Genomic DNA, 45,756 nt, shown 5'->3' with positions numbered 1-45,756 from the left:
GGGCTGGGCCTGGGCGCCTTGGCGGCCTTGCTGGGCGCTGCGGGCTTGCGCCGCCAGCGCAAACGCCAGCGTTGATGCTCGGCTTGGCCTCAGCGCCAACAGCGCTGGGGCATGCGATATAAAAAAAACAGCGCCTGCAGGCGCTGTTTTTTATTGCAAATCATCAGGAAAATTCAATCCCCTGATAAATTGCCATAGCGGGTTTATTTTTTATTCTATTGATCTGCAAAAATCGATGCAAACCCAATGCAGGCAGCGCGCTGCCTGCTTGAAATCCTGTTCACGTTCGCTGCATGGCGGGCAAGGCTGCGGCTTTGGTGGAGCCGGTGGCGCGCGGCTTCAAGGCCGCTCCAGCACCAGCAGTGGGTCCAGGCGCACATCAAACCAGTTCATGCCCCAATGCAAATGCGGGCCGGTAGCGCGGCCGGTGGCGCCGACGGCGGCGATGGTTTGGCCTTGCTCGACGCGCTGGCCGACTTGCACGTCGATGCGCGAGAGGTGCAAGAAGTTGGAGCTGATGCCAAAGCCGTGGTCGATCAGCAGCGTGCCGCCGGTGAGGAACAAGTCGCCCGCGAAGGTGACGATGCCGCCAGCGGGGGCTTTGACGGGGGTGCCTGTGGGGGCGGCGATGTCCATGCCCGAGTGGCCGCTGCCGCTGGGGATGCCGTTATAGACGCGGGCGTTGCCAAAGCGGCCGCTGATGCGGCCTTTGACGGGCCAGATGAATTTCTGGGCGAAGTCGGCGCGGTCGTCGTCGCGCTCTCGCGCGGCAGTGACTTGGGCTTGCTCGCGCTGAATGCGCTCGGCCAGCGCGCCTTTGGGGCTGGCGGTTTTGGGCGGCACGCCTTTGACGTATTCGGTGGGCCAGTCGCGTGGGGTGACGCGCACTTGGGCGGTGTGTTCGCGCCCATCGGGCGTGCGGATGTGGACGATGGCGGGGCCGGGTTCGTTGCGCCCGACGCCAAAGACGACGGTGCCGTAATCGGTGGTGCGCAGCACGCGCTCGCGGTAGCGCACGTGGCTGCCGGGGGGCACGCGGCCCAGCACCATGGAGCCTTGCTGCACGCTGGCGGGAAAGCGGATATGCGCCGCCGCGTTGGCCGAGCTGCCAGAGCTGGCAGGGCGGCTTTGAGGGGCCTGGCCTGCGGCCTGCACTGCGTGCATGGGCCAGCAGGCCAGCAGCCATCCGCCCAGGCCCAGTGCGAGGAGTTTGTTGGCGATGGCTCTCACGTTGCGGCGTGGCTCAGCGCCGGATAGGCGCCAAAGCCCGCGACTTTGGGACTGAGAGGGGCGGTGCGGGAGGGGCAAAACAGTGGTCATAACGTCCTGACGAGGAAAAAACAGATTTTCTATCAATCAATAAGCAAAAATATTACCTTGTTTAGGCGTGATAGGTAATGAGTGAATTATTCTTTGATTTGTAACGAAACAAGAATCAAGGAAACACGCACCACAGCCTTTCACCACACGCCCAGCGCACGCCATCGGTCAGCGCCCTTGCAGTGCCGCCCGCACGGCGGGGAGCATGCGGCGCGAGACGTGCAGGGTTTCCTGGGTGCCGTGCAGTTGCAGCCGCCAGTGCTCGCCTTCTTGCGGGTGATGGGCTTTGACCAGGCCGCGCAGGGCTTTGCGCGCGACCAGGGCGTTGCGGTGCACGCGCAGGAATTGGGCGGGAAAGCGCTTTTCCAGATCGTTGAGCGAGCCATCCCACAAAACGCTGCCTTGGGCTGTCACCAAGGTGATGTATTTCATCTCGGCGCGGCAAAAGAGGATGCGCTCCACCAGCACGCGCTCGGTGCGCTGGTGGCTGTGCACCACCAGAAAGGGCGCATCGGCCTCGGGCACCGCCACGTTGGCCAGCGCTGTGGCGGGGGGAGCAACAGGGGCCACAATGGGGGCTGCGCCATCGGTGCGCGCCAGCGCGGCCTGGCCGCCCAGCCACAGGCAGGCGCGTTTGAGCGCCTGGTGCAGGCGCTCGCTGCGCACGGGTTTGGTGAGGTAGTCGGCCGCCTCCAGCTCGAAGGCGCGCACGGCGTATTCGGCGTGGGCGGTGACGAAAACGATGGCGGGCGGGCGTGGCTGCGTGCGCAGGGTTTGGGCGAATTGCACGCCGTCCATGCCGGGCATTTGGATGTCCAGCAAGATAACGTCGATGGCGGCGTTGTCCTGCGTGCGCGCGAGGATTTCCTGCGCCTGGCTGACGGCGGCCGCCTCCATCACCCGACACGGGAAGTCCGGCAGCGCCTCCAGCAAGGTGCGCAGGCGTTTGCGGGCCAGGGCTTCATCGTCAACGATCAGGACATTCATGGGGCTGTGGAGCACAGAAGAGGGAGCGCTACGCCGCCAAAGCGGCATCGCGCCCGAGCAAGGGTTGGGCGGGCAGGCTGAAGGCCACTTCATAACGCCCGGCGCGCACGGCGGTGCGAAATTCCGCGTTGACGTCGTGCATCAGCCGCAGCCGCGCACGCACGTTGTTCAGCGCGATGCCGTTGCCCGCTTTGGCCGCTGCCTCGCCCAGCGCGCGTGACGAGGGCACGGTGTTGCTGATGCGCACCAGCACGCGCGCACCTTTGCGGCGCACCAGCACATGGATTTCGCCGCCTTCACTGCTGGGCTCGATGCCGTGCTTGATGGCGTTTTCCACCAGCGGTTGCAGCAGCAGCGGCGGCACGCTGGCTTGCAAGGCGTCCTCATCCACCGTCCACGTCACGCGCAAGCGCTCGTCAAAACGGATGCTTTCAATGCGCAGGTATTGGCGGGCGATTTCGATTTCTTTTGCCAGATTGGAGATGCTGGCCGCATCCTTGAGCGCGTGGCGAAACAAGTCGCTCAAGTCTTCCAGCATGCGCTCGGCCAGCGGCGGGTTGTCACGCACCAGGGCGATGGCGCTGTTGAGCGTGTTGAACAAAAAATGCGGGCGGATGCGCGATTGCAATTCCGCCAGGCGCGCCACGGTGGCTGCGGGCTGGCTGGCGCGCTGACGCAGCACAAACAGCGAGGTCAGCAGCAGCGCCAACCCAATGCCGCTCAAACTGCCAGCCAGCCATACGCTCGCGGGCAGAGACGGGCCTTCCACGCCCAACCAACCGTACAAAGCCAGCCCCAACAAGGCGCAGGCCCAGCCCCACAGCACGGCAAAGCCCCATTGCACGGTAGCGGTCTGGCGATCCAGCCAGTGCTTGAGTGCGCAGCTTGCCAGCAGCCACAGCAGCGTGGGCGGCATGGCCGCACTGGTGAGCACGGCAAAGCGGCCCAGCCCCTCCTCCAGCCCCGGGGCGCCAAACAGCACCGCCAGCGCCAGCGGCGCTTCCACCAACGCCAGCGCGCGCAGCACCACGCCCAAATGGCAGGCGTCGAACAGCAGCCGCGAGGGCGGATGCGGGGCAGATAAAATGCTTGGCTTTCTCCCGTTCATGCTCGTTATGGTTTTTGCAAGGCGCGCCTTGCGGTGATGCGCCCCGCCCTGCCCTTGGGGCGCGCCGAGCGTTTGCGCCAACCGCAGCGCCCAATTGGCCCAATTGGCCGCTCAATGCGTGCATGGCACCCCTAGCGCGCCAGATGCGCCAAGTGCACCGCTGCGCAAGGCGGCGCAAGAAAAGCCGCCATTATCCTGAGTTCCATGTCCCACACCCCGTCTTCCCAAGCCCCCCACCCCTCTGTCAATCAGCTCGCCACCAAAGACCAAGGCTGGTCGGCCCTGTTCACCGAGCCGATGAGCGAGCTGGTCAAGCGTTACACCGCCAGCGTTTTTTTTGACCAACGCCTGTGGAAGGCCGACATCGCCGGCAGCCGCGCCCACGCGCAAATGCTGCACGCCGTGGGCCTGCTCAGCGCCGAGGACGAAGCGGCCATCCAGCGCGGCATGGACCAAATCGCCCAGGAGATCGAATCCGGCCAGTTCCAGTGGCAGTTGGATCTGGAGGACGTGCACCTGAACATCGAAGCGCGCCTGACCGCCCTGGTAGGCGACGCAGGCAAGCGCCTGCACACCGGCCGCAGCCGCAACGACCAGGTCGCCACCGACGTGCGTCTGTGGCTGCGCGAGGAAATCGACGGCCTGCTGGCGCTGCTGGCCGACGTGCAGCGCGCCCTGGTGGCCGTGGCCGAGCGCCATGTGGACGTGATCCTGCCGGGCTTTACCCACCTGCAAGTGGCCCAGCCGGTGAGCTTTGCCCACCACCTGCTGGCCTATGTGGAAATGTTCCACCGCGATGCCCAGCGCCTGGGCGAAGTGCGCCGCCGCACCAACACCTTGCCGCTGGGCGCGGCCGCGCTGGCGGGCACCAGCTACCCGCTGGACCGCGCCATGGTGGCGCGCGCGCTGGGCATGGTCGATGAAGCGGGCAACCCGCAAATCTGCCAAAACAGCCTGGATGCCGTCAGCGACCGCGATTTCGCCATCGAATTCACCGCCGCCGCCGCGCTCATCATGGTGCACATCAGCCGCCTGTCGGAAGAACTCATCGTCTGGATGAGCCAGAACTTCGCCTTCATCCGCATTGCCGATCGCTTCACCACCGGCAGCTCCATCATGCCGCAGAAGAAAAACCCCGACGTGCCCGAACTGGCGCGCGGCAAGACCGGCCGCGTCGTCGGCCACCTGATGGGCCTGATCACGCTGATGAAAGGCCAGCCGCTGGCCTACAACAAGGACAACCAGGAGGACAAAGAGCCGCTGTTCGACACCGTGGACACGCTGCGCGACACGCTGCGCATCTTTGCCGAAATGATTGGCGGCCAAACCAACCCCGCCACCGGCGCCAAGGAAGGCGGCATCACTGTCAACGCCGCTGCCATGCGCGCCGCCGCCAGCAAAGGCTATGCCACCGCCACCGACCTGGCCGATTACCTCGTCAAGAAAGGGCTGCCCTTCCGCGACGCGCACGAGGCCGTCGCCCACGCCGTGCGCATCGCCAGCGAACGCGGTGTGGATTTGAGCGAGCTGCCCCTGGCCGAGCTGCAAGCCTTCAACCCCGCCATCGAGGCCGATGTGTTCGATGCCCTCAGCCTCGAAGGCGCACTGGCCGCGCGCCGCACGCTCGGCGGCACCGCACCGGCGCAAATCCGCCAGCAAATCGCCGCCCACCAGGCGCGCCTGGGCTGACTGACGCCCCCACGCCGACTGTGCCCCCTGCCCCATTCGTCATTGTCAAAAGGAGACTCCCATGAACCCCGCCCCTGTCGATATCCAGGCTCCCACCACCGTCAAACACGCCAAGCTGCTGGCCTGGGTGGCCGAAATGGCCGCGCTGTGCAAACCCGCGCGCATCCACTGGTGCGATGGCAGCGATGCCGAATACCAGCGCCTGTGCGATGAGCTGGTCGAAGCTGGCACCTTCATCCGCCTCAACCCCGCCAAGCGCGCCAACTCCTTCCTGGCGCGCACCGACCCTTCGGACGTGGCCCGCGTGGAAGACCGCACCTTCATCTGCTCCGAGCGCGAGGAGGACGCCGGCCCCACCAACAACTGGATGGCCCCGGCCGAGATGCGCGCCACGCTGGCGCCGCTATTTGACGGCTGCATGGCCGGACGCACCATGTACGTCGTGCCCTTCTCCATGGGGCCGCTGGGCAGCCCCATCGCCCACATCGGCGTGCAATTGACCGACAGTGCCTACGTGGCCGTGAACATGAAGCTGATGACCCGCATGGGCCAGGGCGCGCTGGACGTGCTGGGCGAGAGCGGTGAATTCGTGCCCTGCATGCACACCGTGGGCGCGCCGCTGGCCGCAGGCGAAAAAGATCAGACCGCCTGGCCCTGCAACCCCGATGTGAAATACATCGTCCACTACCCCGAGACGCGCGAGATCTGGAGCTACGGCTCGGGCTACGGCGGCAACGCCCTGCTGGGCAAGAAGTGCTTTGCGCTGCGCATCGCCTCCAAGATGGGCAAGGACCAGGGCTGGCTGGCCGAGCACATGCTCATCCTCGGCGTGCAAAACCCCGAGGGCAAGAAGTACCACGTGGCCGCCGCCTTCCCCAGTGCCTGCGGCAAAACCAACTTCTCCATGCTCGTGCCGCCCAAGGGCTTCGAGGGCTGGAAAGTCACCACCATCGGGGATGACATCGCCTGGATCAAGCCCCAGGCCGACGGCAGCCTGCGCGCCATCAACCCCGAGGCGGGCTACTTCGGCGTGGCGCCGGGCACCAACATGCTCACCAACCCCAACTGCATGAAAAGCCTGGACAAAAACGTCATCTTCACCAACGTGGCGCTGACCGACGATGGCGACGTGTGGTGGGAAGGCATGGAAAAAGACCAGGGCGGCCACATCCCCGCGCACCTGATCGACTGGCAAGGTAACGACTGGACGCCTGAGGACGGCAAGGCCGGGCGCAAAGCCGCCCACCCCAACGCGCGCTTCACCGTGGCCGCCACCAACAACCCCGCGCTGGACGAGGCCTGGGACGACCCCGCGGGCGTGAAGATCGACGCCTTCCTCTTTGGCGGGCGCCGCTCCACCACCGTGCCGCTGGTCACCCAGGCGCGCGACTGGGCCGAAGGCGTATACATGGCCGCCACCATGGGCAGCGAAACCACCGCCGCCGCCTTTGGCGCGCAAGGCGTGGTGCGCCGCGACCCCTTCGCCATGCTGCCGTTTTGCGGCTACAACATGAGCGGCTACTTCCAGCACTGGCTGGATACGGGCGCGGGCGTGCAGGCCAAGGGCTTTGCGCTGCCGCCCATCTTCTGCGTCAACTGGTTCCGCAAGAATGCCGATGGCCAATTCGTCTGGCCCGGCTATGGCGAGAACATGCGCGTGCTCAAGTGGATGATCGACCGCATCGAAGGCCAGGCCCAGGGCCAGGAAAACCACTTCGGCATCAGCCCGCAATACGGCGAAATCAACTGGACGGGGCTGGATTTTGACGCCGGGCAGTTCGCCACCGTCACCGGCATTGACGCCGACGCCTGGCAGGCCGAGTTCGCGCTGCACGACGAGCTGTTCAAGCAACTGGAGCAGGGCTTGCCCGAGGCCCTCAAAGCCACGCGCGCAGCGATGGAAAAGCGCTTGGCAGCGCTGCTGGGCTGATCGCCTGGCCTGCGCCCCGCCACGGTCTGGCGGGGGCGCCGCCCGACAGCCAAAAGAACACAACCAAAGGGCACTACCCAAAAGACCACACCAAAGGGGGCGCAAGCCCCCTTTTTTTACAATTCATCAGGCAAAAAATACACATGTTTCGGCAATATATTCAATAATTCAATTTTCCGATGATTTGCAATCACGGCGAACCCGCCGTATGCGCGGCCGTCACCCTCGCCAGCGGCAGGCTGAGGCACACCACCGCGCCGGGGCCATCGCTGGCGTTGGCGATCTCGATGCGGCCTTGGTGGATGCGCATGACTTCGCGCACAAAGGCCAGGCCCAGCCCGGTGCTTTTGCGGCCCGTGTCGGGGCGGGGCAGCGAATAAAAGCGCTGGAACACATGCGCCTGCGCATAGGGCGGCAGACCGCTGCCGCGGTCGCGCACGGTGATGGTTTGCAGGGGCGGCTGCCCCGCTGCGGGCGCGGCCAGCGCCAGTGTGAGGGTGATGGCGCTGCCCGCCGGGGCGAAGTCCAACGCGTTGTCCAGCACATTGCCCAGCGCCTGTTGCAGCAAAAACTGGTCGCCTTGCACGGCAGGCTCCGCAGGGGCATGGGCTGATGCGCTGCCTTTGGCATCGGCGAGGGCGGCAAAAGCCGGGCTTTCCTGCACCTGCACCACCATGCCCTTGGCCTGCAAGCGCGTGCGGCGCGAGGCCAGCACCTGCTGCACCCATTGGCGCGTGGGCACGGTTTGCGCCCGCGCAGGGGCGTGCAACTGCTCCACGCGCGCCAGCTCCAGCAGGCGGTCGATCACCAATTGCAGGCGCTGGGCTTGCTCCAGGATGGTTTGGGCAAACTGGGCGCGCTCTTGCGCGGGGGCATCGGGCAACAGCTCGGCGGCGGCGCGGATGGCTGTCAGCGGGCTTTTCATCTCGTGCGTGAGGCTTTGCACGTAGTGCTCGACGTATTGCTTGCCGTCGAGCTTGTGGCGCATATGCTCCAGCGCACGCGCCAGCTCGGTGAGCTGGCTGCCCCCACCCGTGGGCAGCTTGGCGCTTTGGCCTTCAGCCACCTTGCGCGCGTATTCGCGCAAGGCGGTGATGGAGTGGGTCAACCAGGCGGTGAACAGCACGCCAATGGCCGCCGAGGCCAGCAGCAAGATGGCGCCAAGCTGGCGCACGCGCTGGCGGGCATTGTTGGCGTATTGCGCCACGGTGTGCGAGGGCTTGCCCAGCGCGAGCACGCCGAGCACGCGCCCCTCATGCACCACGGGGGCGGCGACGTACATGACGGAGGAGTTTTCATCCTCGGCCACATCGCGCGTGCTGCGCGCGCCGTACTGGCCGCGCAGGGCGAGATAGACGTCGCGCCAGCGGCTGTAATCGCGCCCCGCATCGCGCCCAAGCGAGTCGAACAGCACGATGCCGCGCGCATCGGTGACGTACAGGCGCAACTCAATGCTTTGCTTGAGGTTGCCGTGGATGTTGGCCTGGGGCTGGCGCTGCTGCACGACGCGGGCGGCGCGCAGCAGGCCGCTTTCGTCCAGACGGCCTTGCGCCATGTGCGGGGCGATCGATTCGGCCAGCAGGTGGGCGGCGTCCACCAGGGTGTCTTCCGTGCCCTGACGCACGCCGGGCTCGACCTCGCGGCTGAAGTAGCCCAGGATGAACCAGGCGGCCAGGCCGACGATGAGGAAGTAGCCCAGAAACAGGCGGATGGCGAAAGACATGCGCTGGTTTTGCTGCCTGGGTGGGGGCTTGGAGCTTGGCGGGCGGGGCGGTCAGGCAAGGGCGGTCAGAGCGGGGCCGCTGGCGCGCCGCACACCCTCACCCCCGCCCTCTCCCGCAGGCGGGAGAGGGCGTGCGCGGCGCTTGGGGCAGGTGCTCAATGCCTGCTGCCCGTCTCGGGCACGCCTGCGGCGTGGGCTTGCTGGTCGGCGTGGTAGCTCGAGCGCACCAGCGCGCCGACGGCGGCGTGGGAAAAGCCCATTTTGTAGGCCTCGTCCTCGAACATGCGGAAGGTGTCGGGGTGCACGTAGCGCTTGACGGGCAAATGGCTGCCCGAGGGGGCCAGGTATTGGCCGATGGTGAGCATGTCGATGTCGTGCGCGCGCATGTCGCGCATGACTTGCAGAATTTCCTCATCCGTCTCGCCCAGCCCCAGCATCAGGCCGCTTTTAGTGGGCACGCCCGGGTGCAGGGCCTTGAATTTCTTGAGCAGGTTGAGGCTGAACTGGTAGTCCGAGCCGGGGCGCGCCTGTTTGTACAGGCGCGGCACGGTTTCCAGGTTGTGGTTCATCACATCGGGCGGCGCGGCCTTGAGGATCTCCAGCGCGCGGTCGTCGCGGCCGCGGAAGTCGGGCACCAGGATTTCGATTTGCGTGGCGGGTGAAAGCTCGCGCGTGCGCTGGATGCAGGCGACGAAGTGGCCGCTGCCGCCATCGCGCAAGTCGTCGCGGTCCACGCTGGTGATGACGACGTAGCGCAACTTGAGCGCGGCGATGGTTTTGGCCAGGTTCAGCGGCTCATCGGGATCGAGCGGGTCGGGCCGGCCGTGGCCCACGTCGCAAAACGGGCAGCGACGCGTGCATTTGTCGCCCATGATCATGAAGGTGGCCGTGCCACGCCCAAAGCATTCGCCGATGTTGGGGCAGCTCGCTTCCTCGCACACGGTGTGCAGCTTGTGCTCGCGCAGGATGCGCTTGATTTCGTAAAAGCGCGTGGTGGGCGAGCCGGCCTTGACGCGAATCCAGTCGGGCTTTTTCAGCACTTCGCCATGCTCGACCTTGATGGGGATGCGGGCGAGCTTGGCGGCGGCTTTTTGCTTGACGCGGGGGTCGTAAGCCGGGGCGGGGGATGGGGGGATGGGGGCGTTCATGACAGCAGACTGCGCGAGGGGTTGGGGTTGGGGCGGCTGGGCGAATCGCAAATAACCAATTAATTACAAATCAATAGGATAAAAAATATCCTTGTTTCGGCATGATGGGCAATAGGCTTGATTTCCTATGATGCGGAATATCAAATCGGCTGGGCAATCAGGTCATGCCCTTGCGTTTGCACGATCTGGGCGCGGGTGAACTCGCCGACTTTGAGCGTTTTGCTGGCTTTTTGCGGCGGCAGCAGGTGCACCACGCCGTCGATCTCCGGCGCATCGGCGTAGCTGCGCCCGCGCCCGCCTTTGCGGCCCAGGGCGGGGGCGTGGTCGATGAGCACCTTCATCACATCGCCCACGCGGCGCTGGAGCTTTTGCGTGGAGACGCGCTCGGCCACTTCCATGAAGCGCGCGCGGCGCTCTTCGCGCAGCTCCAGCGGCAGCATGCCCGGCAGGCTGTTGGCGGCGGCGCCATCGACATCGCTGTAGGCAAAGCAGCCGGCGCGGTCGATTTGCGCTTCCTGCATGAAATCCAGCAGGTGCTGGAATTCTTCTTCCGTCTCGCCCGGAAAGCCCGCGATGAAGGTGCTGCGGATCACCAGCTCGGGGCAGACTTCGCGCCAGCGCTGGATGCGCTCAAGGTTTTTCTCGCCATTGGCCGGGCGCTTCATGCGCTTGAGCACGTCGGGGTGGCTGTGCTGCAAGGGCACGTCCAGATACGGCAGCACCTTGCCATCGGCCATCAGCTCCACGACCTGATCGACGCTGGGGTAGGGATAGACGTAATGCAGCCGCACCCACGCGCCGTATTGCGCCGCCAGCTCGCCCAGCGCCTGGGCCAGCTCGTACAGGCGGCTTTTGATGGGGCGGCCGTCCCAGAAGCCGGTGCGGTATTTCACGTCCACGCCATAGGCGGAGGTGTCCTGGCTGATGATGAGCAGCTCCTTGACGCCGCCGGCAAACAGCGCATGCGCCTCTTTCATCACATCGCCCAGCGGGCGCGAGACCAAATCGCCGCGCATGGCCGGGATGATGCAAAACGTGCAGCGGTGGTTGCAGCCCTCGCTGATCTTCAGATAGGCGTAGTGGCGCGGCGTGAGCTTGACACCCGCCTCGCCAAAGCCGCCGGGCACCAGATCCATGAACGGATCGTGCGGGCGCGGCAGGTGCTGGTGCACCACGTCCATCACCTGCTGCGTGGCGTGCGGGCCGGTGACCGCCAGCACGCTGGGGTGCATGTTCTGGATCAGATTGCCCCCGCCCGCATCGGTGCGCGCGCCCAGACAGCCGGTGACGATGACCTTGCCGTTTTCGGCCAGGGCCTCGCCAATGGTGTCCAGGCTCTCGCGCACGGCATCGTCGATGAAGCCGCAGGTGTTGACGATGACCAGATCGGCGCCCTGGAAGGTCTTGGCCGTCTGGTAGCCCTCGGCGCTGAGCTGGGTGAGGATCAGCTCCGAATCGGTCAAGTTTTTCGGGCAGCCCAAAGAAACCATGCCAATGCGCGGCACGGTGGAAGTGGCGGGAGAAGTCATGAGGGAAATCGTGGGAGGGCAATCGCAGCGGCGCAGGCGTAGTGCGGGCGTATTGCCGCAAACCGTGAAAAGGGCCGCAAAAGGCTGGCGATTGTGGCAGAGGCGCAATGCCTGTGGCAATGCACTGCTATTGACACCCGCACCTGCACGACCGCATCTGCACGACCGCATCTGGCGCGCCGCACCTTTTTAATGGCCTCTGCCGTGGGCGATGGCGTCATAACCGCACAGCGCTGCCTGTCTCACGCTGCATGCGACACATCCACGCCCACCATTGCGCTATGCTGCCCGGTTTGCCAGAGGGCGACCCACGCCCCTTGCCCTGTGTTTTTCATGCGGTTTTGCCGCATTGGCCTATGCGCCCGCCCTTGCCCGTGCGCTTGCCACCCTGCCCCGCCCCGCACCGCCTGCCATGAGCATCCAGACCGACAGTTGGGCCAGCCCCGCCCCGCCGCCTCAGCGCCTGATCAACGCCCACAGCGCCTCAGCGCGCGAGGAGGCGCTCGAGCGCGCCTTGCGCCCCAAGGCGCTGCAAGAGTACGTGGGCCAGGCCAAGGCGCGCGAGCAGTTGGAGATCTTCATCGGTGCGGCGCGCAAGCGCGGCGAGGCGCTGGACCACGTACTGCTGTTTGGCCCGCCGGGGCTGGGCAAGACCACGCTCAGCCACATCATCGCCACCGAGTTGGGCGTCAAACTGCACCAAACCAGCGGCCCGGTGCTGGAAAAGCCGCGCGACTTGGCCGCGCTGCTGACCAATCTGGAGCACAACGATGTGCTGTTCATCGATGAAATCCACCGCCTCTCGCCCGTGGTGGAAGAAATCCTCTACCCCGCGATGGAGGATTACCAGATCGACATCATGATCGGCGAAGGCCCGGCCGCGCGCAGCATCAAGCTGGATTTGCAGCCCTTTACCCTGGTGGGCGCAACCACGCGCGCGGGCATGCTCACCAACCCGCTGCGCGACCGCTTCGGCATCGTGGCGCGGCTGGAGTTTTATACGCCCGAGGAGCTGGCGCTGATCATCACACGCAGCGCCGGCCTGCTGGCCGCGCCCATCGATGCCGACGCCAGCCTGGAAGTGGCGCGCCGCTCGCGCGGCACCCCGCGCATTGCCAACCGGCTGCTGCGGCGCATCCGCGACTATGCCGACGTCAAAGGCACGGGCCGCATCACGCTGGAGATGGCCCAGCAGGCGCTGACCCTGCTGGATGTGGACCCCATCGGCTTTGACGTGATGGACCGCAAACTCCTCGAAGCCGTGCTGCACCGCTTCGACGGCGGCCCCGTCGGGCTGGACAACGTCGCCGCCAGCATTGGCGAAGAAGCAGGCACGATCGAAGACGTGATCGAGCCCTACCTCATCCAGCAAGGCTATTTGCAGCGCACGCCGCGCGGACGCATCGCCACCGCCGCCGCCTGGCGGCACTTCGGCCTCATGCCCCCGGCGCAGCGCGCGGGCGATTTGTTCGACCCGCCCGCGCCCTTGTAAGCGCTTTTGCAAAGCGCCCTTGTGAAAAGCCATTCAACATTTTTTTGGAAAGCCCCCCGATGGAACACCCCAACTTGCGCCACCTGGACATCAGCGCCTTTGCCGCCCGCAACGGCCAGGCCGAGCACACCAGCCCCTTGAGCGACTTCCCCCGCCTGGCCGCCGAGCTGGCCAGCGGCGTCGCCAGCGCCGATCGCGCCGTGCATTGGCGCATCGCCGCCGAACTGCGCCGCGATGCCGCAGGCCAGCCCATGCCCTGGCTGCACTGCCAGGCCCACACCACGCTGGCGCTGACCTGCCAGCGCTGCCTGCAACCGTCCGAAACCACCGTGCAAAGCGACCAATGGTTCCGCTTCGTCGCCACCGAAGCCCAGGCCGAGCAAGAAGATGAGGACGCCGAAGAAGACGTGCTGGCCCTGCAAGGCCCGCTGAACGTGTTCACGCTGATCGAGGACGATTTGCTGCTGGCCCTGCCGCCGCTGGTCAAGCACGAAGCCTGCGACAGCCCCGCCCCGCTGCACAGCGCCGACGCGGCCTTCAACGCCGCAGGCGGCGAGACAAACCGCCCCTTCGCCCAGCTCGCCCAATTGCTGACCCAGCCCCTGGAGGGCGCAGAGCGCAAACCCCGCCCCAACGGCCACGGCGGCCACGGCGGCGAACAGGCCGACTAAGCCCCCCTGCTGCAAGCCCCCTGCTTGCAAGCCATCCATGCAGCGCCGTAAGGTCTTTTATTTTACAAATCATTAGGAAATAAAACCACCTTGATTCGGCAACATACAAATCAAATCAATTTTCCGTTGATTGAAATGCCCTGCATCGCCGCAGCGGCCAATGGCAAAATACGGCCCATGAGAGATCGCCCCCTTTTCACCGCTGCTCAAACGGCTACCCCAACGGCTGCTCAAACGGCTGCCGCGACCGCTATCAGGGCCGCCGCTCCAGCCGCCCTGCCACGCCCCCGCACGGCCGTCGGCCCCCTGGCGGCGGTGTGCGCGGTGGCGTGCGCTGCGCTGGCGCTGAGCGGCTGTGGCGTGCTGGGCAAGAAAAACGCCGACGCCCAAGCGGCCGACGCCACCCCCACCAGCAGCGCCAGCCAGGGCGCGCTGGCCTTTGATGTGCAAGTCAACAGCAGCGATCGCGCCATCGCCAAGCATCTGGAGCGCCACCTGAGCTTGCAGCGCTACACGCGCTTTCCCGATCTGCGCCAGACCGAGTTCAACCGCCTGCTGGCCGAAGCCCGCACCAACGCCAGCGACCTGCTGGCCGCGCTGGGCTACTTCAACCCCGAGCTACAACTGCGCGTGCAAGAAGGCGACACGCTGGAAGAAGGCGAAACCGAGCTGGCCCCGCGCACCATCGTCATCGACGTTGAGCCTGGCCCCCAGGCCACCATCGCCAGCCACGCCATCGCCTTCGAGGGCGATGCGGCAGACAACCCCGCGGCCCAGCGCCAGCGCGCGCGCATCGAGCGGCGTTGGCCGCTCAAAGAGGGCAGCGCCTTCACCCAAACCGAGTGGGACAGCGCCAAACAAGGCGGCCTGCGCGAGCTGCAAAAGCTGCGCTACCCCACCGCGCAAATCAGCGACAGCCAGGCGCGCGTAGACGCCGACGCCAACCGCGTGGACTTGCGCGTGCGCTACGACAGCGGCCCCGCCTACCGCTTCGGCGCGCTCCAGCTCCAGGGCCTGGAGCGCTACGACGCCGAAGGCATCAGCCACATCGCCCGCATCCCCACCGGGGCCGATTACAGCGAGGAAGCGCTGCTGGACGCGCAGCAGCGCCTGGCCTCCAGCGGCTACTTCGAATCGGCCTTTTTGATGATCGATACCGACAGCGAGCCGGACAACGCCACCGTCATCGCCCAACTGCGCGAAGCGCCCTACCAGAAGCTGGTCTTTGGCGTGGGCCTGAGCACCGATGCGGGCGCACGCCTGTCGCTGGACCACGTGCACAACCAACTCTGGCCGCTGGGCTGGCGCGCCGTCAGCCAGGTCGCGCTGGACATGCGCGCACAAAAAGCCAGCACGCGCTGGAGCGCCCTGCCCCAGCGCAACGGCTGGGCCTGGTACCTGGGCGGCAGCCTCAGCCGCGAGGACGTGGGCGATTACAAGACCAACACCCTCTCGCTCACCGGCGGGCGCAGCAAAACCGTGGGCCACATCGAGCGGCGCTACTACCTGCAATACGACATGAGCCAGGTCACCGGCAACGGCCTGGGCTCCTCCTCCGCGCTGCTGGGCAGCTACAGCTGGACGGGGCGCTACTTCAACAACAAAACCAACCCCACCGCCGGTTTTGGCCTGGGCGCCGAGCTGGGCGCGGGCTACACCCTCACGCCCGAGCGCAAACCCTTTGCCCGCACGCGCCTGCGCGCGCAAGGCTTTTGGCCCCTGGGCCAGCGCAACGAGGCCGGACGGCGCAGCCGCCTGGCCCTGCGCGGCGAGCTCGGCGCCGTCGTCGCCAACTCGGCCACGCGCGTGCCCGCCTCGCTGCTGTTTCTCACCGGCGGCGACGCCACCGTGCGCGGCTACAGCTACCACAGCATCGGCACACGCGCCGCCAGCGGCAAGCTCTACGGCGGGCGCTACATGGGCGTGGCCAGCCTGGAATGGCAGCGCCCCCTCACCCTCATGGGCAACGTCCACGATTGGGAGAGCGCCGTCTTTCTCGACACCGGCGCGGTGGCCAACAACACCGGCCACTTAAAGCTGCACACCGGCCTGGGCGCTGGCCTGCGCTGGAACAGCCCCGTCGGCCCCATGCAGGCCGATCTGGCCTACGGCATCCAGGAAAAGCAAGTGCGCCTGCACCTGCGCATGGGTTTTACGTTCTAACCCAAAACAGCAAACCAAAGGAAAAATCACTTCAATACCAAATTGCCGAAATGCATTGCTTTTATTTCTTTTTGATTGATAAATACACATGGGCCACGTGCTCTTGCGGCCCCTTGATGCCTGCACACGCCGCCCCCTGCACCGCTCTATGAACGCCTCCGCCCCTTCCTCCCCTGCCCATTGCAGCGCCAGCGCGCTGGCGCTTCTGGCCCAACTGGACCCCGACCTGTTCCCCATCTTCGAGGAAGAAGCCGCCCGGCAACTGCCCCACCTGCGCGGCATCCTGCAAAGCTGGATTGGCGTGCCCCCCTCGTTCAAAACCCGCCATGAGGCGCTGCACCTGCTGCACACCCTCAAAAACAGCGCGTGGCTGACCGGCGCGCGCGAGATCGGCGACATCGCCCAACGCCTGGAAGCGGCCATCCAAACCCTGCCCGCGACCGAAGACAACGCCGCCGCCATCGCCCCCCTGCTGGCCGATTGCAACGCCCTGCAAACCAGGCTGGACGCCCTGCACGCCGCCGCCGAGGCAATCGCCCGCAGCATCGCCACCGCCAACCTCCAGGGCGCCAGCAGCCAGCCCATGCCGCTGCCAGCCCCCGCCCCATCGCCCAGCGCCCCCCAAGCTGCCATCCCTGCCGCCACCCCCGCCGCTGCTGCGCTGCAAACGCACGCCACACAAACCCCGCAAACCGCCGCCCGCCCTGCGCAGTCCCAAGCACCTCAAGCACCTCAAGCGCCTGCGGCAGCGCCCCTGGCCGCTCCAGCCGCCACCTCGGCCTTGACCGAACCGCCCCCTCCCACAGGCCCCATGCCGCCCAGCCCCATCCCCCCCGGCTCTGCGCCGCCCGCATCCCCATCTGCACCACAACCTGCGCCCCAGCCCGCACCCAAAGCCCTCGCACGCTGGCTCAAGCGCCTGCTGTGGCTGCTGCTGGGCCTGGTGCTGGCGCTGGCCTTGCTCATCGGCGCACTGCTGGTCTGGGCCAGCCGCGACGGCTCGCTGCCGCGCGCGCTGCAACTGGCCCAGCGCTTTTTGCCCGCCGACCAAGCCCTGCACTACGAAGGCGCCAGCGGCTCCCTCACCGCAGGCGGGCGCATCCAGCGCCTGCACTGGCACATGCCCGGCACGGCGCTGGAAATCGACGGCCTGCACCTCGACTGGGACTTGTGGCAACTGCTGGAGCGCGCCCTGCACGTACGCACCCTGCACGCCGAGCGCGTGCGCGTGCAGCTCACCGCCCAGCCCGAGCCTGCCCAGCCCCCCGCGCCCGCCGCCATGCCAGCGCACGTGCGCTTGCCCATCGCCATCCGCCTGCCCCTGCGCGTGGATCGACTGGAAGTGCAACCCGCCACCACGCCCGCCAAGCCTGGCGCACCCGGCACGCCAGCCGCCCCCACCCTTTACGCCATCGACCAGCTCGCCGCCGACTACCACTACGCCACCCCCTGGCACGCCCTGCAACTGCACAGCCTGCACTACGGCGCCAGCCAAGCCCAGGCCGAGCTGCGCCTGCACGACACCACGCTGACCCTGCAAGCCCAGCTTGGCGCCTGGCTCAGCGCCCTCAGCCCCGATGTGCCCGCTCCCCTGCACGCCTGGCTCAGCGCCGACGGCAGCCTCGCAGGCGGCGATGCCGCCATGGTGCACCTGCGCCTGGACGCCCACGAGCAAGCCCCCAACCAGGCCGCCCCCAAAAACCTGCTGCAAACGCCGCCCGCCCCCCCCAGCGCGGCCACGGACGCAGCCACCCATGCCGCCACGCGCGCGCACCTGCAAGCCGCCCTGCACCCCTGGCGCCGCCAGCCCGTGCAGCAAGCGCACGTGGAACTGGCGGGCCTGAACGCCCACGCCCTGCACCCCGCCGCGCCCGAAACCGATTTGCATGGCCGCGTAGACATCACCCCCGCCGCCACCGCCCACACCGCCCTGGCCGATGCCGCCTGGGCGCTGCAAGCCCGGCTGGAAAACCGCCGCCCCGGCCCCTGGGCCGCCAACGCTGCGCCCCCAGCCGCCGCCGCTGATCCAAGCTCCGCCCCTGTCACAACCGCTGCGCGCCTGCCCGTGCGCCACATCGACGCCCGCCTGCACTACCGCCCTGCCGCACCCACAGATGCCCCCGCAGGCGCGCCCCAGGCCCCAGCGCTGCACATCGAGCAAGCAGCCATCGACCTGCACGGCAGCGCCCCGGCCGGTCGCATCACCCTGGCGGGCGACCTGCGCCCCACCCACCTGCCCGCCAGCGCGCTGCAACTGCAATTGCAGACCCTGAACTTGCAGCCCCTCATGGCCGGCCTGCCAGAAACCGCGCTCAGCGGCAACGCCAGCGCCCGCCCGGCCAATACCGCCCTCACCGCCGACCTGGCCCAGGCCGAATGGGACATCGAAGCCGACATCCGCAACGCCCAGCCCGGCCTGCTCGACGCCCAGCGCCTGCCGCTGACGCAACTGCTGGCCCAGGCCCACATCGCCCCCGAGCGCTGGAGCGCCCACAGCCTGCAAGCCCGCGTGGGCGAAGGCCAATTGCAACTGCAAGGCCATTTCGAGCCGGCCACGCAAGCCCTGCACGTGCAAGCCGAGCTGCAACGCCTGCCGCTGGTGCGCCTGCACAGCCAACTGGCCGCCGAACAAGCGCCCCCCCTCAGCGGCACGCTGCAAGCCCAGGGCGATCTGCGCCAGGGCATAGCCTTTGAGGCCGACATCCGCAGCCACGGCGCGACCGTCGTTGCCAACCCTTCCGCCAAAGCCGCCCCCGCACGCAGCCCCTGGGATGTGCGCGCCATCCAAACCAAAGGCCGCTGGCAGCCCGATGCCCTGGTACTGGAGCGCCTCACGCTCGACGCCTTCCAGGCCCAAGTTCAGGCCAGCAAACTCCACCTGAGCCTGCCCGATGCCAGCCAGGTGCAGGCCACCGTCAACGCCCGCGCCCCCGGCCTGAACCTGAGCGCCGACGCCGCCATGCAAGCGGCCAGCGGCGGCGGCAAGTTGTCGCTGCAACTGGCCTCCGCGCAAGACACCGCCGCCTGGCTGCGCGGCCTGCCCATCGTGGGCGCGGCCTTGCCCGCCTTGCAAGCCAGCGGCAGCGCCCAGCTCGACGCCCAATGGCAAGGCGGCTGGCAGCAATGGCTTGAAGGCCTGCAAAACCCCGCGCGCCACCCCCAACTGCGCATCGACGCCCACGCCCACAGCGCGGGCCTGAAGCTAAGCCTGCCCGCCAGCGCGCCCGCACCAGCGGCCAAAGCCAGCGCCACCCAAGCCCAGGGCAAGAAGCAGGTGAAAGCCGCAAAAACCACCCAACCCGCCCAGACAAGCCAAGCCCCCGCCGCCCAGGCGGCAACGCAGATCGACATCCGCCAGCTCGACGCCCGCTTGCAAGGCAATCTGGCCGCGGCCAGCTTCAGCCTCAAAGGCGATGCCCTGGCCAACGGCGCCCACGCCAAGCTGGACACCCGCGCCCAACTGGCCCAAACCGGCGCCGCCCAGCGCCCCATCTGGCGCGTCACGCTGGCGCAATGGGCCGCTGCGCTCACCCTGCCGGGGCAGAAAACGCCCTGGCAATGGCATGTGGAAGACGATTGGCGCTTCGATGTCCAGACCCAGCCCACGCTGGCGCTGCGCGCTCAGGGCGGCCAGGCGCGCGTGACGCCGCCAGCCAGCGTCACCCAAGGCGCGGCCAGCCAGGCGCTGACGCTGCGCTGGGAGCCGCTGCAATTCACGCAAACCGCCAACGGCGCGCTGCGGCTGCAAAGCCGCGGCCAGCTCAAGGGCCTGGCGCTGGCATGGCTGGACGGCCTCGCCCCCGACAACCCGCCGCTGGCTGGCGCAGGCATGCGCTCGACCCTGATGCTGAGCGGCCAATGGGACATCGACCTGGGCGACACCGCCCGCGTCAGCGCCGAGCTGGGGCGAGACAGCGGCGATGTGTGGCTGGGCGACAGCGCCGCGCCCGTGCAGGCCGCGCAAGGCCAGGGCGCCACAGCCAGCGCCAGCAAAACCGCGCGCGCACCGCGCCGCAATGCCAGCGATGCCTTGGCCGCAGGCCTGCGCGATGTGCGCCTGCGCCTGCAATCGAGCGGCGACGCGCTGAACGCCACGCTGCTGTGGGACGCCGAGCGCGCTGGGCAGATCAACGCCCAGGCCCGCATCCCCCTGGCCCGCCAGGGCGGCGGCTGGAGCCTGCCCGAGCCGACGCCGCTGGGCGGCCACCTCCGCGCCAGCCTGCCCGACTTGGGCGTATGGGCTGCGCTGGCCCCGCTGGGCTGGCGCATTGGCGGCGCGCTCAAAGCCGATATCCAGCTCGCGGGCACGCTGCAAGCGCCCCAGTTGCAAGGCCCGATTCAGGCCGATGGGCTGAGCCTGCGCTCCGTGCTCGACGGCGTGGATTTGCACGATGGCCGCCTGCGCGCGCAATTGCAGGGCGAGCGTTTGCTGATTGAGGAGCTGGTTTTCCAAGGCGGCACCGGCAGCAACGCCTACGTGCCGGGGCGCAGCGGCAACCGCACCCCCGCCCCGACCGAGCGCGGGCACATGCGCGCCAGCGGCCATATCGACTGGAGCGGCGTGCGCGCCCAGGCCGACGGCAGCGCGGGCAGCGGCATTGCCATGGAGGTGCAAGCGCGCCTGGAGGCCATGCAGGCGCTGGCGCGCAACGACCGCCAGATCAGCCTCAGCGGCCCGCTCTCGGCCACGCTGCGCGATGGCGCGCTGCGCGTGCGCGGCGACATCACCATCGACCGCGCCTCCATCACCCTGCCCGAGTCGGGCGCGCCCACGCTGGGCAGCGATGTCGTCGTCGTGCGCGCCAGCGATGCCGCCCAAGCCGCTGCCGAAGCCGCCGCCGATGCGCTTATGCCGCGTGGCGAGCTGCAAACGGCCAAGCCGATGGACATGCACATCCAGCTCAACCTGGGGCGCGACTTTGCCCTGCAAGGCTATGGCATCACCACCCGCCTGGAGGGCGAGCTGGACATTCGCAACACCACGCGCGGCAAGGCCCCCATTTCCATCGTGGGCGAAGTGCGCACCGACGAGGGCCGCTACCGCGCCTGGGGCCAGGCGCTCAACGTCGAGCAAGGCGTGGTGCGCTTCAACGGCCCTTACGACAACCCGTCGCTGGACATGCTGGCCATCCGCCCCGACATCGACGTGCGCGCGGGCGTGCGCATCACCGGCACCGCAAAGGCGCCGCGCGTCAAGCTGTACTCCGAGCCGCCCCTGCCCGAATCCGAAGCCCTCTCCTGGGTGGTGCTGGGCCGCTCGCCCGGCAGTGGCGGCGGCAGCGGCAGCCAGGCCATGCAGCAAGCCGCGCTGGGCCTGCTGGCGGGCAGCCTGGGCGGCGGCCTGGCCAAGGGCCTGGGGCTGGATGAAGTGGGCCTGAGCGATGGCGGCCTCTCCGTGGGCAAGCGCCTCTCCGACCAGCTTTATGTCACCTACGTCGCCAGCCTCTCGGGCGCGGCGGGCACGCTGTACGTGTTCTACGACATCACCCGCCGCCTCACCGCCCGCGGCGAAACCGGCGCCACCAGCGCCGTGGATTTGATTTACACCGTGACGTATGACTAGAGCGTGTGATGTACTTTCCGCCCCCCGCGAGAGCGCAAAGTGCGTCACACGCCCTAGCACGTGACCCGCAAGGCGCTCCATGCCAAAGCATTTGCTGGCACTCAATAGCCTGATCCTGTTTGCCGTGGCGCTCTACATCAACGCTGTTTTTTACGTTGATCGGGAGCGCAGCCTGGCGTTTTGCCTGTTCTTCGGCCTGGCTTGCGCAGCGGCGCTGGCATCCCTGGCGCTTTGGCTGGCTGCGCTTTTCGCCCGCGAGCCAAGACAAAACTGCCTCACGCACGCCCTGCTGCACAGCTATCTGACGATGCTCTCCGCCCTGATCGGCGTGGGCATCACCACCATCCCTTTCAAGTTATAGGAACTGCACCATGCCCATTTCCCGCCGCCGCCTGCTCAGCGGCGCTGGCGCCAGCGCTGTGCTGGCGCTGGCGCAACCCGTGCGCGCTGCCAAACCTATCACCGTCACCGTGGCCTCGCTGATGGGCGATGACAAGCCCGAAACCCGCATCTGGGTGAAGTTTGCCGAGCTGATCGAAGCCCGTCTGCCCGGCGCGTTTCGCTTCAACATCGTGAAAAACGCCGCGCTGGGCGGCGAAAAAGCCGTGGCCGAAGGCATACGGCTGGGGGCGATCCAGGCCAGCCTCTCCACCGTCTCGGCGCTGGCGGGCTGGGTGCCGCAAAGCCAGGTGCTGGATTTGCCGTTTCTGTTTCGCGACGCGGCGCATGTGCAGCGCGCCTGCGCAGGCGCGCCCGGCCAGCAGCTCCAGGCGCTGTTTGCTCAGCAGCAATTTCAGGTGCTGGCCTTCATCAACTACGGCGCGCGCCATGTGCTGAGCAAAACCCCCATCACGCACCCGAGGCAGCTCCAGGGGCTGAAGATGCGCTCCATCCAAAGCCCGCTGCACACGCGGCTGTGGGCGGCCTATGGCGCTACGCCCGTGGCCATTCCCATCCCCGAGACCTACAACGCCCTGGCCAATGGCGTGGCCGATGCGATGGATTTGACCAAGTCCGCCTACGCGGGCTTTCGGCTCTACGAAGTCGTGCCCTGCCTGACCGAAACCGCCCACATCTGGGCCAGCGGGGTGGTGTATTTCTCCCGCGCCTTCTGGCAGCGCCTGAGCGCCGAGCAGCAAGCCCTTTTCACGCAAGCCGCGCAAGAGGCGGCCGCCTACTTCAACGCCTTGATCGTGGAGGACGAAACCGCCTCCATGCAGCAAGCCGCCGCCGCGGGCGGCCAGCGCCTGCAACCGCAGGATCGCCCCGCCTGGGAAAGCGGCGCGCGCAGCGTCTGGGCCGGGGTGATAGAGGCCACCGGCAGCCAGGAGCTGCTGAAAGCCATTCGCGCGCTGGCTTAGGCCAATGCACAACATTACCAATCAAAGGGTTATTCACTCTATACCCATGTTGCCTAAACAAGGCTTTTTTGTTTCCTTTTGATTGGCAATCAAAATTGCACAACACCCCTGGCCATTCGCTTCCAACACCCCCTAGCCCCCACAGGAGAACCACCTCATGTTCACCGGCATCATCACCGCCATCGGCCACATCCGCGCCGTGCACGCGCTGGGCGACAGCGCCGCGCACGGCAAGCGGCTGGACATCACCACCCCCGCAGGCTATCTGGACGACGTGGCCTTGGGCGACAGCATTGCGCTCAATGGCGCGTGCATGACCGTCACCGCCTTCGACGCTGCCGCCGCGCAGTTCAGCATCGAAATCTCCGCCGAATCGCTGCGCCTGACCGCCGGGCTGGACCAGCCCGGCCCCGTCAACCTGGAAAAAGCCCTGCGCGCGGCCGACCGGCTGGGCGGGCACATCGTCTCCGGCCATGTGGACGGTATCGGCCAGGTCAGCCACTTCGCCCCCGTAGGCGAAAGCCACGAGCTGCGCATCCTCGCGCCCCAGGCGCTGGCGCCGTTTCTGGCCTACAAAGGCTCGATCACGGTGCAAGGCGTGAGCCTGACGGTCAACGCCGTGCGCGATGTGCCGCAAGGCTGCGAGTTCAGCATCAACCTTATCGCCCACACGCTGGCGCACACCACCTTGCAATACCTGCAAACGGGCAGCCGCGTGAATCTGGAGGTGGATTTGATGGCCCGCTACGTGGCCCGCATGCTGGAGTGCCAGGCCAGGCCCGCCGCGCCAGGCCAAACCCCATGACTCCAATCAAAAGAAAATTCACTTCAATAAAAACATGCCGAAACAGGCATGTTTTATTTCCTTTTGATTGATAAAAACAAAGGCAACCCTGATGCGACAGGGCTGCCCTTGTTTTTGGCTTTGGATTTCCGGCGGTATCCGGCCAGATGTCCAGCCGTCAGCCGTGGGCTGGCGCAAGCGCCTGGGGCCCGGTCAGCGCATGTAGTAGTACCACTGGCCGTCTTGCAGGATCCACTCCTCCTCGGCTTCCGCAGTGGCCGTCATGCCAGCGAACTTGGGCACGCTGAGGATGGCCTCGATAGCGACGGTGGCTTTGCAAGATTGCGCCTGCTCCTGGCAGCTCACTTGCCTGATTTCGTACTTCTTCCAGGGCGAATCCTTGCCATCGACCACGCGCAGGCCCAGTTTGTAGCCCTCAAGCGATTTGACCGTGCGCACGGTGGGGGCCAGGTAGCCATAGGCTTTGGTGTAGTCGGCCGCCAGCAGGGCGTCCCAGCGCTCGGCGGCGCGCTGCTTGACGATTTCTTCGGGCGGACGGTTGTCGGTAGCCGTCTGGGTGGAGCAAGCGGCCAGGGCCGCAGCGGCGCACAGGCCCAGGCCATACATGCGGGCGGTGGCGCTCAGGCGGGTCAATCGGGTTTTCATGGCGTTGGCTTTCTTCAAAACAGAGGGGGTTAACAGGGGCTAAGCAGGCTCCAAGAGCGTCATTGGTAGTTGTGGGCCGCAGCGTCGGCGCCAGCAGCGCCAGAGCTTGAGCGGTTCAGGGGCTTGACCAGATCCACCAAATCCTCCTCGCCAGGCAGCACGGGGCCGCCGCGCTTGATTTCCTGCACGCGTGTGCGCAGCAACTCCTGCATACGGTCGCGCAGCTCGTCGCCCGCCTGGCGCAAATCGTCGCCCGAGCGCACCACGGTGGGGGTGATGATGACCAGCAGCTCCGTGCGCTCATTCTTTTGGGTGGTGCCGCCAAAGGCGTGCTTGACCACGGGCACGTCGATCAGGCCGGGAATGCCGCTGTTGCTCTGGCTGCTGTTTTCCTTGATGAGGCCGCCCAGCACGATCGGCTCGCCGGACTTGACGGCGACTTTGCTGGAAATCTGCCGCTGCACAAAGCTGGGGTTGCTGCCCGCGTATTTCTCGTTGCCAATGCCCGAGAGGGTTTGCTCCACGGTGAGCGTGACCAGATCGCCCGCATTGACCGATGGGGTGATTTGCAAGATCAGCCCCGTGTCGCGGTACTGGTAGGAGGTGACGACGTTATCGGAGGTGAGGTTGCTGGTGGCATTGACGGCCACGGGGATTTGATCGCCCACGGTGATGGAGGCGGTGTGGTTGTCCAGCACCAGCAGCGAGGGGCTGGAGAGCATTTTGGCCAGCGATCGCGAGGCCAGCATTTGCAGCAAGGCGTTGACGCGGTTGCCGCGCGTGATGGCGTAGGTGAACGCGCCCAGCGAGCTGGACAAGGCACCGGCCGCAGCGTCTTCCGGCTTGATGCCGCGCAGCGAGGGCGAGCCGCCTGCATCGGTATAGCGGCTGCCGCCCAGATCGCCATTGAAGGCCCAGCGCAAGCCGTATTCCAGGTCTTTGGTCAGGGTGACTTCCACAATGCTGGCTTCCAGCATGACTTGCACGGGCTGCTTGTCCAGGCGCTTGAGGGTGGCGGCGATTTTTTCGTAATCCTGGCGCGTGCCCCAGACGAGGATGGCGTTGTTGAGCGGATCTGCAATCACCCGCGCATCGCCCAAATCCATCGCCACCGGGGCGGTGTTGACCGCTTGCTGGGCGCCCCCTCCAGCGCTCAAACCACCGCCAAAGCCCGCCCCCGCGCCCGCGCCAAAACGGTTGCTGCTGGCCTGGCCGAAGCCGGAGGTTTGACCGCTGGCGCTGGCAAAGCTGGGGGCCACGCCCGAGCTGCTGATGCCGCCTGCGCCCTGGCCGCCAAAAATGCCGCCAAGCACTTGCGCCAGGTGCGCGGCCGAGCCGTTTTGCACGGCATAGACGAAAAGCTGCGGCTCGGTGCTGTCGTTGGGCTGGTCCAGCCGCTCGATCCACAGCTTGGCTTGCTCCAGATACTGCGCGCGCGGGGTGATGACCATGATGCTGTTGAGGCGCTCCAGCGGCACGATGCGCAGCGAGCCCAGCACGGGCAACACTTGCGCGGCAGCGGGCGGCTGTGCCTGTTGCCCTTGTTGGCGCGCCTGGGCCTGCTGCTGGCGTTGCTGGGCCGCACGCTGCTGGGCAGGGGGCTGGGTGGGCTGCGCAGTCGAAGCGCCGCCGGGCGCGCCGCCCGCCACCAGTTGCAGCGCGGCCTGCACATCGGCCACGCTGGCGTATTTGAGCGGGAAGATGCCCACCGACATGCCTTTGAGCAAATCCACATCGAAGGTGCGCACCAGCTCCATCCACCCTTCGGCCTGCGGGCGGGTGCCCGCCAGCACCAGCAGGTTGCGGATGGTGTCCACGCGCAGCAGGGAGCTTTCGCCCATGACGGGCTTGAGGATTTCGGCCATCTCCGCCGCGCCGATGTAATCCAGCGGCAGCAAGATGATGCCGTAGCCCGGCGGCAGCGGGCCATAGCCCGTGCCCGCCAGGCGCGGCGCGGGCACGATGCCACGCAAGGATTCGGGCCGACCGATGTGGTAGAAGCCCCGGCTATCCTGGGCGATCAGTAGCCCGTTGGCCAGCAAGGCCGTTTCCAGCAGGGAAAGGGCCGTGTCCTTGGAAACGGCTTTGCGCGTCGCCAGCGTCAGCGTGCCGCCAATGGGCTGGTGCAGCACGTAATCGGCTTTGAGGATTTCCCCCATCATCACGTGGATCACTTCGGTGATGGGCGCTTCCTCGAAGTTGAATTCGCCCGCTTCGCCCTTGAGCGCCACACCCCGCTTGGGCGGGGCAAAGGTGGTGTCATCGCCTTTGTAAATGCGCACTTGCGGCGCTGGTGGGGCTTCTTCCTGCTGCGCGCCCTGGCGCTCATCCACGCGGGGGTTGGGCAGCGGCTGGCCGCTGGCCACAGGCATGGACGTGCCTTGCCAGGCCTGCACCTCCTCAGAATTAGCGGCAGCCACGGCAACAGCCTGATCCTGCTCGCCGGGCTGGCGGCCCACACTTTGGCATGCGGCCAGGCTGGCGGCCAGGCCAGCCGCCACAGTCAGGCGAAGCAAACGGGGCGGAGCAAAAGGCATTGGTCGGTCAAGCATGATCGGTTGAATGTATCGGGTTGTACGTAAAGCCAGTGCGGGCGGCGGGCAAGCAGCGCCTTCGCCCCTCAACGCGGTTGAGGCGGACGGCGGCGCTGCTGCGCCTCGTTGGCCGGGACCACTGGCGGGTTGTCGTGGCGGCGCTTGAGGTCCAGGATGCGGTCAGGCTGCTGCGGGTGCGTCAAGCGCACCGATAAGCCGTCGATGGCGCGCAACGTCCAGCCCTCCACACTCTCGCCTAAACGCAGGCGACGGGCCTTGCCCTCGATTTCCAGAATCACCGCGCCTTCGCTGCCTTGGTCGTAAACGCCCAGCACGCGGGCCTCGTCCAGCACGTCTTTCGGCGCAGGTTGCGGCGTTTTGGGCGCTTCAGGCGGCGCGGGCGGCGGCGGCGCATCGGGCCACTGGCGCGAAGTCTCGAACAGAGGCGCCTTGACCACCTCGGTGTAGTCGCTGGCGTTCAAATGGCCCGGCAAGGCCGCATCTTGCAAAGCGCTGGCGTAATCGGGCGCGATAGGCGCTGGCGGCTGCCATTGGGCCGCGCGCAGCCACAGCCACCAGGCCAACAAAGCCAGCGCCAGGGCGGCGTTGACCATCCACAACCCGGCCAGGGCGGAGCGCTGCTTCATGGCTTTTGCCTCCACACAAAAAAGCGCGCCAGGATGCGCAGGCGCACCGGGTCGTATTGGTTGCTCTTGTGACCGCGCTGGATGGAGAAGCTGTGCACCTGCACCAGCGGGCGCTGGTCGGCCAGGGCAGCCAAGGCTTGGCGCAGCCCCTCCAGCGTGCCTTCCAGGCGCACTTCCACCGGCACGGCCAGCAAAGCGCCATCCTCCTCCTCAGGCAACACTTGGCTGCTTTGGATCACCATTTGAGCGCTGTTGAAAACCGTACGCAGCTTTTGCTGCACATCGGTGCCAATCTGGCCCGCCTCCTGGCTGGCTGGATAGGCATAGGCCTGCAGCAATTGCGCACTGCGCTGGCTGGCCTGGCGCATGGCCGCCTCCGATTCCAGCACGCCCAGCAAGCGCTCATAGCGCGGCGTGATTTCTTCGATCTTGGCTTGCGCCCACAAGTGCTTGCGCACCACATACACACTGCCTGCGGCCAACACGGCCAGCGCCAGCGCCACGGTGAGCAGTTGCAAGACGCGGTCTTTGGAGAGGCGTCTGCGCACGGCGGTTGGATGGGGAGTGGACGTCATGGCCTGCCTTCCGGTGCATCGGGTTGTCCTGCATCGCCGCCCATGCCGTCCGCCTCGTCGCGCTCCAGCGCTAGCGGCTCTTGCGCAGCGTCAGAGTCCTCAGCCGGCGTAGTCTGGGGCACAGCGGGCTGACCTGCCAGGGCAGGCGAAACCGGCAACGCGTTCGGGGCAATTTGCGGCGCCATCATGGGCGTCACGCCCGCATTGGACGGCGTGCGCGAGGGGGCATCCGCCGCGGACGATGCTGCTGCGGCGGTTGGCTGTGGCGACTGCACCACTTGCGGATGGGCCGATGGTGCGGCCTGGGACGGTGGCACGCTGGGCGCTGCATCAGGCTCCGCCTCAGGAGCTGCCACTGGCGGCGATGGCTCAGGCGCTGGTTGCAGCTCTGGCGCAGGCTCTGCTTCAGGCAGTGCCTCGAGCGAATAGCGCGTATTGAAAGCGCCAGGCGCGATGGTCATTTCCACCGTGAAGCGCTCTTTGTTGGCCTGGGGAATTTGCTGCACGGGCTGGGTGGTGCGCACATCGACCCATTCCTCCTGCGCGCTGAGCAATTGGATGACGGCCGCAGCGTTGTCGGCCTCGCCCAGCAATTTGAGCATGGGTTTTGGCATCGGTGCGCTGCCCTCGTCAGCCTCCTGACCGGGTATCTGACCACCATCGGCCTTTTCATGTGCAAACTCCAGCGCATGCAGCGACACATCGGCGGGCAACAGCGTGGAGAGAAATTGCAGCACCTGCGCCAGATTCACCCGCTGGGCCTGGCGCTGCTTGATCTGGGCGACGCGCTCCAGCGCCATGGTGAGCGCCGCGCGCTCCTCTGCCAGGCGGCTCGTTTGCGCCACCAGTTGGTTGTAAGCCGCATCGGCTTGCAGGGCCTGGCGGCGCAGTTGCAACGTCGGCGTCAAGGCCAAAGCCCCCAGCAACGCCGCACCCACGGCCAGCGCCGTCCAGGTTTTCATGCGGCGGCGGCGGCGCGCTTGCTCGGCCAGGCCCTCGCCATAGCCTTGCAGCACGATGGGCTGAACCGCCTCTCCTGCATGCGCAGGCAAGGCCCAAATTTCGCTGTGCTCGGCAGGCCAGCTTGCGGGGGCGGCATTCAGCGCCTGGGTGAGATAGGCGGCAATTTGCGTTCGGGAGGCAAACGCGGCCATGGTTTGCGAGCCCGTTTCGGTACGGGTTTGCACATAACCCCAGGCCACATCGTCCTGTGCGAAGGGGCTGCTGCTGAAAATATCCAGCGCGACGGCATCGCGCACCTGCGCATCGGGCAAATCCGGCAATTGCAAGCTGCGGCGCAGCAGCAAGGTTTCCGGCAATTGCACGGCGCGCGCGGCCACGGCCGCCGTTGCAGCGCCGCCGCCGGGGTGCCAGCGGCCATCTTGCCAAAACGCCAGACTGCGATCGGCGCGCAGCACCTGCACCAGGGGTTTGAGTTCAAACCAGCGCAGCGGCGCCATCTGGTGCCATTGCCGCATGGCGTGCAGCCAATCCTGGCCGATGGTGCGCAAATCCAGGCCAAATAGCTCCCACGGATTGGCGGCAGGGCTGTCGTAGGTAGAGGGGGAAGGCGCGCTCATGAATGCTTATCGCAAGGAATCCGTCACTTTGATCTGGCTTTCAAACGTCTGCCAGTACATGCCCGATAGGCCCGGTTGGTTGTTGACTTGCATGTCTTTACGGACTTCGAAGCGGGTTTGCCCCACTTCCACCTGGGCTGTGAAGCGAAAGAGGTGGTGCGCCTGGCGGCGCTGCCCGGCAGGAAGCTGACCGGGTTGCAGACCGAACATGGCCAATAGCTCCGGCGATGCTGCGCGCAAATCCAGCCCGGTGCCGCGTCGGCTGGCGGTCACAAAGGGCGCTACTCTAGCATAGAGGTCATACGACACGCCGGGCACCTGTAACAGGTCCTCCGGCGCGGCAATGCCGCGCGTCGCGCCATGCTCCGTGGGGCTGATGCGCCACTGCACGATGCGCTCGGCCATCTCCAGGGCTGCGTCCTGACTCAAGCCGCCAGCGTGTTGCAGCACAGGCGCCAGCACATCGCGCGGCGCCGATGGCAGCGAAACCAAACCTGCCAGCGGCTGGGCGTGCACGGGCATGCGCTGGCCGGCAAACTCCACTTCCAGCTGGAAGATGTTTTGCTCGGGCTGATCTTGCTGCAACGCACCAATCTGCTGGGCGGCCAAGGCAATGGCGGCTTCGCCCAAGGCCTGTGCCTGCACGCGCTGCCGATCCAGCCCCACGATGCGCACTTCCGTGCGCACGGCCTGCACCAAGCCCACCGTGATCAGGCTCAGGATCGCCACCACCCACAGCACGGCCATCAAGGCAATGCCGCGCTGGCAGCGCCAGTGCGCTCCGCTTCGCATCAGCCACCCCCTCCGATTGATGGGACATAGGCCAAGCCCGCGTCCGTCGTGTGACGCAGAGGCACGATTTTGCTGGGCAGAGCCACGCTGGCGGTGGCGATATCCAGCATCACGTGCGAGGGTATTTGCTGCAACCGATTCCACTGGCCACGCCAGGCGATGGTGTTGGACTCCTCCCCACGGTACTGGATGGCCAAGTGCGTGACATCGCTGAGCAGCACGCGCGCCTGCATCTGTTCCGGCGCGGGAAAGGCACGTTGATCCTCCCACGGGGTAAAGCGGATGACCAATGCCCCCCCTTCCAGCGTCAACTGGAAGAAGTAACGCCCGCCTGCGCCAAAACGCGCGGGCATGATGCCCACCCAGCGCAGGCTTTGGGGCTGGCCTTCAAACCAGTGCAGCGGCTCTTGCATGTTTTGCACGCCTGGCCTGCGCCGCGCCACGATGCGGCCAAGCACCTGGTCCAGAAAATGCATGCTGGCGCGCACTTGACCGGACTGATCCAGCCGGGCGTCCACGCGGTTTTCCGTCTGCGCCAGGCTGTAAAACGACGAAGCCAGCCCGAGCATGACCAGCGACAGCAGCGCCGTCACCACCAGCACCTCCAGCAGCGTGAAACCCTTGGTTGCGCGTGTTGCATGGCGCTTGCGCGAGGTCAAGGCCGTTGCTCTGCGTTGCGCTGCCATCACATGCCCTCGTCCGCATGGATGGGGATGAAGCGCTCTGGCTTGAGGGTCGAAACCGCCAGGCTGCGCGCCTGTTCGCCCTCGCTCCACTGCACCAGGATATCCACCTGGTGCAAGGGCGCCATGGCCCGGCCGCTGTGCATCAGCGGAGTGTCATACGGCTGGCTTTGCACCTGCCAGACAAAGCCTGCCGATTCGCCCTGCTCGCTCCAGCCCTCTTTGGGGATGCCCTCGTGGGCATTCAGCAGCGATTGCACCAGCATCGCCGCGCGCTGGTATTGCCCGCTCACGCTCACGGACTGGGTATTGCTGCCCAGGATTTGGTAGAGCAGCGACAGGCTCAAGCCCATGATGGCGATGGCCACCAGCACCTCCACCAGGGTAAAGCCTGCGTGGCGCGAAAAATGGCGCGAAAAAGAGCGCAAAGGGGAACGTGTCGCGGTGGCGGTCACGGCAGCAGCGCCTCCTGCGTAATGTCGCCCGTGAGCCAATCGACCCGCACGCGCGTGCCGTCGCCTGTGGGGCGCAGGATTTCGATGCTGCCGCCGGTGGCCCCGCCCTCAGGCAAAAACCAGATAGCGGCCGAGCGCGTGGCGTCCTGCCCCAAATCGGCCACGGTAGCGCGCAGCTCCAGCTCCGGGGCGAGGGTGTAGGTTGTGCTGCCGTAGTTGAAGCGCTTGGCCTGTAAGTCCAGCTCAAAGCGCTGCACCTGGCCGCTGACCAGCGCTTCTTCGCGCAGCGTGCGCAGCGAAGTCCACAGGCTGCGCACGGCATCGCGGTACTGCGCGCTTTCCTGAATGCGCACATACGCCATTGGCGCCAGGGCCGCCAGCATGGCGGCGATGGCAATCACCACCAGCAGCTCCACCAAAGTGAAGCCGCGCGCAGCGCGCCAACGCCGCGGGGCCTTTGAGCAGACTCTTGGAGCCAAGGGGGAATGCGACACAGCCAAAAACCCAGCCAGAAAGGAGGAAAGCCCGCCAATCACAACAATTTTACAAATCAATAAGAAATAAAATCCACCCGCTTCGGCATGTTAGACATGAAGTGTTATTTCCATTGATTTGTATCTACCGTCCACTTATTGGCCGTTGGTGAGATCGGCGTTCTTGCCCTCGCCGCCCGGCACGCCATCGGCGCCGTAGGAGAGGATTTGCACGCCACCCTTGGGGCCGGGGAATTTGTACTGGTAGGGCTTGCCCCAGGGGTCGATGGGCAGCGCTTTCATGTAGGGGCCGTTCCAGGCGATGACGTTGCCCGGGCGCGTCATCAGCGCCTGCAAGCCTTCGCTGGCGCTGGGGTAGCGGCCGGTGTCGAGGTGGAACACATCCAGCGCTTTTTCGATTTCGGCGATTTGCACCTGGGCCGTTCTGGACTGCGAGCCGCCCAAAGCATTCATTACCTGCGGGCCCACCAGGGTGGCCAGCAGGGCCAGGATGGCCACGATGACCAGAATTTCAATCAGCGTGAAACCGCGCTGCAACGAGCGCGCCATGCGGCGCACAGAGCCTGCGGGGCAGGAGAACATGGAAAGCGGCATACAACTCTCTCTTGAACAAAAAAACGAAAAACACCGGCGCTGCGGGCGCACAGGCCCCGTCAGGCCACCGCCTGGTTGATGGACAAAATGCCCATCATCAGCGACACTAGGATGAAGGCCACCAGCACGCCCAGCACCACGATCATCAGCGGGCTGAGCAGCGTCAGCGCGCGTTTGATGCCCGTCTCGACCTCGCGGTTGAGGATATCGGCCAGCTCCAGCGCCATCGCGCCGATCTTGCCCGTCTCCTCACCTACGCGGATCAGGTTGATGGCCAGCGGCTCGAAGATGCCCAGCTTGCCCATCGCATCCACCACGCGCGCGCCCTCCTTCACGGCCGGGGCCACGCGCAGCAGCGGGGCGCGCAACACCTGGTTGCCCACGGTGTCGGTCGCAATGCCCAGCGCGGTGAGCATCGGAACGCCGTTGCCCAATAAGGTTCCCCAGGAGCGGGCAAACAGCGTCAATTGGTAACGCGCCACCAGCGCGCCGATGACGGGCAGGCGCAGCACGCGCTCCTGCCACCAGGCGCGCCCGGCGGGTGAGCGCAGCCAGCGCCAGCCCAGATAACCCGTCAGCGCCAGCGCCAGCGCCAGCAGCCAGCCCCAGGCCAGGAAGAAATCGCTGGAGGCCATCAAAATTTGCGTAGGCAGCGGCAGCGCATCGCCCACATCGGCAAACATGGGCCGAAAGCGCGGCACCACGAACACCATCATGAACACCAGCACGGCCACGGACATGCCCAGCAGAATCAGCGGGTAGATGGAGGCCGAAACCACGCTCTCGCGCAGCGCGCGCAGCCGCTCCATATGCTCGACCAGGCGCGCCAGCACGCCCGCCATCTGGCCGCTGACCTCACCCGAGCGAATCATGTTGACGTAGAAATCGTCGAAGTGCTGCGGGTGCCGCGCAAGCGCCTTGCTGAAGGGGGCGCCACCTTTGACAGCATCGAGCACATCCTGCACCAGCGCCCGCATGGCGGGCTTGTGGCTCATGTCGATAAGGACTTTGAGCGCGCTGTCGAGCGCCAGGCCCGAGCGCAGCATGATGGTCAGCTCGCTGGTCATGGCGCGGATGTCATCGCGGTTGACAGGCCCCTTGTTCTTGCGGCTGGCCTTGGCCGTGCCCAGCAAGGCCGCGCTGGCCGAGGCCGCATCGGCGTGCTGGGCCTGCACGACTTCGCTGGCGCTGGCCGGGGCCAGGTGCAGCGGGTGCAGGCCGCGCTCGCGCAGCAGCTTCATGGCCTGCGGCACATTGGCCGCCGCGATCACGCCGGTGTTGATCTGGCCGCTGGCGTTGGCGGCGCGCCAGGCGTAATCAGGCATCGCTTTGGTCCTGCGTCACGCGGGTGACTTCTTCCAGACTGGTCACGCCCGCAGCGGCCTTGCGCAACCCGTCCTCATACAGGCTGAGCATGCCGCGCTGCGCGGCCAGGCTGCCCAGTTCGGCCGCGTCCTTGCCGTCCAGAATGGCGCGGCGCAGCACTTCATCGAGCACCATCAGCTCGTGGATGCCGGTGCGCCCCTTGTAGCCCGAGCCACGGCAGTGCTCGCAGCCCACGGGGCGGTACAGCGTCTGGCCCGGCTGCAAAAAGCGCGCCAGGCCGGTTTCTTCCAGCACATGTGGGGCCAGATCGTGCGGCTGCTTGCAGTGCGGGCACAGCGTGCGCACCAGGCGCTGGGCCAGCACGCCGTTGACGGAGGAGGTGATGAGGTAGCGCTCCACGCCCATGTCCTCCATGCGCACGATGGCGCCGGGCGCGGTATTGGTGTGCAGGGTGGAGAGCACCAGGTGGCCCGTCAGCGCGGACTGCACGGCGATCTGCGCCGTCTCGCCGTCGCGCATCTCGCCGATCATGATGATGTCCGGGTCCTGGCGCAGGATGGCGCGCAGCGCGTTGGCAAAAGTGAGGTTGATCTGCGGGTGGACTTGAATCTGGTTGATGCCCGCCAATTGGTATTCCACCGGGTCTTCCACGGTGATGATTTTCTGGCTGTCGGCGTCCAGCTTGGCCAGGCCGGCGTAGAGCGTGGTGGTCTTGCCCGAGCCGGTTGGCCCGGTGACCAGGAAGATGCCGTGCGGCTTGGCCAGCAGCTCGTTGAAGCGCGCCAGCGTATCGGGGGCAAAGCCCATGTCGTCCAGATTCAGGCGCACGCTGGCGCGGTCGAGCACGCGCATGACGATGCTCTCGCCATACACCGTGGGCACGGTGGAGACGCGCAAATCCAGCTCGCGGCCCTTGACGCGGGTTTTGATGCGCCCGTCCTGCGGCAAGCGGCGCTCGGCGATGTCCAGGTGCGCCAGCAGCTTCACGCGCGAGCCGACGGCGGGCGCCAGGCGCTGGGGGATGATTTCGGCCACGTGGATGACGCCATCGACGCGGTAGCGCACATGCAGGCCGTCCTCGAACGGCTCCAGGTGGATGTCCGAGGCGCGCATGTCGATGACGCGGCCAATGATGGTGTTGACCAGCTTGATGACCGGCGCTTCGCTGGCCAGATCCTTGAGGTGCTCGACGAAATCGGCCGCATCCAGACCGCTGAGCAAATCGTCCGCGCTGGCCTCCTCGGCCTGCTGGGCGGCGGCCTCGGCCTGGTCCAGCGCGCGCTCGATGTCGCTCTCCAGCCCCAGGTAAGGCACGATGCGCAGGCCGGTGGCCAGGTGCAGGGCTTTGCACACGAACTCGTCCTGCGGCACGGCCATGGCGACGGCCAGCACGCCCGCCTCGGCGGCGTTGTCCGCAGCGCCCTGGGCGGCTTCGCCACCTTCACGCAGCCAGAGCGGGAATACGTTGTGCGTGCGCAAAAAGCCCGGCGCCAGCCCTGGCACTTCCAGCGGTTGCTGGGGGTAATCCTCGGCTTTGGCCAGCGGCACGCCCAGTTGCTGCGCCAGCACGGGCATCAAATCGGCTTCGGAGACAACGCCCAGGCGAATCAGCACGCGGCCCAGCATGCCGCCCATTTCCTGCTGCGCAGCCAGCGCCCGCTCCAGATCGCGCGGGCCTAGCTTGCCCGCCTGCACCAACAGCTCGCCCAGCTTGTGGCGGCTGGCCGCAGCGGGGTCGGAAATGGGCTGGTGGGCTGGCGCAGCAGCGGCGGTGGATTCAAACAGGGACACGGTGCAACTTCCATGAGGGCCATCGGGATGCAACAGGGCCTGGGCCGCTGGCCCGGGCGCCAAAGCGCGCCATTGTATAGAGCGCGCCCATGTGCGCTACGCGCCTTCTAAGGCTTTGCCTTATTTCAAATCAAAAGCAAAACACATTAGCCTTTTCGGCAACATGGTATTCATTTTTGAAAATGAAAAATGATTTTTGATTTGTAAAATCATCAACACCCTTGCGGACTGCGCCCGCCCAGGTGGCGGCCCAGCTCGCGGCGCACCTGCTCGCGCACGGCAGCGTAATCGGGAAATTGCACGGTGTAGAGCACGGCCGCCTCGCGTTCGAGCACCACCGTCGCGCCGGTGATGCCGCGCCGCTCCAGATTGCGCTTTTGCTGCTGGGCCGCCGCTTCGCTGGAGAAGCGCCCCAGCGAGAAGCCGCCCGCATGCGGGCCGGAGCGCAGGCGCTCGAAAGCGATGTTTTTGCTTTGCAACTCGGCCCGGCGCGCGTTGCTGAGCAAATCGTCGTTGACCTTGGCCCACAGCACCATCCAGCGCCCGTTGACGCTTTGCTGCTCCCAGCGCCATTGGGCGCGCGGCCACGATTGCAGCACGGCCCGCACCGGCTCGGCCTGCTCGGCCGTCAAGGGGCCAAAGGCCATGCACTGCTTGGGCGCGGGGGGCGCCGGGGGCGGAGGTGGGGGCGGCACGGGCGCAGGCGGGGGAGCTGGTGCAGCGGCGGCTGGCGAGGGAGTCTGCTCTTGCGCAGGCGTGTCCGGCGCGGCCGCTTCGCTGGCCTGCGGCGGTGCGGCCAGCTCTTGCGGCGCTTGCTCAGCCTCATCAACCAGCGGCGGCGTGTTTTGCGCCACCAGCACGGGGATGACGGGGGGCGGGCTGCTTTGCTGGGCGGCCTCGGGCTGGGCGGGCGTTGGGGGGCTTTGCACTACCTGCACGGCTTCAGGCCGCAGCGGGGCATGGGCCTCGGGCGTGGCAGGCGCGGGCTGCGACGGCCCCAGGCCCAGCGCTTGCAAATGCCCTCGCGCCCAGGCGAAATACACCGCATTGGCGACCACCAACAACACGATCACGATGCGCAGCATGGGTATCCACTCCCTTCTTGTTGCAAGCCGCTCGGCTGGCTCTGGGCGAGCGGGCGCACGCTGACCTCGCCGCTATGGATGTGCACCACTTGCCCGCCCAGCGCCAGCAGCAGTTGGCCTTGCGCATCCACCCCCAGGCCCTCGCCCTGGCGGCCATCGCTGAGCACCACGGGCAGACCGGCCAGCACATCCCAGGCGGCAAACGCGGGCTGGAAGGCGGCAAAGCCTTCGGCCTCGAACTGGCGCACGGCCGATAGCACGGCGGGCGCCAGCAGATGCAGCACCGCGCCCGCGTCGGGCGCAACGCCCGCCCACTCGGCCACGCTGGCCAGGCCGACGCGGGCCGCGCCCAAGCCATGCAAGCGGGCGGCGGCATCGCCCGCCTGCGCAGGCAAGGTCTGCGGCAGCAGGTTCAGGCCGATGCCGATGACGGCGTAGCGCATCTGGCGCAGGGGCGAGGCGGGGCTGGCGGCCGCAGCGGGCAGGGCCGTTACGGCCTGCGGGGCCGAAGCCGTTTCAATCAGAATTCCGGCCATCTTGCGCATGTGGCCTGCGCCATCAATCCACCATACATCGTTGGGCCATTTAAGCCCCAAGCGGCCTGCCGACACGGCCACGCCTTGCGCGCGCGCCCAGGCTTGCAGGGCGGAGACCACGGCCATGCCCACCACCAGCGACAGGCCCGACCAATCTTGCGGAGCCAGCGGCAGGCCCAGGCTGAAAGTCAGCGCCTGGCCGGGCTGGCTCTGCCAACGCCTGCCCAGGCGGCCGCGCCCGGCGGTTTGCGCATCGGCCACCAGCAGCGCGGGCGCTGACTGGCCCAGCGCGGCGCGGCGCATCAGCTCGGTGTTGGTGGAGTCGATGCTCGGCAGCCATTGCAGCGCCAGCCCCGGCCAGGCGGCCTGGGCGGCTTGCTCGATCTGGCCGTGCCAGGGGTTGTGGGGCGCGCTCATGCGCTGCCCTCCTGCGCCGGGCCGGGCGGGTTGGAATGGGAGCTGGGATGGCCCGCGCCGTCAGGGTTGCCGTCGGCAGGCTTGCGCTTGGGCGCGCGGCGGCGGGTTTTGAGCATGGTGCCACGGCAGGAGGGCGTGCCGCACAGGCAGGCGTAATCCTTTTTCAGCGCGGCGGTGATGCGCGGCACATCGATCTCCAGCGCGTAGTCGTAAAACAGCTCCTGCCCGGCGGCAATGGGCGTGGTGGCGACGATGAAGACGCGGCCTTGCTCGTCCTCCTCCGTCTCGCAATTGGGTTCGCAGGAATGGTTGATCCAGCGCGCGGAATTGCCTTGCACGCCGCCGTCGATCACCTCGCCACCGTCGGTCTGAAAGAAGAAGGTGTGAAACGGGTCGCCCTGCTGGTTGTCGTGGCGGCGGTCGGCCTCCTCCCAACTGATGCGCTCGCCCTTGTATTCCAGCACCACCTCGGCCGGCGCAATATCGCGCACGGCGTACACGCCCTTGCCGTGCACGCCCGAGCGGCGCACTTGGGTTTTGCGCCCCCTGGGGCGAGCGCCCTGGGCGGCGCGGCCCGCCTGCGGCGGCTCTTGCAAAGGCGCCACAGCGCGGCGCGGCGGGGTTTGGGGCATGGGGCAAACAAACTCTGCTAACTTATAAAAAAGACCCGCGCAACCGTGCCCGGGCCGTGTGCAAGCGGCCCATTGTAGTGCCCGAGCAGCGCCCGCCCCGTCGTGCAGGCGCGGCTTGGGCGGGCGCTTCATTTGGGTCTTTTTTTGCAAATCAAAGTAAAAACGATTTTACTAAAATATTGCCGAAACAAGGGTGTTTTATTTCTTTTTGATGTATAAAAACACCGCTTTCCGCACCCCCACCCCGCCTGACAGCCCCATCCCTACCGCCAGCTACGCCCCATGTCCAAATCCCTGGTCATTGCCGAGAAACCTTCCGTCGCCCAAGACATCGTGCGCGCCCTCACCCCGGTGGCGGGCGCTTTTGCCAAGCACGAGGACTATTTCGAGAACGATCGATACATCGTCACCAGCGCCGTGGGCCATCTGGTGGAAATCCAGGCGCCCGAGGAGTACGACGTCAAGCGCGGCAAATGGAGCTTTGCCCATCTGCCGGTGATCCCGCCGCACTTTGACCTCAAGCCGGTGGAAAAGACCAAGGCGCGCCTGAACGCCGTCACCCGCCTGGCCAAGCGCGCCGACGTGAGCGAGCTGATCAACGCCTGCGACGCGGGCCGCGAGGGCGAGCTGATCTTTCGCCTCATCGAGCAATACGCCGGCCCCGTCAAGGGCGGGCAGCGCCAAAGCCTGGGCAAGCCGGTGCAGCGCCTGTGGCTGCAATCGATGACGCCGCAGGCCATCCGCGACGGCTTTCAGAACCTGCGCAGCGACGCGCAAATGCGCGGCCTGGCCGATGCGGCGCGCAGCCGCTCCGAGGCCGATTGGCTGGTGGGCATCAACGGCACGCGCGCCATGACGGCCTTCAACTCGCGCGATGGCGGCTTCTTCCTCACCACCGTGGGCCGGGTGCAAACGCCCACGCTGTCGCTGGTGGTCGAGCGCGAGGAGCAAATCCGCAAATTCATCAGCCGCGACTATTGGGAAATCCACGGCGACTTCGCCGCCCAGGCCGGGCGCTACCTGGGCAAATGGTTCGACCCGCAATTTAAGAAAAGCGCCGACGAGCACGCCCGCGCCGACCGCCTGTGGGACGAAGCCCGCGCACGCGCCATCGCCGATGCCGTGCGCGGCCAAAGCGCCACGGTGCAGGAGCAAAGCAAGCCCACCACCCAGGCCAGCCCGCTGCTGTTTGACCTAACCAGCCTGCAACGCGAGGCCAACGGCAAGTTCGGCTTCTCGGCCAAGACCACGCTGGCGCTGGCCCAGGCCCTGTACGAGCGCCACAAGGCGCTGACCTACCCGCGTACCGACTCGCGCTACCTGCCGCAGGACTACTTGAACGTGGCGCGCGACACCTTCCAGGCGCTGGCCGGCAGTCGCCTCTCGCACCTGGCGCCGCACGCCGCGCACGCGCTGGAGCAGGGCTACGTCAAGCCCAGCCGCCGCATTTTTGACGACAGCAAGGTCAGCGACCACTTCGCCATCATCCCCACCACGCAGCCGCCCTCGGGCCTGTCCGAAGCCGAGCAGAAAATCTACGACCTCGTAGCGCGCCGCTTCATGGCCGTGTTCTACCCCAGCGCCGAATACCTGGTGACCACCCGCATCAGCACAGTGGCCACCCCCGCGCTGCCCGAGCCGGCGCAGCACTTCAAATCCGAAGGCCGCGTGCTGGTCAACCCCGGCTGGCTGGCCATCTACGGCAAAGAGGCCGACAGCGAGCTGGGCGCAGAAGGCAAAAAAGACGGCAAGGACGAAGGCAAAGGCGGCGAGAGCAAATCCCTCGTGCCCGTGCAGCCTGGCGAGGTCGTGCGCGCCGACGAAGCCGACATCAAAGCCCTCAAAACCAAGCCCCCCGCGCGCTACAGCGAAGCCACGCTGCTCTCGGCCATGGAAAGCGCGGGCAAGCAGGTCGAGGACGAAGAGCTGCGCGCCGCCATGCAGGAAAAAGGCCTGGGCACGCCCGCCACGCGCGCGGCCATCATCGAGGGCCTGCTGACCGAGAAATACATGCTGCGCGAAGGGCGCGAGCTCATCCCCACCGCCAAAGCCTTCCAGCTCATGACCCTGCTGCGCGGCCTGCAAGTGCAGGAACTCTCGCGCGCCGAACTCACCGGCGATTGGGAATACAAGCTCAGCCAGATCGAAAAAGGCGAACTCTCGCGCGCCCAATTCATGGCCGACATCGCCGCCATGACCGAGCGCATCGTCAAAAAAGCCAAGGAATACGACCGCGACACCATCCCCGGCGACTACGCCACCCTCGCCGCGCCCTGCCCACACTGCGGCGGCGTGGTCAAGGAAAACTACCGCCGCTTCGCCTGCACCGGCGCAGGTGGGCAGGGCGAAGGCTGCGGCTTCTCCTTTGGCAAATCACCCGGCGGGCGCACCTTCGAGCTGGCCGAAGCCGAGCAACTGCTGCGCGAGCGCCGCATCGGCCCGCTGGAGGGCTTTCGCTCCAAGGCGGGCTGGCCCTTCACCGCCGAACTGGCCCTGGTGCCCGACACCGAGCGCAACACCCTCAAGCTGGAATTCGACTTCGGCAACGACGCCCAGGACCAAGCCGATGGCGAACTGGCCGACTTCAGCGGCCAGCAGCCCCTGGGCCCCTCCCCCGCCGACGCCGGCCAGGTCTATGAATGGGGCAACCAATACGTCAGCGAACTGGCCGTGCCCACGGCGCAAAACCCCAAGCCCAGCAGCCGCTTCAAAGTCGGCAAGATCATCCTGCAACAACCCATCGAGCCCGAGCAAATGCGCAAGCTGCTGCATGAAGGCCAAACCGACGTGCTGGACAAATTCATCTCCAACCGCACGCGCCGCCCCTTCAAGGCCCGCCTGGTGTGGGACGCCGCCGCCGGCAAAGTCGGCTTCGCCTTCGAGCCGCGCGAAGGCGGCAAAGGCGGCGGCGCAGCGGCCAAAACGGGCTTAAGAGCCGCCGCGAAAACCGCGACCAAGGCCGCTGCAAAAACCACGGCGAAAAAAGCGGCCACCAAAACCCCGCGCAAAACCGCCGCAGGCAAGCCCCCCAGCCCCGCCCTGGCCGCCCTCATCGGCCCCGAACCCGTCTCCCGCCCCGAGGCGCTGAAAAAACTCTGGGACTACATCAAAGCCCACAACCTGCAAGACCCGCAGGACAAACGCACCATCGTCGCCGACGACAAACTGCGCGCCGTGCTCGGCCAGGATCGCATCGGCATGTTCGAGCTCACCGGCAAGCTGGGGCCGCATTTGGGCTGAAGCCAACGCAAGCAGGCGGAAGCTGCGCCTGCCTCCCTCCCCCGACAACCCGACAACCCGACAACCCGACAACCACCACCGTATCGGCCATCTTTCCATGCGAACCAAACTCAGCGCCCTGTTGCAACAGCTCAACCACGGCTTGATTGGCCGTGAAGAAACCCTGCGCACCGCCTTGCTGACCCTGCTGGCGGGCGAAAACCTGCTGCTGGTCGGCCCGCCCGGCACGGGCAAAAGCCTGCTGGCGCGGCGCATCAGCCAGGCGCTGGCCCAGCCGCAGCAAGGCAGCGCTTACTTCGAATACCTGCTCACCAAGTTCTCCACGCCCGAAGAACTGTTCGGCCCGCTGTCCATCAGCGCGCTCAAGCAAGACCGCTTTCACCGCCAGACCCAGGGCTATCTGCCCACGGTGCAAGTGGCCTTTCTCGATGAAATCTTCAAGGCCAGCTCGTCGATTCTCAACGCCTTGCTCACCGTCTTGAACGAGCGCAAGTACCACAACGGCGCCAGCGCCGAAGACATCCCCCTGCAAGCCCTGGTCGCCGCCTCCAACGAACTGCCGCAAGGCCAGGCCGAGCTGGCCGCGCTGTACGACCGCTTTTTGCTGCGCTGCTTCGTGGGCTATGTCGGCGCGCAAGAGCGCGCAGAGCTGTTCGATCTGCCCGCCGCCGCAACCGTCAAGCCGCAGCAGCGCCTGAGCGCCGAAGAACTGGCCCAATTGCGCCAAGCCGCCGCCCGCGTCAGCTTCCCCGCCGAAGTGCAGCAAGCCGTGCTGGAGATTTGGCAAGCCCACCAGCAAGCCTTCAAGGAAGATGCCGACGAGACCCTCTCTGATCGCCGCATGGTCAAAGCCATGCACCTGCTGCGGGTATCGGCAGCCAGCAACGGGCGGCAGGAAGTGGATTTCTCCGACCTGCTGCTGCTCAAGGACTGCCTGTGGAACCACGAAGCCAACAGGGCAAAAGTGCTGACGCTGCTCAAGCAAACACTGGCCCGCTTCGACCGCCCGCTGGCCGGTGGCGACAAGGCCCAGGCCCAGACCTCATCCAAAACCAAGCCAGCCACCCAACCCAAGGCCGCCCCGGCCGCTGCGGGCGCCCGCTTCAAGGGCCTGCAAGGCAGCGGCAGCGAGCACGATCCGATTTTGATCGGCACTATCCATCAGCTTGGCCGCCTGGCCGACCCTGCCATCAGCCAGCAGGGTTTGCACTTCCGCCAAACCGCCGATATCGACGGCACCGTGCTGGGCGAAACCTGGCTGGATATAGCCGAATTTCACGGCCATTACGATGGCGGCGGCTTCACCCTCACGGCCAAAACCGAAAAACCGTTTTTCACCCATATCCGCCAGGCCACGGTGCGCGATTTGACGGTACAAGGGCTGCGTTTAAGCCATTCGATGGAAGATGCCCGAATCCACGGCTGCAACAGCTCACACCCGTTGGCCCACACCATCCGCAACAGCACCGTCAGCGATTGCCAAAGCCAATCCCAATTGGCCGACCTTGTTCAATACAGCACCATCAGCTGCTGCCAGACCCATGGGCAATTTGCCAAGAAAATTCAGCATGGCACCATTCTTCACTGCCGCAGTGGTGACAGTTTGGCCGTCAACGTGGAAGACAGTGATATTGCCTATTGCCAGGCGGATTCGGTATTGATTAAAGAGAAAGCAAAACAATCACATATCAAGGATTGTCTATTATTATTATCCTATGTGGCCTCACCCAATGAAATACGTGGGGGCATTGCCTGCAATCTATTGAATAGCCAGGTAGAGCGATGTTTTATCGCAGGGTCATTAGCGCATAATTTACCTTTTGACACTTTTATGTTTTCCGGCATTTCCTATGAAGCAATAAGCAGTAGCATCCAAGCTTGCGCGATAGGTAAATTAAAAAATAGTAAAAAAAGTATTACATTGAGTCGCATTGCAAACTCCAAAAACAACCAATCCCGCCTGCAAAACAATATTTCCATCGATAGCAATAATGAAGATTCTTTTTATTTCTACGACAACAACGCGCAGGAAAACAAGCTCGACGGTCGTAACGGCCTCAGCGTAGCCGCCGCAATATTCAACGCCGATTATCTGGAACACCACCTGGGCTGGGATTTCGAGCGCGTCTGGCAATGGCAAGACGGGGACGACCACCCCACCCTGCGCCCTGACGCCACGGCCGCCCCTGCCCAAACAACGGCTGCCTCCCAAGCCGCTACCAACCAGGGCACCCTGCTGGCCCAGCAATGCCGCCACAACCTGTGGCTGGCCGGGCAGGCGTGATGCTGAACGCGCTGGGGGGCATGCTCAAGTCGGGGCTGGGCGGGCTTGCGCATGGTCTGCTGGGCGGCCTGGTGCGTTTTGGCCTCAAGCCCATCAAATACTTCATCGACAGCCACTTTCGCCCCAAGGTGCTGCCCCAGCCGGGCAGCGTGGTGTATTGCGATTTGTGGTTTGCCGTCGAGCATTCGGGCATTCACGTGGCCGATGGGCAAATGGCCAATATCGTGGTCACGGGCGTGGCGCAAAGCGTGGTGCGCTACAGCGACGGGGCCGACTTCACCGAAAAAAGCCAGCTCGGGCGCAAGATTTACGTGTCCTGCCGTGGTAAGCAGGCGGTAGGCCACACGCTGGTGGCCGCACATGCCCATTCGCGCATTGGCGACAACGATTTTTACGGCCTGGTCATCAAGAACTGCCACCAGTTTTCCAGCGAATGCGTGCAGCAGCTCGGGCAGGATGCGACCCCTTCGCTGCTGGACCAATTCACCGGCTGGCTGGGCGACATGCTCGAACCCGAGTGGGAGCCCACCATCCGCCAACTCAAAGCCCATGCCCGCCGCAAGCTGGGAGCCAACAAATGGCTGCTCTGGGATTGGGACCAGCAGGCCAGCGCCACGCCGGAGCCCGATTGGCAAGCGCATGAGGCCTTTTTCAAAAACCAGCCGCTCACGCCCGATTTCATCGCACTGCTGCGGCAGGAATTGGCCCAGACGCAAGACTACGAGGCCGAATTGGCCGATGAGGACATCCCGAAAGAGGTGCGCCAGCGGCTGCGCAGCTTTGGCCAAAGCCTGGAGGATGTGTCGCAGGCATACGAGAAGGCGAAAGCCTGGCTGCAAGCCTGCCCGGACGCGGCCTGGTCGTACAACGACATCCAAAGCTGCGGCGCGGACTTTGCCGAGATGGCCCGCCAGATGCAGGGCAATGCCGCCATCCGCGCGCTGGCCGAGAAAATGGGGCGGCGCTATCTGGCCGAAGACATCAAGCAAAAGCGCCGCGTGCCGCAAGCCGACCGCAGCGAGGTGCATGGCGTGTACCGTAGCGGCGATGTGCTGCGCGTTCTGCCCGCCGAGCTGGCCAATCTGGACGACGACACGCTGGAAATGCTGTTTTACGCCCGCCTGCTGGAAAACCAGTTGCTGAGCTACGAATTGCGCGGCCAAGGCTGGATGGATCAGCAAGAAAACAGCACCCGCCGCCAACGCACGGGGCCGGTGGTGGCCTGCCTGGACACCTCCGCCAGCATGGACGGCACACCCGCCATCAAGGCCAAGGCGCTGCTGGCGGCCATTGCCAACATCTTGCAAAAGGAAAAGCGCGAGCTGCACGTGCTGCTGTTTGGCAGCCAAGGGCAAATCCGCGAATACGCGCTGGAGAGCGCTGCCGCGCTGCCGGGGTTGCTGCGCTTTTTGCAGCAAGGCTTTCACGGCGGCACGGATTTCGCCTCGCCCCTGCAAAGGGCGTTGGACATCATCAGCGCAGAAAAAACCTACGAAAAAGCCGATGTGCTGATGATCTCGGACGGCGACTGCACGCTTGACGACAACTTCGCCCAACGCTTTGGCCAGCAAAAAGAAGCGCTGCAATGCCGGGTGTATTCGGTGCTGTGCGCAGGCAGGCGCAAGAGCGACAACTTCAGCGATGAGGTGGTGGTGCTGTGAGCGCTGGCCCGAGACCTTTGCCCGGCTGGCAAGGCAGCGGATTCGGGCGGTCTGCTTGCACTGCGATGCGTGCAGATCGTCCTCCAGCCCCTCCAGTCATGCGCCAGCCCCATCGTCCTGGGCAAAGGCCGGTTCGAAGTCCAGCAGGTCGCTGCCGCGCATGCCCAAGCCCCGCGCCACGGTACGCCAGCCCGCTACGGCCTGGGCCACTTCACCCCAAATCGCCTGAGCTTGCGTGGCATCCAGCCTGAAGTACGGCGCGGCGGCCATCAGCATGTCGCTGCTGTCGATGGCGC

At 66.2% G+C, this 45,756-nt stretch carries 34 protein-coding genes (1 of these 34 cut by a window edge); 12 read left to right on the top strand and 22 right to left on the bottom strand.

From position 1 onward, the window contains the following. Positions 1-339 precede the first annotated feature (339 nt). The 3 genes from EBQ26_RS08555 to EBQ26_RS08545 all read right to left on the bottom strand — a co-directional run bounded on the left by EBQ26_RS08555 (position 340) and on the right by EBQ26_RS08545 (position 3,415). Positions 340-1,230 (bottom strand): M23 family metallopeptidase, encoded by an 891-nt coding sequence (locus EBQ26_RS08555; protein WP_238944252.1) that lies wholly within the window; start codon positions 1,228-1,230, stop codon positions 340-342. A gap of 258 nt (positions 1,231-1,488) precedes the next feature. After that, positions 1,489-2,307: a LytR/AlgR family response regulator transcription factor gene (locus EBQ26_RS08550; protein WP_122238590.1), complete on the bottom strand. Its 819-nt coding sequence runs from the start codon at positions 2,305-2,307 to the stop codon at positions 1,489-1,491. A gap of 28 nt (positions 2,308-2,335) precedes the next feature. After that, positions 2,336-3,415: a sensor histidine kinase gene (locus EBQ26_RS08545; protein WP_122238608.1), complete on the bottom strand. Its 1,080-nt coding sequence runs from the start codon at positions 3,413-3,415 to the stop codon at positions 2,336-2,338. 204 nt (positions 3,416-3,619) lie between these two features. On the opposite strand from EBQ26_RS08545, the gene argH reads away from it, so the two are divergent. Both argH and EBQ26_RS08535 read left to right on the top strand, forming a co-directional pair. Beyond that, positions 3,620-5,104 carry an argininosuccinate lyase gene (argH, locus tag EBQ26_RS08540; RefSeq protein WP_122238589.1) on the top strand — a complete coding sequence of 495 codons (1,485 nt, stop codon included), beginning with the start codon at positions 3,620-3,622 and terminating at the stop codon, positions 5,102-5,104. A gap of 61 nt (positions 5,105-5,165) precedes the next feature. Then, positions 5,166-7,034: a phosphoenolpyruvate carboxykinase (GTP) gene (locus tag EBQ26_RS08535; RefSeq protein WP_122238588.1), complete on the top strand. Its 1,869-nt coding sequence runs from the start codon at positions 5,166-5,168 to the stop codon at positions 7,032-7,034. Positions 7,035-7,224: 190 nt separating this feature from the next. Here the strand turns inward: EBQ26_RS08535 and creC are convergent, their stop codons facing one another. From creC to rimO, 3 genes are all read right to left on the bottom strand, one after another. Beyond that, positions 7,225-8,757, bottom strand: coding sequence for a two-component system sensor histidine kinase CreC (gene creC / locus EBQ26_RS08530; protein ID WP_122238587.1), 1,533 nt, complete (start codon positions 8,755-8,757; stop codon positions 7,225-7,227). Positions 8,758-8,912: 155 nt separating this feature from the next. Then, positions 8,913-9,905 carry a lipoyl synthase gene (gene lipA, locus EBQ26_RS08525; RefSeq protein WP_122238586.1) on the bottom strand — a complete coding sequence of 331 codons (993 nt, stop codon included), beginning with the start codon at positions 9,903-9,905 and terminating at the stop codon, positions 8,913-8,915. Positions 9,906-10,045: 140 nt separating this feature from the next. Then, a complete protein-coding gene (gene rimO, locus EBQ26_RS08520; RefSeq protein ID WP_238944251.1) occupies positions 10,046-11,434 on the bottom strand; it encodes a 30S ribosomal protein S12 methylthiotransferase RimO in 1,389 nt (462 codons plus the stop codon). Positions 11,435-11,846: 412 nt separating this feature from the next. On the opposite strand from rimO, the gene ruvB reads away from it, so the two are divergent. The 7 genes from ruvB (at position 11,847) to EBQ26_RS08485 (ending at position 23,489) form a co-directional block, all read left to right on the top strand. Then, complete coding sequence (ruvB, locus tag EBQ26_RS08515) at positions 11,847-12,926, top strand: Holliday junction branch migration DNA helicase RuvB (RefSeq protein WP_122238606.1); 1,080 nt, start codon at positions 11,847-11,849, stop codon at positions 12,924-12,926. Between the two features lie 59 nt (positions 12,927-12,985). Next, positions 12,986-13,597 (top strand): YceD family protein, encoded by a 612-nt coding sequence (locus EBQ26_RS08510; protein WP_122238585.1) that lies wholly within the window; start codon positions 12,986-12,988, stop codon positions 13,595-13,597. A gap of 177 nt (positions 13,598-13,774) precedes the next feature. Beyond that, positions 13,775-15,760 carry an autotransporter assembly complex protein TamA gene (locus EBQ26_RS08505; protein WP_122238605.1) on the top strand — a complete coding sequence of 662 codons (1,986 nt, stop codon included), beginning with the start codon at positions 13,775-13,777 and terminating at the stop codon, positions 15,758-15,760. Between the two features lie 148 nt (positions 15,761-15,908). Then, positions 15,909-21,323 (top strand): translocation/assembly module TamB domain-containing protein, encoded by a 5,415-nt coding sequence (locus EBQ26_RS13160; RefSeq protein WP_275265348.1) that lies wholly within the window; start codon positions 15,909-15,911, stop codon positions 21,321-21,323. A 79-nt stretch (positions 21,324-21,402) separates the two neighbouring features. Next, positions 21,403-21,684, top strand: a complete 282-nt coding sequence (locus tag EBQ26_RS08495; RefSeq protein ID WP_124779237.1) for a hypothetical protein — start codon at positions 21,403-21,405, stop codon at positions 21,682-21,684. 10 nt (positions 21,685-21,694) lie between these two features. Next, positions 21,695-22,684 (top strand): TRAP transporter substrate-binding protein, encoded by a 990-nt coding sequence (locus EBQ26_RS08490; RefSeq protein ID WP_122238582.1) that lies wholly within the window; start codon positions 21,695-21,697, stop codon positions 22,682-22,684. Between the two features lie 157 nt (positions 22,685-22,841). Further along, on the top strand, positions 22,842-23,489 hold the full coding sequence (locus tag EBQ26_RS08485; protein WP_122238581.1) for a riboflavin synthase: 648 nt from the start codon (positions 22,842-22,844) through the stop codon (positions 23,487-23,489). A gap of 192 nt (positions 23,490-23,681) precedes the next feature. Here EBQ26_RS08485 and EBQ26_RS08480 read toward each other — a convergent pair whose 3' ends face one another. The 15 genes from EBQ26_RS08480 to EBQ26_RS08410 all read right to left on the bottom strand — a co-directional run bounded on the left by EBQ26_RS08480 (position 23,682) and on the right by EBQ26_RS08410 (position 38,275). Then, complete coding sequence (locus EBQ26_RS08480; protein ID WP_122238580.1) at positions 23,682-24,134, bottom strand: hypothetical protein; 453 nt, start codon at positions 24,132-24,134, stop codon at positions 23,682-23,684. A gap of 59 nt (positions 24,135-24,193) precedes the next feature. Continuing rightward, a complete protein-coding gene (gene gspD, locus EBQ26_RS08475; RefSeq protein WP_238944250.1) occupies positions 24,194-26,650 on the bottom strand; it encodes a type II secretion system secretin GspD in 2,457 nt (818 codons plus the stop codon). 104 nt (positions 26,651-26,754) lie between these two features. Beyond that, complete coding sequence (locus EBQ26_RS08470) at positions 26,755-27,315, bottom strand: hypothetical protein (RefSeq protein WP_122238578.1); 561 nt, start codon at positions 27,313-27,315, stop codon at positions 26,755-26,757. Beyond that, the gene (gene gspM / locus EBQ26_RS08465) at positions 27,312-27,890 is read right to left on the bottom strand and encodes a type II secretion system protein GspM (RefSeq protein ID WP_122238577.1); all 579 of its coding nucleotides are present in this window, start codon (positions 27,888-27,890) and stop codon (positions 27,312-27,314) included. Before gspM ends, EBQ26_RS08470 begins: the two co-directional genes overlap by 4 nt. Beyond that, positions 27,887-29,470 (bottom strand): hypothetical protein, encoded by a 1,584-nt coding sequence (locus EBQ26_RS08460; RefSeq protein ID WP_122238576.1) that lies wholly within the window; start codon positions 29,468-29,470, stop codon positions 27,887-27,889. The genes gspM and EBQ26_RS08460 overlap by 4 nt, the downstream gene beginning before the upstream one ends. A gap of 6 nt (positions 29,471-29,476) precedes the next feature. After that, positions 29,477-30,262: a type II secretion system protein GspK gene (locus EBQ26_RS08455; protein ID WP_122238575.1), complete on the bottom strand. Its 786-nt coding sequence runs from the start codon at positions 30,260-30,262 to the stop codon at positions 29,477-29,479. Continuing rightward, the gene (locus EBQ26_RS08450; RefSeq protein WP_122238574.1) at positions 30,262-30,948 is read right to left on the bottom strand and encodes a prepilin-type N-terminal cleavage/methylation domain-containing protein; all 687 of its coding nucleotides are present in this window, start codon (positions 30,946-30,948) and stop codon (positions 30,262-30,264) included. The genes EBQ26_RS08455 and EBQ26_RS08450 overlap by 1 nt, the downstream gene beginning before the upstream one ends. Continuing rightward, a complete protein-coding gene (locus tag EBQ26_RS08445) occupies positions 30,948-31,400 on the bottom strand; it encodes a type IV pilus modification PilV family protein (protein ID WP_238944249.1) in 453 nt (150 codons plus the stop codon). Before EBQ26_RS08445 ends, EBQ26_RS08450 begins: the two co-directional genes overlap by 1 nt. Next, positions 31,397-31,879 carry a GspH/FimT family pseudopilin gene (locus tag EBQ26_RS08440; RefSeq protein WP_122238604.1) on the bottom strand — a complete coding sequence of 161 codons (483 nt, stop codon included), beginning with the start codon at positions 31,877-31,879 and terminating at the stop codon, positions 31,397-31,399. Before EBQ26_RS08440 ends, EBQ26_RS08445 begins: the two co-directional genes overlap by 4 nt. A 150-nt stretch (positions 31,880-32,029) precedes the next feature. Beyond that, positions 32,030-32,488, bottom strand: a complete 459-nt coding sequence (gene gspG, locus EBQ26_RS08435) for a type II secretion system major pseudopilin GspG (RefSeq protein ID WP_390614184.1) — start codon at positions 32,486-32,488, stop codon at positions 32,030-32,032. Positions 32,489-32,547: 59 nt separating this feature from the next. Beyond that, positions 32,548-33,813: a type II secretion system F family protein gene (locus EBQ26_RS08430; RefSeq protein ID WP_122238572.1), complete on the bottom strand. Its 1,266-nt coding sequence runs from the start codon at positions 33,811-33,813 to the stop codon at positions 32,548-32,550. Then, the gene (locus EBQ26_RS08425) at positions 33,806-35,605 is read right to left on the bottom strand and encodes a GspE/PulE family protein (RefSeq protein ID WP_390614183.1); all 1,800 of its coding nucleotides are present in this window, start codon (positions 35,603-35,605) and stop codon (positions 33,806-33,808) included. Before EBQ26_RS08425 ends, EBQ26_RS08430 begins: the two co-directional genes overlap by 8 nt. Before the next feature lie 212 nt (positions 35,606-35,817). Next, positions 35,818-36,690: a hypothetical protein gene (locus EBQ26_RS08420; protein ID WP_122238571.1), complete on the bottom strand. Its 873-nt coding sequence runs from the start codon at positions 36,688-36,690 to the stop codon at positions 35,818-35,820. Further along, positions 36,675-37,643, bottom strand: coding sequence for a biotin--[acetyl-CoA-carboxylase] ligase (locus EBQ26_RS08415; RefSeq protein WP_122238570.1), 969 nt, complete (start codon positions 37,641-37,643; stop codon positions 36,675-36,677). The genes EBQ26_RS08420 and EBQ26_RS08415 overlap by 16 nt, the downstream gene beginning before the upstream one ends. Next, entirely contained in the window at positions 37,640-38,275 is a 636-nt protein-coding gene (locus tag EBQ26_RS08410; RefSeq protein WP_122238569.1) for an SET domain-containing protein, read from the bottom strand. The genes EBQ26_RS08415 and EBQ26_RS08410 overlap by 4 nt, the downstream gene beginning before the upstream one ends. A 282-nt stretch (positions 38,276-38,557) precedes the next feature. Here EBQ26_RS08410 and EBQ26_RS08405 point away from each other — a divergent pair, with 282 nt between their 5' ends. The 3 genes from EBQ26_RS08405 to EBQ26_RS08395 all read left to right on the top strand — a co-directional run bounded on the left by EBQ26_RS08405 (position 38,558) and on the right by EBQ26_RS08395 (position 45,460). After that, positions 38,558-41,515, top strand: coding sequence for a DNA topoisomerase III (locus EBQ26_RS08405; RefSeq protein WP_122238568.1), 2,958 nt, complete (start codon positions 38,558-38,560; stop codon positions 41,513-41,515). 97 nt (positions 41,516-41,612) lie between these two features. Beyond that, on the top strand, positions 41,613-43,799 hold the full coding sequence (locus EBQ26_RS08400; RefSeq protein WP_122238567.1) for an AAA family ATPase: 2,187 nt from the start codon (positions 41,613-41,615) through the stop codon (positions 43,797-43,799). Then, positions 43,763-45,460, top strand: coding sequence for a VWA domain-containing protein (locus EBQ26_RS08395; protein ID WP_122238566.1), 1,698 nt, complete (start codon positions 43,763-43,765; stop codon positions 45,458-45,460). The genes EBQ26_RS08400 and EBQ26_RS08395 overlap by 37 nt, the downstream gene beginning before the upstream one ends. Positions 45,461-45,556: 96 nt before the next feature. Here EBQ26_RS08395 and EBQ26_RS08390 read toward each other — a convergent pair whose 3' ends face one another. Next, positions 45,557-45,756, bottom strand: partial view of a HipA domain-containing protein gene (locus EBQ26_RS08390; RefSeq protein WP_238944248.1) — the 3' portion only. The gene runs 139 nt beyond the window's last position; only the last 200 of its 339 coding nucleotides appear in the window; its start codon lies off the right edge, out of view — the gene reads right to left on this strand; the stop codon is at positions 45,557-45,559.

It is taken from the genome of Allofranklinella schreckenbergeri, assembly GCF_003703475.1.
Classification (GTDB): Bacteria; Pseudomonadota; Gammaproteobacteria; order Burkholderiales; family Burkholderiaceae_C; genus Lampropedia; species Lampropedia schreckenbergeri.
Note: the sequence above shows the minus strand (reverse complement) of the source record. Positions and strands in the feature narration are given on the sequence as shown.

What these genes read in the sequence shown, in the direction of transcription:
- EBQ26_RS08550 (WP_122238590.1), bottom strand. Translation starts at nt 2,307, where the DNA reads ATGAATGTCCTGATCGTTGACGATGAAGCCCTGGCCCGCAAACGCCTG.
- EBQ26_RS08545 (WP_122238608.1), bottom strand. Translation starts at nt 3,415, where the DNA reads ATGAACGGGAGAAAGCCAAGCATTTTATCTGCCCCGCATCCGCCCTCG.
- argH (WP_122238589.1), top strand. Translation starts at nt 3,620, where the DNA reads ATGTCCCACACCCCGTCTTCCCAAGCCCCCCACCCCTCTGTCAATCAG.
- EBQ26_RS08535 (WP_122238588.1), top strand. Translation starts at nt 5,166, where the DNA reads ATGAACCCCGCCCCTGTCGATATCCAGGCTCCCACCACCGTCAAACAC.
- creC (WP_122238587.1), bottom strand. Translation starts at nt 8,757, where the DNA reads ATGTCTTTCGCCATCCGCCTGTTTCTGGGCTACTTCCTCATCGTCGGC.
- lipA (WP_122238586.1), bottom strand. Translation starts at nt 9,905, where the DNA reads ATGAACGCCCCCATCCCCCCATCCCCCGCCCCGGCTTACGACCCCCGC.
- rimO (WP_238944251.1), bottom strand. Translation starts at nt 11,434, where the DNA reads ATGACTTCTCCCGCCACTTCCACCGTGCCGCGCATTGGCATGGTTTCT.
- ruvB (WP_122238606.1), top strand. Translation starts at nt 11,847, where the DNA reads ATGAGCATCCAGACCGACAGTTGGGCCAGCCCCGCCCCGCCGCCTCAG.
- EBQ26_RS08510 (WP_122238585.1), top strand. Translation starts at nt 12,986, where the DNA reads ATGGAACACCCCAACTTGCGCCACCTGGACATCAGCGCCTTTGCCGCC.
- EBQ26_RS08505 (WP_122238605.1), top strand. Translation starts at nt 13,775, where the DNA reads ATGAGAGATCGCCCCCTTTTCACCGCTGCTCAAACGGCTACCCCAACG.
- EBQ26_RS13160 (WP_275265348.1), top strand. Translation starts at nt 15,909, where the DNA reads ATGAACGCCTCCGCCCCTTCCTCCCCTGCCCATTGCAGCGCCAGCGCG.
- EBQ26_RS08495 (WP_124779237.1), top strand. Translation starts at nt 21,403, where the DNA reads ATGCCAAAGCATTTGCTGGCACTCAATAGCCTGATCCTGTTTGCCGTG.
- EBQ26_RS08490 (WP_122238582.1), top strand. Translation starts at nt 21,695, where the DNA reads ATGCCCATTTCCCGCCGCCGCCTGCTCAGCGGCGCTGGCGCCAGCGCT.
- EBQ26_RS08485 (WP_122238581.1), top strand. Translation starts at nt 22,842, where the DNA reads ATGTTCACCGGCATCATCACCGCCATCGGCCACATCCGCGCCGTGCAC.
- EBQ26_RS08480 (WP_122238580.1), bottom strand. Translation starts at nt 24,134, where the DNA reads ATGAAAACCCGATTGACCCGCCTGAGCGCCACCGCCCGCATGTATGGC.
- EBQ26_RS08470 (WP_122238578.1), bottom strand. Translation starts at nt 27,315, where the DNA reads ATGAAGCAGCGCTCCGCCCTGGCCGGGTTGTGGATGGTCAACGCCGCC.
- gspM (WP_122238577.1), bottom strand. Translation starts at nt 27,890, where the DNA reads ATGACGTCCACTCCCCATCCAACCGCCGTGCGCAGACGCCTCTCCAAA.
- EBQ26_RS08460 (WP_122238576.1), bottom strand. Translation starts at nt 29,470, where the DNA reads ATGAGCGCGCCTTCCCCCTCTACCTACGACAGCCCTGCCGCCAATCCG.
- EBQ26_RS08455 (WP_122238575.1), bottom strand. Translation starts at nt 30,262, where the DNA reads ATGCGAAGCGGAGCGCACTGGCGCTGCCAGCGCGGCATTGCCTTGATG.
- EBQ26_RS08450 (WP_122238574.1), bottom strand. Translation starts at nt 30,948, where the DNA reads ATGGCAGCGCAACGCAGAGCAACGGCCTTGACCTCGCGCAAGCGCCAT.
- gspG (WP_390614184.1), bottom strand. Translation starts at nt 32,488, where the DNA reads ATGCCGCTTTCCATGTTCTCCTGCCCCGCAGGCTCTGTGCGCCGCATG.
- EBQ26_RS08430 (WP_122238572.1), bottom strand. Translation starts at nt 33,813, where the DNA reads ATGCCTGATTACGCCTGGCGCGCCGCCAACGCCAGCGGCCAGATCAAC.
- EBQ26_RS08420 (WP_122238571.1), bottom strand. Translation starts at nt 36,690, where the DNA reads ATGCTGCGCATCGTGATCGTGTTGTTGGTGGTCGCCAATGCGGTGTAT.
- EBQ26_RS08415 (WP_122238570.1), bottom strand. Translation starts at nt 37,643, where the DNA reads ATGAGCGCGCCCCACAACCCCTGGCACGGCCAGATCGAGCAAGCCGCC.
- EBQ26_RS08410 (WP_122238569.1), bottom strand. Translation starts at nt 38,275, where the DNA reads ATGCCCCAAACCCCGCCGCGCCGCGCTGTGGCGCCTTTGCAAGAGCCG.
- EBQ26_RS08405 (WP_122238568.1), top strand. Translation starts at nt 38,558, where the DNA reads ATGTCCAAATCCCTGGTCATTGCCGAGAAACCTTCCGTCGCCCAAGAC.
- EBQ26_RS08400 (WP_122238567.1), top strand. Translation starts at nt 41,613, where the DNA reads ATGCGAACCAAACTCAGCGCCCTGTTGCAACAGCTCAACCACGGCTTG.
- EBQ26_RS08395 (WP_122238566.1), top strand. Translation starts at nt 43,763, where the DNA reads ATGCCGCCACAACCTGTGGCTGGCCGGGCAGGCGTGATGCTGAACGCG.